Source organism: Maridesulfovibrio bastinii DSM 16055, from assembly GCF_000429985.1.
Lineage (GTDB): Bacteria > Desulfobacterota > Desulfovibrionia > Desulfovibrionales > Desulfovibrionaceae > Maridesulfovibrio > Maridesulfovibrio bastinii.
Genome location: NZ_AUCX01000014.1, coordinates 57,672 through 113,018, shown reverse-complemented (window position 1 = coordinate 113,018; position 55,347 = coordinate 57,672). Strand labels below are relative to the sequence as shown.

At 43.2% G+C, this 55,347-nt stretch carries 66 protein-coding genes and 1 tRNA gene (2 of these 67 running past the window's edge); 35 read left to right on the top strand and 32 right to left on the bottom strand.

The window, feature by feature from the left end; translation table 11 throughout:
* Window positions 1–389, top strand: partial view of a penicillin-binding protein 1A gene (locus G496_RS0107990; protein WP_027178826.1) — the end only. Its footprint begins 2,011 nt before the window's first position; the window shows 389 of its 2,400 coding nt (coding positions 2,012–2,400); the start codon falls outside the window, past its left edge; its stop codon occupies window positions 387–389.
* 134 nt (window positions 390–523) lie between these two features.
* On the opposite strand, the gene G496_RS0107985 is transcribed toward G496_RS0107990, so the two are convergent.
* From G496_RS0107985 to G496_RS0107960, 6 genes are all read right to left on the bottom strand, one after another.
* Window positions 524–1,219, bottom strand: a complete 696-nt coding sequence (locus tag G496_RS0107985) for an orotate phosphoribosyltransferase (RefSeq protein ID WP_027178825.1) — start codon at window positions 1,217–1,219, stop codon at window positions 524–526.
* A 132-nt stretch (window positions 1,220–1,351) separates the two neighbouring features.
* Window positions 1,352–2,440: a dihydroorotase gene (pyrC, locus tag G496_RS19180; protein ID WP_051294919.1), complete on the bottom strand. Its 1,089-nt coding sequence runs from the start codon at window positions 2,438–2,440 to the stop codon at window positions 1,352–1,354.
* A complete protein-coding gene (locus tag G496_RS0107975) occupies window positions 2,433–3,773 on the bottom strand; it encodes a Zn-dependent hydrolase (RefSeq protein ID WP_027178824.1) in 1,341 nt (446 codons plus the stop codon). Before G496_RS0107975 ends, pyrC begins: the two co-directional genes overlap by 8 nt.
* Before the next feature lie 9 nt (window positions 3,774–3,782).
* Window positions 3,783–5,060 carry a TRAP transporter large permease gene (locus tag G496_RS0107970; RefSeq protein WP_027178823.1) on the bottom strand — a complete coding sequence of 426 codons (1,278 nt, stop codon included), beginning with the start codon at window positions 5,058–5,060 and terminating at the stop codon, window positions 3,783–3,785.
* A gap of 17 nt (window positions 5,061–5,077) precedes the next feature.
* A complete protein-coding gene (locus tag G496_RS0107965; protein WP_027178822.1) occupies window positions 5,078–5,596 on the bottom strand; it encodes a TRAP transporter small permease in 519 nt (172 codons plus the stop codon).
* Between the two features lie 60 nt (window positions 5,597–5,656).
* Window positions 5,657–6,682 (bottom strand): TRAP transporter substrate-binding protein, encoded by a 1,026-nt coding sequence (locus tag G496_RS0107960; RefSeq protein ID WP_027178821.1) that lies wholly within the window; start codon window positions 6,680–6,682, stop codon window positions 5,657–5,659.
* Between the two features lie 209 nt (window positions 6,683–6,891).
* Here G496_RS0107960 and G496_RS0107955 point away from each other — a divergent pair, with 209 nt between their 5' ends.
* A complete protein-coding gene (locus G496_RS0107955) occupies window positions 6,892–7,776 on the top strand; it encodes a helix-turn-helix domain-containing protein (protein ID WP_027178820.1) in 885 nt (294 codons plus the stop codon).
* Between the two features lie 20 nt (window positions 7,777–7,796).
* Window positions 7,797–8,141 (top strand): phenylpyruvate tautomerase MIF-related protein, encoded by a 345-nt coding sequence (locus tag G496_RS0107950; RefSeq protein WP_027178819.1) that lies wholly within the window; start codon window positions 7,797–7,799, stop codon window positions 8,139–8,141.
* A gap of 51 nt (window positions 8,142–8,192) precedes the next feature.
* On the opposite strand, the gene G496_RS0107945 is transcribed toward G496_RS0107950, so the two are convergent.
* Window positions 8,193–10,163, bottom strand: coding sequence for a U32 family peptidase (locus G496_RS0107945; RefSeq protein ID WP_027178818.1), 1,971 nt, complete (start codon window positions 10,161–10,163; stop codon window positions 8,193–8,195).
* 58 nt (window positions 10,164–10,221) lie between these two features.
* On the opposite strand from G496_RS0107945, the gene G496_RS0107940 reads away from it, so the two are divergent.
* From G496_RS0107940 to G496_RS0107925, 4 genes are all read left to right on the top strand, one after another.
* The gene (locus G496_RS0107940; protein WP_027178817.1) at window positions 10,222–11,013 is read left to right on the top strand and encodes an iron-sulfur cluster-binding protein; all 792 of its coding nucleotides are present in this window, start codon (window positions 10,222–10,224) and stop codon (window positions 11,011–11,013) included.
* Between the two features lie 2 nt (window positions 11,014–11,015).
* On the top strand, window positions 11,016–11,933 hold the full coding sequence (locus G496_RS0107935) for a dihydroorotate dehydrogenase (protein ID WP_027178816.1): 918 nt from the start codon (window positions 11,016–11,018) through the stop codon (window positions 11,931–11,933).
* Between the two features lie 86 nt (window positions 11,934–12,019).
* Window positions 12,020–12,109: transfer RNA gene (locus G496_RS0107930), tRNA-Ser, on the top strand.
* A 227-nt stretch (window positions 12,110–12,336) separates the two neighbouring features.
* The gene (locus G496_RS0107925) at window positions 12,337–13,581 is read left to right on the top strand and encodes a phosphatidylserine decarboxylase (RefSeq protein ID WP_027178815.1); all 1,245 of its coding nucleotides are present in this window, start codon (window positions 12,337–12,339) and stop codon (window positions 13,579–13,581) included.
* Window positions 13,582–13,689: 108 nt separating this feature from the next.
* Here the strand turns inward: G496_RS0107925 and G496_RS0107920 are convergent, their stop codons facing one another.
* The 5 genes from G496_RS0107920 to G496_RS0107895 all read right to left on the bottom strand — a co-directional run bounded on the left by G496_RS0107920 (window position 13,690) and on the right by G496_RS0107895 (window position 22,723).
* The gene (locus G496_RS0107920; protein WP_051294918.1) at window positions 13,690–15,768 is read right to left on the bottom strand and encodes a sigma-54-dependent Fis family transcriptional regulator; all 2,079 of its coding nucleotides are present in this window, start codon (window positions 15,766–15,768) and stop codon (window positions 13,690–13,692) included.
* Between the two features lie 230 nt (window positions 15,769–15,998).
* Window positions 15,999–16,700: an Mpv17/PMP22 family protein gene (locus tag G496_RS0107915; protein WP_027178813.1), complete on the bottom strand. Its 702-nt coding sequence runs from the start codon at window positions 16,698–16,700 to the stop codon at window positions 15,999–16,001.
* A 230-nt stretch (window positions 16,701–16,930) separates the two neighbouring features.
* Complete coding sequence (locus tag G496_RS0107910; RefSeq protein WP_034632736.1) at window positions 16,931–18,094, bottom strand: iron-containing alcohol dehydrogenase; 1,164 nt, start codon at window positions 18,092–18,094, stop codon at window positions 16,931–16,933.
* A gap of 90 nt (window positions 18,095–18,184) precedes the next feature.
* On the bottom strand, window positions 18,185–20,926 hold the full coding sequence (locus G496_RS0107905; RefSeq protein WP_027178811.1) for a molybdopterin-dependent aldehyde oxidoreductase: 2,742 nt from the start codon (window positions 20,924–20,926) through the stop codon (window positions 18,185–18,187).
* Between the two features lie 804 nt (window positions 20,927–21,730).
* Window positions 21,731–22,723, bottom strand: a complete 993-nt coding sequence (locus G496_RS0107895; RefSeq protein WP_156900616.1) for an NHL repeat-containing protein — start codon at window positions 22,721–22,723, stop codon at window positions 21,731–21,733.
* Window positions 22,724–23,084: 361 nt separating this feature from the next.
* On the opposite strand from G496_RS0107895, the gene G496_RS0107890 reads away from it, so the two are divergent.
* The 4 genes from G496_RS0107890 (at window position 23,085) to G496_RS0107875 (ending at window position 27,096) form a co-directional block, all read left to right on the top strand.
* Window positions 23,085–23,978, top strand: a complete 894-nt coding sequence (locus G496_RS0107890; RefSeq protein ID WP_027178809.1) for a lysylphosphatidylglycerol synthase domain-containing protein — start codon at window positions 23,085–23,087, stop codon at window positions 23,976–23,978.
* 20 nt (window positions 23,979–23,998) lie between these two features.
* Window positions 23,999–24,985, top strand: a complete 987-nt coding sequence (locus G496_RS19175) for a glycosyltransferase family 2 protein (RefSeq protein ID WP_051294917.1) — start codon at window positions 23,999–24,001, stop codon at window positions 24,983–24,985.
* Window positions 24,979–26,364, top strand: coding sequence for a hypothetical protein (locus G496_RS0107880; protein WP_027178808.1), 1,386 nt, complete (start codon window positions 24,979–24,981; stop codon window positions 26,362–26,364). Before G496_RS19175 ends, G496_RS0107880 begins: the two co-directional genes overlap by 7 nt.
* Before the next feature lie 99 nt (window positions 26,365–26,463).
* Entirely contained in the window at window positions 26,464–27,096 is a 633-nt protein-coding gene (locus G496_RS0107875) for a class I SAM-dependent methyltransferase (protein ID WP_051294916.1), read from the top strand.
* 948 nt (window positions 27,097–28,044) lie between these two features.
* On the opposite strand, the gene G496_RS0107870 is transcribed toward G496_RS0107875, so the two are convergent.
* The 18 genes from G496_RS0107870 to G496_RS0107785 all read right to left on the bottom strand — a co-directional run bounded on the left by G496_RS0107870 (window position 28,045) and on the right by G496_RS0107785 (window position 38,313).
* Window positions 28,045–28,263, bottom strand: a complete 219-nt coding sequence (locus G496_RS0107870) for a helix-turn-helix transcriptional regulator (protein WP_051294915.1) — start codon at window positions 28,261–28,263, stop codon at window positions 28,045–28,047.
* Window positions 28,264–28,291: 28 nt separating this feature from the next.
* Entirely contained in the window at window positions 28,292–29,155 is an 864-nt protein-coding gene (locus G496_RS19170) for a DNA adenine methylase (protein ID WP_034632733.1), read from the bottom strand.
* Window positions 29,148–29,621, bottom strand: coding sequence for a hypothetical protein (locus G496_RS19165; RefSeq protein WP_051294914.1), 474 nt, complete (start codon window positions 29,619–29,621; stop codon window positions 29,148–29,150). Before G496_RS19165 ends, G496_RS19170 begins: the two co-directional genes overlap by 8 nt.
* Window positions 29,614–30,087, bottom strand: coding sequence for a hypothetical protein (locus G496_RS20540; RefSeq protein WP_027178805.1), 474 nt, complete (start codon window positions 30,085–30,087; stop codon window positions 29,614–29,616). The genes G496_RS19165 and G496_RS20540 overlap by 8 nt, the downstream gene beginning before the upstream one ends.
* Window positions 30,080–30,334 (bottom strand): hypothetical protein, encoded by a 255-nt coding sequence (locus tag G496_RS19160; RefSeq protein WP_051294913.1) that lies wholly within the window; start codon window positions 30,332–30,334, stop codon window positions 30,080–30,082. The genes G496_RS20540 and G496_RS19160 overlap by 8 nt, the downstream gene beginning before the upstream one ends.
* A complete protein-coding gene (locus G496_RS20535) occupies window positions 30,327–30,998 on the bottom strand; it encodes a hypothetical protein (RefSeq protein ID WP_156900615.1) in 672 nt (223 codons plus the stop codon). The genes G496_RS19160 and G496_RS20535 overlap by 8 nt, the downstream gene beginning before the upstream one ends.
* Window positions 30,988–32,076, bottom strand: coding sequence for a DUF5131 family protein (locus G496_RS0107840; RefSeq protein WP_051294911.1), 1,089 nt, complete (start codon window positions 32,074–32,076; stop codon window positions 30,988–30,990). Before G496_RS0107840 ends, G496_RS20535 begins: the two co-directional genes overlap by 11 nt.
* A complete protein-coding gene (locus G496_RS0107835; protein WP_027178803.1) occupies window positions 32,069–32,395 on the bottom strand; it encodes a hypothetical protein in 327 nt (108 codons plus the stop codon). Before G496_RS0107835 ends, G496_RS0107840 begins: the two co-directional genes overlap by 8 nt.
* Window positions 32,388–33,095 (bottom strand): hypothetical protein, encoded by a 708-nt coding sequence (locus G496_RS0107830; RefSeq protein ID WP_027178802.1) that lies wholly within the window; start codon window positions 33,093–33,095, stop codon window positions 32,388–32,390. Before G496_RS0107830 ends, G496_RS0107835 begins: the two co-directional genes overlap by 8 nt.
* Window positions 33,085–33,333: a hypothetical protein gene (locus G496_RS0107825; protein ID WP_027178801.1), complete on the bottom strand. Its 249-nt coding sequence runs from the start codon at window positions 33,331–33,333 to the stop codon at window positions 33,085–33,087. Before G496_RS0107825 ends, G496_RS0107830 begins: the two co-directional genes overlap by 11 nt.
* Window positions 33,334–33,336: 3 nt before the next feature.
* Window positions 33,337–33,597, bottom strand: coding sequence for a hypothetical protein (locus tag G496_RS0107820; RefSeq protein WP_027178800.1), 261 nt, complete (start codon window positions 33,595–33,597; stop codon window positions 33,337–33,339).
* A gap of 2 nt (window positions 33,598–33,599) precedes the next feature.
* The gene (gene rdgC, locus G496_RS20530; RefSeq protein ID WP_051294910.1) at window positions 33,600–34,781 is read right to left on the bottom strand and encodes a recombination-associated protein RdgC; all 1,182 of its coding nucleotides are present in this window, start codon (window positions 34,779–34,781) and stop codon (window positions 33,600–33,602) included.
* A 74-nt stretch (window positions 34,782–34,855) separates the two neighbouring features.
* Window positions 34,856–35,191: a hypothetical protein gene (locus G496_RS0107810; RefSeq protein ID WP_027178799.1), complete on the bottom strand. Its 336-nt coding sequence runs from the start codon at window positions 35,189–35,191 to the stop codon at window positions 34,856–34,858.
* Window positions 35,184–36,248 (bottom strand): phage recombination protein Bet, encoded by a 1,065-nt coding sequence (gene bet / locus G496_RS21625; RefSeq protein WP_051294909.1) that lies wholly within the window; start codon window positions 36,246–36,248, stop codon window positions 35,184–35,186. Before bet ends, G496_RS0107810 begins: the two co-directional genes overlap by 8 nt.
* A 12-nt stretch (window positions 36,249–36,260) precedes the next feature.
* Complete coding sequence (locus G496_RS20520) at window positions 36,261–37,178, bottom strand: DUF1351 domain-containing protein (RefSeq protein WP_051294908.1); 918 nt, start codon at window positions 37,176–37,178, stop codon at window positions 36,261–36,263.
* Between the two features lie 12 nt (window positions 37,179–37,190).
* Complete coding sequence (locus G496_RS0107795; protein WP_027178798.1) at window positions 37,191–37,829, bottom strand: YqaJ viral recombinase family protein; 639 nt, start codon at window positions 37,827–37,829, stop codon at window positions 37,191–37,193.
* A 2-nt stretch (window positions 37,830–37,831) separates the two neighbouring features.
* On the bottom strand, window positions 37,832–38,134 hold the full coding sequence (locus G496_RS0107790) for a hypothetical protein (protein WP_027178797.1): 303 nt from the start codon (window positions 38,132–38,134) through the stop codon (window positions 37,832–37,834).
* Complete coding sequence (locus G496_RS0107785; RefSeq protein ID WP_027178796.1) at window positions 38,131–38,313, bottom strand: hypothetical protein; 183 nt, start codon at window positions 38,311–38,313, stop codon at window positions 38,131–38,133. The genes G496_RS0107790 and G496_RS0107785 overlap by 4 nt, the downstream gene beginning before the upstream one ends.
* A 264-nt stretch (window positions 38,314–38,577) precedes the next feature.
* On the opposite strand from G496_RS0107785, the gene G496_RS21100 reads away from it, so the two are divergent.
* The 3 genes from G496_RS21100 (at window position 38,578) to G496_RS0107760 (ending at window position 40,023) form a co-directional block, all read left to right on the top strand.
* The gene (locus tag G496_RS21100) at window positions 38,578–38,751 is read left to right on the top strand and encodes a hypothetical protein (protein ID WP_156900614.1); all 174 of its coding nucleotides are present in this window, start codon (window positions 38,578–38,580) and stop codon (window positions 38,749–38,751) included.
* A 529-nt stretch (window positions 38,752–39,280) separates the two neighbouring features.
* Window positions 39,281–39,649, top strand: coding sequence for a hypothetical protein (locus G496_RS0107765; RefSeq protein ID WP_027178794.1), 369 nt, complete (start codon window positions 39,281–39,283; stop codon window positions 39,647–39,649).
* Between the two features lie 2 nt (window positions 39,650–39,651).
* Window positions 39,652–40,023 (top strand): hypothetical protein, encoded by a 372-nt coding sequence (locus tag G496_RS0107760; RefSeq protein WP_034632726.1) that lies wholly within the window; start codon window positions 39,652–39,654, stop codon window positions 40,021–40,023.
* A gap of 4 nt (window positions 40,024–40,027) precedes the next feature.
* Here G496_RS0107760 and G496_RS0107755 read toward each other — a convergent pair whose 3' ends face one another.
* The gene (locus tag G496_RS0107755) at window positions 40,028–40,501 is read right to left on the bottom strand and encodes a helix-turn-helix domain-containing protein (protein WP_027178792.1); all 474 of its coding nucleotides are present in this window, start codon (window positions 40,499–40,501) and stop codon (window positions 40,028–40,030) included.
* Between the two features lie 80 nt (window positions 40,502–40,581).
* On the opposite strand from G496_RS0107755, the gene G496_RS21340 reads away from it, so the two are divergent.
* The 6 genes from G496_RS21340 to G496_RS19130 all read left to right on the top strand — a co-directional run bounded on the left by G496_RS21340 (window position 40,582) and on the right by G496_RS19130 (window position 44,205).
* Window positions 40,582–40,797, top strand: a complete 216-nt coding sequence (locus G496_RS21340) for a helix-turn-helix domain-containing protein (RefSeq protein ID WP_027178791.1) — start codon at window positions 40,582–40,584, stop codon at window positions 40,795–40,797.
* A 348-nt stretch (window positions 40,798–41,145) separates the two neighbouring features.
* A complete protein-coding gene (locus G496_RS0107745) occupies window positions 41,146–41,694 on the top strand; it encodes a hypothetical protein (protein ID WP_027178790.1) in 549 nt (182 codons plus the stop codon).
* A gap of 10 nt (window positions 41,695–41,704) precedes the next feature.
* Complete coding sequence (locus G496_RS0107740; protein ID WP_027178789.1) at window positions 41,705–42,712, top strand: hypothetical protein; 1,008 nt, start codon at window positions 41,705–41,707, stop codon at window positions 42,710–42,712.
* Window positions 42,681–43,073: a hypothetical protein gene (locus G496_RS0107735; RefSeq protein ID WP_027178788.1), complete on the top strand. Its 393-nt coding sequence runs from the start codon at window positions 42,681–42,683 to the stop codon at window positions 43,071–43,073. The genes G496_RS0107740 and G496_RS0107735 overlap by 32 nt, the downstream gene beginning before the upstream one ends.
* A 206-nt stretch (window positions 43,074–43,279) precedes the next feature.
* Window positions 43,280–43,729 (top strand): RusA family crossover junction endodeoxyribonuclease, encoded by a 450-nt coding sequence (locus G496_RS19135; RefSeq protein ID WP_051294907.1) that lies wholly within the window; start codon window positions 43,280–43,282, stop codon window positions 43,727–43,729.
* Window positions 43,729–44,205 (top strand): hypothetical protein, encoded by a 477-nt coding sequence (locus G496_RS19130; protein WP_051294906.1) that lies wholly within the window; start codon window positions 43,729–43,731, stop codon window positions 44,203–44,205. Before G496_RS19135 ends, G496_RS19130 begins: the two co-directional genes overlap by 1 nt.
* Before the next feature lie 453 nt (window positions 44,206–44,658).
* Here the strand turns inward: G496_RS19130 and G496_RS0107710 are convergent, their stop codons facing one another.
* On the bottom strand, window positions 44,659–44,865 hold the full coding sequence (locus G496_RS0107710) for a hypothetical protein (RefSeq protein WP_027178785.1): 207 nt from the start codon (window positions 44,863–44,865) through the stop codon (window positions 44,659–44,661).
* A gap of 107 nt (window positions 44,866–44,972) precedes the next feature.
* On the opposite strand from G496_RS0107710, the gene G496_RS0107705 reads away from it, so the two are divergent.
* The 15 genes from G496_RS0107705 to G496_RS20515 all read left to right on the top strand — a co-directional run.
* A complete protein-coding gene (locus G496_RS0107705; RefSeq protein WP_034632723.1) occupies window positions 44,973–45,161 on the top strand; it encodes a hypothetical protein in 189 nt (62 codons plus the stop codon).
* Window positions 45,161–45,562: a hypothetical protein gene (locus G496_RS0107700; protein ID WP_027178783.1), complete on the top strand. Its 402-nt coding sequence runs from the start codon at window positions 45,161–45,163 to the stop codon at window positions 45,560–45,562. The genes G496_RS0107705 and G496_RS0107700 overlap by 1 nt, the downstream gene beginning before the upstream one ends.
* A complete protein-coding gene (locus G496_RS0107695) occupies window positions 45,562–45,801 on the top strand; it encodes a hypothetical protein (RefSeq protein ID WP_027178782.1) in 240 nt (79 codons plus the stop codon). The genes G496_RS0107700 and G496_RS0107695 overlap by 1 nt, the downstream gene beginning before the upstream one ends.
* Window positions 45,802–45,814: 13 nt before the next feature.
* Complete coding sequence (locus G496_RS0107690) at window positions 45,815–46,117, top strand: phage holin family protein (RefSeq protein ID WP_027178781.1); 303 nt, start codon at window positions 45,815–45,817, stop codon at window positions 46,115–46,117.
* The gene (locus G496_RS0107685) at window positions 46,118–46,363 is read left to right on the top strand and encodes a DUF2829 domain-containing protein (protein WP_027178780.1); all 246 of its coding nucleotides are present in this window, start codon (window positions 46,118–46,120) and stop codon (window positions 46,361–46,363) included. It begins immediately after the preceding gene.
* A 3-nt stretch (window positions 46,364–46,366) separates the two neighbouring features.
* Entirely contained in the window at window positions 46,367–46,834 is a 468-nt protein-coding gene (locus G496_RS0107680) for a hypothetical protein (protein WP_027178779.1), read from the top strand.
* 179 nt (window positions 46,835–47,013) lie between these two features.
* The gene (locus G496_RS0107675; protein WP_211233837.1) at window positions 47,014–48,282 is read left to right on the top strand and encodes a terminase large subunit domain-containing protein; all 1,269 of its coding nucleotides are present in this window, start codon (window positions 47,014–47,016) and stop codon (window positions 48,280–48,282) included.
* Complete coding sequence (locus G496_RS0107670; RefSeq protein WP_027178777.1) at window positions 48,255–50,327, top strand: portal protein; 2,073 nt, start codon at window positions 48,255–48,257, stop codon at window positions 50,325–50,327. Before G496_RS0107675 ends, G496_RS0107670 begins: the two co-directional genes overlap by 28 nt.
* Window positions 50,328–50,338: 11 nt before the next feature.
* Window positions 50,339–50,557, top strand: coding sequence for a hypothetical protein (locus tag G496_RS0107665; protein WP_027178776.1), 219 nt, complete (start codon window positions 50,339–50,341; stop codon window positions 50,555–50,557).
* Between the two features lie 102 nt (window positions 50,558–50,659).
* Entirely contained in the window at window positions 50,660–51,880 is a 1,221-nt protein-coding gene (locus tag G496_RS0107660; protein ID WP_027178775.1) for a hypothetical protein, read from the top strand.
* Between the two features lie 6 nt (window positions 51,881–51,886).
* Window positions 51,887–52,972 carry a N4-gp56 family major capsid protein gene (locus tag G496_RS0107655; protein WP_027178774.1) on the top strand — a complete coding sequence of 362 codons (1,086 nt, stop codon included), beginning with the start codon at window positions 51,887–51,889 and terminating at the stop codon, window positions 52,970–52,972.
* 43 nt (window positions 52,973–53,015) lie between these two features.
* Window positions 53,016–53,396: a hypothetical protein gene (locus G496_RS0107650; RefSeq protein WP_027178773.1), complete on the top strand. Its 381-nt coding sequence runs from the start codon at window positions 53,016–53,018 to the stop codon at window positions 53,394–53,396.
* Window positions 53,397–53,403: 7 nt separating this feature from the next.
* A complete protein-coding gene (locus G496_RS0107645; protein WP_027178772.1) occupies window positions 53,404–54,096 on the top strand; it encodes a phage adaptor protein in 693 nt (230 codons plus the stop codon).
* A gap of 3 nt (window positions 54,097–54,099) precedes the next feature.
* On the top strand, window positions 54,100–54,675 hold the full coding sequence (locus tag G496_RS0107640; RefSeq protein WP_027178771.1) for a hypothetical protein: 576 nt from the start codon (window positions 54,100–54,102) through the stop codon (window positions 54,673–54,675).
* On the top strand, window positions 54,675–55,347 hold the 5' portion of the coding sequence (locus G496_RS20515) for a phage head spike fiber domain-containing protein (RefSeq protein WP_051294905.1). The gene runs 1,370 nt beyond the window's last position; the window shows 673 of its 2,043 coding nt (coding positions 1–673); its start codon is at window positions 54,675–54,677; the stop codon falls past the right edge of the window. The genes G496_RS0107640 and G496_RS20515 overlap by 1 nt, the downstream gene beginning before the upstream one ends.

Below are 55,347 nucleotides of genomic sequence, written 5' to 3'. Positions count from 1 at the left end.
CTGGTAAGACCGGTACTTCAAATAATGAACATGATGCATGGTTTATGGGATTTACCCCATATCTGCTGACTGGTGTTTTCGTAGGCTTTGACCAGATATCACCAATGGGTAAGTGGGAAACAGGCTCAAGGGCAGCAAGTCCCATTTTCGTGGAATATCGTAAAAAGGTTGAAAAAGATTATCCATACACTGATTTTCAGCAGCCGGAAGGCATTGTAATAGCTAAAATTGATGCTAAAACCGGGCTTCTTGCGTCCTCGAATTCAGAGAAATATTATTATCTGCCATTCAAGGAAGGAACTGAACCAACCCGGACAGCTTCTTCTTCCGGTGCAGCCGCAGAAGATGGCGGCGGATCAAGTGAAGATTTGTTTAAGCAGACATTCTAATAAAACTTAATATCTACATAAGAAGCCGATCCGTATGTATACAGGTCGGCTTTTTATTTTCTGTGTTTAATAAAGCAAAAAGCGGAGCTTCCTGATTGGGATGCTCCGCTTTTTAATTTTAGGCAATATCCGATTTAGCTCGGGTATTCTGAAACTCCGCCGTGTGCAGCAGACCACTCAACCGGATTATGAAGGAATTTTTCAACTTCATCCAGTGAACGGGTGTCAAAATAACTTTCTTTCTTACATACATTGAGGATGTCCCACCATGTTGCCAGAGCGAGCATTTCAAGGCCTACGTTTGCAAGAACTTCTTTTGTCTTAGGGAATATTCCATAATGGAAGAGTACAAAAGTGTGAGTTACTTCTGCACCTGCGTTACGCAGAGCCTGTGCAAACTTAATTTTGCTGCGACCATCTGTTGTGAGGTCTTCAACCAGCAGAACTCTGGAGCCTTCCGGGAAGTTACCTTCAATCTGGGCATCTCTTCCGAATCCTTTAGGTTTTTTACGAACATACTGCATAGGAAGCATAAGACGGTCGGAAAGCCATGCGGCAAAAGGAATTCCTGCTGTTTCTCCACCGGCTACGCAATCAATGCTTTCAAATCCTACCTCACGCATGATGATGGAGGCTCCAAAATCCATGAGTGTCTGACGAACACGAGGAAAAGAAATCAGTTTACGGCAATCGATGTAAACCGGGCTGGCCCAGCCGGAGGTAAATTTAAAAGGTTCATCTGCACGGAAGTGAACGGCTTCGACTTCCACGAGCATCTTCGCGGTAAGTTCCGCTATCAGTTCCTTGTCTGGAAAACTTGTGGGAAACATTATATTCTCCTTTTTGTTTTGACAGTGTCGCTGACGTTTCAGGATTGTCTTTCTGTTTTATCTTATGGTTAAAAAAAAACTCAAACCAAGTTGGCAAAACCAGCTTGCTTGAGTCTTTTATAAACGGTAAATTTACCGGGCATCTTCAATTTCATTTTTTTCGAATCTATTGTTATAATTACTGCCCGCTATCTCCCAATATAGGGGGACATCTGGCTTAAACGAACGTATATTGTCTTTTCCCTGCATAATTGACAAGTCTTTTTCAATAGGTTTTTCTTTTTTTATTAGTATTAGTGATTCTTCAGACGGAGCAAAACCATAAAATGAAGCCCCGTTGAGGGATGTAAATTTTTCAAGCTGATCGATTTTGTTATTTTCAGCAAAAATTTGTGTAACGTATTCAATTGAGTTTGGAGCGTTAAATATTCCTCCTGCCGCTTTGTCTTTAAGTTTGTTTTTTTCAAAGTGCGGAGCAGAATCAGAGCCGAAGAAGAAATGATCATCTCCCGATGTTGCGGCATCAACAATTGCCTTTCTGTCGGTTTCTTTTTTTACGACAGGCAGACAGTAATTAAACATTCTCAATCCGCCTTTAAATAGATCATTACGGGTCAGAAGCATGTGATGTGGAGTGATTGTTGAAAATGTCGGACCATCTTTCTCCAGTACATAATCAACCCCTTCTTTTGAACTCAAGTGCTCAAAGACTATTTTCAATTCAGGAAATTTTTTTCTTATGGGGATTAAGACCTGTTCAATAAATACTTTTTCTCTATCAAAAATATCAACCTCGGGATTTGTCACTTCCCCGTGAATGGATAGGGGGATACCGTGAATTTCCATTTTTTCAAGAACTGAGTAGATATTTTTTATGGAAGTAACGCCATTCTCAGAATTAGTTGTCGCTCCTGCAGGGTAGAGCTTGGCGGCAATGAAAACCTGATCCATGAATCCCTTAACCAGTTCATGTGGAGAAGTTGAATCAGTGAGGTAGCAGGTCATTAATGGAGTAAAATTATTTTTGTCAGGTATGGATTCAACTATTTTTTTTCTATATTCTACAGCCTGTTTTACTGATGTAATCGGTGGAGTAAGATTCGGCATAACCATAGCCCTGCCATAAGCCCTTGCTGTGGCAGGTAGTACAGCCTTCATTGTTTCGCCGTCCCTAAGATGCAGATGCCAGTCGTCTGGTCTTAATATTTTTACTTTATTCATCTTTGAAATCCATAACTACATTTAAAAGGACTGAAACTCCGCTGATGAAGTCATCCATATCCATGTCTTCATCGGGATTGTGTGATCCGTTATAGTTGCGCACAAAGATCATTCCTGATGGTATCCCGGCATTGGCAAAAACTGAAGCATCATGTCCGGCTCCGCTGGGGATGGCTTCCACCGGGAGATTTTCTTTTACACATGCTGCCTTAATCAGTTCTATAATATTTTCATCAAGTATTGCCGGTGATGTTCTTACAGGCTCATCAAAAATAAAGTCTACTTTCCGTTCATGCTTAATTGTGGTGCATTCTGAATGTATCAATGCTTCCAGGGCTGTCAGAGTCTGTTCATACTGGCTTCGGGCTTCAAAACTGAAAGTTACTTCTCCAGGAATACGTGTTAAGGCGTGATTCTCTTTATTTGTAGCCAGCATTCCGGTGGTAAGGACCAAATCTCCACCATGCTCAAGAATTGTTGTCCAATGGTCATCAATTCTGGTTATAAGGTCTGAAAATGCAAAAACAGCATCATGTCTCAGCCAGCGGGGGACAGCTCCGGAATGACCTGCTTCACCTATGCATTGAATTTTTCTATGGCGGAAATTGCCTCTAATCCCGGTTACTGCAGCTACAGGGAGTTCTCTTGCTACCAGCACTGGTCCTTGTTCTATGTGCAGTTCAAGATATGCTGCAATTTTTGATAAATCCACCAGAGGATTGTTTTGTTTTATTCTTTTTACATCGGCACCGCATAACTTCATTTGTTCATGCAATGTTTTGCCATTATTGCGGTGTGTTAATTCCAACTCAGATTCTTTAAGAACTCCGAGGATAGCTTTTGCTCCAAGATAGCAGGCTCCGAACCATGCACTTTCTTCACCGCGAAGGGCCATGACTTTAAGCGGGAACTCTGTTGAGAGTCCGCTACGCTTCATTTCAATCAGGCATAAAAGTCCTGCTATGACCCCGGCTGAACCGTCATAGTTACCGCCTTGGGGAACTGAATCCAGATGAGAGCCTATGATGATATGCTTTTGATCTTCAGTAACAGGTTCAAGCTCTATTACAAGGTTTGCAGCTTTGTCCCTATATGCATGCAAGCCCTCTCTAAGGGCGTAATCTTCAATGAAGTCCATAGCCATGTTTTCTCCGGCTCCATAGGACTCTCTGGTTACACCAAGTTTATCTTTGCTTATTGAGTGGAGATGACTGAATAACTGTTCAGCTTCATTTCTCAGATGAATGAGGCTTGCAGGAGATTTTGTAGCTAAACCTGAAATCAAATTGTCCGCCTTTGCAGATGAATAGTTGTTAAATGGGATTGTACTCATTTTAAGAACCTATCCTGCTATTAAAGACGGCAGAAAAGTTGCCAGACCGGGGACATAGGTCACCAGTAACAGAACAAGTATATTAATAAACAGGAACGGCCAAACTCCATTTATGATGGACATTACGGGCATTTCAAGAGTTGATGAAGCAACAAAGATATCAAGCCCGAATGGAGGAGTTATCATGCCGATACAGATGTTCAGACAGACAATTTCTCCAAAGTGAATCGGGTCAATGCCCATTGAAAGAGCCACGGGAAAAAGTGGTGGAACAAGAATCAGCTGGGCTGAGTTCGGATCAAGAAACATTCCGGCAATAAAAAATACAATGTTTATTATGATCAGAAATGTTATCGGACCAGCCTGAATATCAGTCAGAAAGTTTGTTATGAGGCTTGGAACCTGAGCCAGAGTTACAAAATATGAAATAATGCTTCCAACTCCGAGAAGGACAAAAATAATTGTCGTTGAAATGGCAGCCTTTTCGGTAATATTAAATAATCTTGAAAGTGAAAGATTCTTATAAATAAAGGCCTCAACAAAAATTGCGTAGACAACTGATATCGCGGCCGCTTCAGTTGGAGTGAACAGACCGCTGTATATTCCACCGAGAATTATTACCGGTAATCCCAAAGCCCATGCCGCAGCCTTGAATACACCAAAAAACGGGGCAGTATTTTTTTCTCCCCGCCCGACTCCTTTACGCAGACTCTCTATGAGAACCAGTACGGAAAAAGCCAGACCAAGTGTTATTCCGACTCCAAGTCCACCGATAAAAAGGCCGGTTATGGATGTTCCGGTCATCCAGCCATAGATGATAAGAGTGATGCTTGGAGGAATCAGCAGTGCTGTTTCTGCACTAGAAACAATCATTCCAAGGCTGAATTTTTCACTGAAACCGGTGTTTCTAAGTTCAGGATACATGAGTTTACCCATGGCAGCGACTGTTGCTGGAGCTGAACCTGAAACTGAACCAAAAGCCATTGATCCGAAAATTGTTGTATGTCCGATTCCGCCTAGTCTATGCCCTACAAAGTATTTTATGAGCTCAGTCAGTCTTTTAGCTATCTGACCGGAGGCCATAAGCTCTGCGGCAAAAATAAAAAATGGAATAGCAAGCAGGGTGGAAAAGTTAATTCCACCGATCAACTTCTGAATAAGAATCGGATCAGGGATACGTGAGAATAAAAATGTCTTTGTAAGGAAGGCCGGTACTCCGAGAACTAGAAGCATCTCGAAACCCATGACAAGCATTACAAGTGCGCACAGAATTATTAAAATTGTCATTTAAAGTGCTCCGAATATTATGAATCAGCTGCCAGCACAGGGCGGTCGTGTCTATTGTTTATACCTGTAAGTTCCAGAAGATAGCGAATAGCGAGAAGGATAAAACCAACGGCTGGTGCAACATATAGCCAGTACATCGGTATTCCCAGAGTGGGGCTGAGTTGTCCTGTTCTGGAGACAAATTTAACAAGTTCAAATGCCAGATAAGTAAAGTAGATACTGAAGATAAGCCCTACCAGATTAATTAAAGCTCCTACGGTGTAGCGTATTCTTGGTGTTAATTTTTCAAAAATGGTAGTGACTGCAACATGTCTGCCGCGCTCCAGTGCGAGTCCTAAAGCCAGAAAAACCGCCCAGACCATTAAGATTCTGGTGGCTTCATCAATCCATGCAAAAGTACTTGAGTACGCAGGAAAAAGTTCACGGACAATAACATTGAATGTATAAAGACCAACCATGATAAGATTAATCGATATAATAAGAATTCTTTCTATAATTCTTATGATTGAAAGCAGGGTGGTCGCAAAAGTTGTCATCTCTAATCTCCAAAATAAAAATGCTGGGGGATGTTGCTCCCCCAGCAAAACAACCTGTAATTATTTCATGATACGGTTATATTCTTCTTCGTAAATCTTAACCAGTTTTTTGCCTTCCTGACCGGCAAAACTGAGATAAGCTGCTTTTGTCTTGGGGTACATAAGGCTACGCATTTTTTCACGTTCAGTATCACTGAGATAGCTGACTTTTACTCCTGCTTTTTTAATTACTTCAAGAGCATCCTTTTGAGCCTGTTCTTTGTTTACCTCTACTCCGGGCATTACTTCCGCAAAAGTTTTAACAATGGTCTCCTGATATTTTTCAGGGAGGCTGTTCCACCATGCCGGGTTGAAGAGGATATAATCTTCCATTGCTCCATGATCGGAAACAAGCAGATATTTTTGAACTTCATAGAATTTCATACGCTGAATTGTATCCAGAGGATTTTCTTCACCGTCGACAACTCCATTCTGCAATGCCGTGTAAAGTTCTCCGAATGGAAGGGCTATTGCAGAAGCTCCTACAGCATTAAATTGTTCGATGAGGATTTTTGAATCCATAACACGAAAACGCTGTCCTTTAAAATCTGCAATGGAAGCTATAGGCTTGTTTGAGGTAAAGCTTTTACGTCCGTCAGGCCATGTGGCAATAGCTTTGAATCCACGGGAATCGAAAGTCTTCAGAATTGTTTTACCGAATTTACCCTGACGGAGTTCCTGAGCTTTTTTGCGGTCAGCTGGAAAAATAAATGGAATATCTACTATTGATACAGCCGGATTAAAGCCGCCAAGGAAGGATGCAGCTGAAACTGTGCCTTCGATAGTTCCAAACTGAACCCCTTCATTCAGCTCACGCTGGTTGCCCAGCTGGCCGGAAGGAAAAATCTGAAATTCAACATTACCGTCGGTACGTTCTTTAACCAGTTTAGCTACTTTGAGCAGTCCCTGATGACGTGGCATCAGAGGAGATTCAATGTGACCGATACGGGCTGTGAATTGAGCGGCCTGTGAAAAGGAAGCTCCTACAAAAGTCAGGCATAGGGAAATTAAAAAAATAAATACCGAAATACGTTTGGCTCTTTTCATATAGAGGACCTCCTTATCTACCAAAATCAATTTCGTTTCAAAAAAATTGAAAAAAAGATGATTCTTTGTCAAGAAAAATCTCATTTTTTACACAATGAAAAAAATAGTTCACAAAAATGAGAATTTAAGTAAATATGAGTTACATATTTGATAAATTAGTCATTAATGATTTATAAGATCTTGAAAACATAATTTATATTGGAGTTGAAATGTCTGAAATCTGCCCTCTGGAGATAGGACAGCGCCTTAAAGCTTTTAGACTCGGAAGTGGTTATAGTGCTGAAGAAGTCGCTGAAAAAATAGGAATTTCAAGAGCTGCTCTATATCGATATGAAAAAGGTGATCCTCCAAAGCTAGAGACTCTCGAAAAAATTGCTGCATTGCTTAATGTTTCACTTACGTCACTCATGGGCGTCGGCGTTGAGTATGTTGCGTCTGCCGTTAGTTTTTTTGAGAGGATGCGTCAGGCTGAAGCTGATTCCGAACATCTTTTTATAATGTTCGGGCCGTTATCATACCTGTTGACCACTGATGAATTTGATGAGTTGTTGCCGATAGTAATACGGGAAGGGCTTCCAAGCGAACTGCCTGACCGCGAAAAGGCTGAAAGAAGCGTAGATGAAATTATTTCAATTCTACTGGAACGGAAAAAAAATTATCGTAAGCGCAAACCAAGTATCGTCAGTCTTATTTCAGCAATCGAGCTTGAACGCTTTTTGCGAAATGGATTTATTGGAACTTATGATCTTCCGCCGGAAGTAATGGAAGCCAGAAAAGGTGTAGCTAGGAGAGAGGCTGAAAATGCCCTTGAAATATTGGAAAAGCAGCCGATTGGAGTCCAGATAGGCATTTTAGTCGATTCTATCCCAAGTACAAATTTTCAAATTTTCAGGCAGCCCGGGCGTTCTCTGCTGGGTATCAGTCCGTTCAAGCTTGGGGAATTTCCTAACGTACGTCTTGGAGTTGCAATGCTGACTTCTGCGCCGGAAGCTTTAAGCCTGCATGAGAAGATGGTAAGTGAACTGTGGATGCGTTCCTTAAAGGGGCCGGAAGCCGCAGCTTTTCTGCGTAAAATGATTGATGAAACCAAATAATAATTTTTAGAGAGGGTTGTATGCCTTTTTGTAGAATTGAAACAAATTTAAATATCACAGATGACAGCAAAGAAAATCTTGCCAGTACAGTTTCTGAAATTGTTGCAACAGCTCTGGCAAAGCCTGAAGCACGGGTAATGGTTCTTGTTGCCGATAAGATGACCATGAGCTTTGGAGCTACCGCCACACCTACGGCATTGGTAACTCTTGGAAGTATTGGTCTTTCTAAAGAGCAGCGTTGTGACCTCTCAGAGAAAATATGCAGCCTTCTCGATATAAATTACGGTATTTCAGGAAAAAGAGTTTATATTGATTTTAGAGATCTCGAACGGTCAAATGTTGGGTGGGACGGAAGTACTTTTTAGAAATAAGAAAGCCGCATGTTTGATTCATGCGGCTTTCTGTATCTAATTTGTTTAATAAAGGGTAAGATCCCAATTGAATGTACTTATCCTTTGAGGTTCCGGTACTGCTTTTGGCCATGATTCCTGTATTTCAAGGAACATTGAATATCCAGCTTTTTCCAGAGTTCTGCGTTCCTTGCTCAGATCAAGAGGCCATCCTGGAAAAATCCAGTAGTTTTGGTCATATTTACGAACCCAGCAGATTTCTTTTTTACGGCTGTAGAGCGGGCTCATCATGGGTGTTTCTTCAGCAATGATCCTTGAAATTCCAAGCGGCCACATTCCTTTAAGGACAACTCCGAGAGGTAGAGGGCTGTTTGAAGGCAAATTGATAAAATCGTCTTTTGCAAGCTCAGGACAGACAAATGCCGAACTGAAACCGAGATCTTTGAGTTTCTGGACAGCAAGAGCATTTGAAACGTTGCAGAATGGACCTGCGTGAAAGCGCAGTTCTTTAGAGTTCTTTTTAAATAAAGACATCTGCCACGGAGCATTAAGGACAAAATCTTTTGCGCCTAAATCTATTGTCGCCGAGATAAGGTCTGACCATTGTTCTTCTTCGTCCGGCCAGATTACAGGCGGAAGGTGCCACCAGTTTTTGCTGACTGAATGACGTGGAGTTCTTTCAAGTGCATTTTTAGAGAGCCATACAGATGTCCCGAATCTGTTTTTCCCTTTTGGCGGATTGCGCATGAGGAACATGTCCATTGTCTTATCAGAGCTATGAAACGGGCGAGGCATATCAGGGTTGAAGCTGCTGGAAGTTGTTTTTTCTTCGCTTACCTGTTTCAATTCTTTGTCCAGCTCGTTGATTGCTGTAACAAGACCCTGTTCGCGTCTGTCTATCAGGAAGATTTTAGTTCCGGAGTATATTTTACCTTTGCCTCCGGGAATATCAACACGTCCTTTTTTAGGAACAAATCTCCTGATCCGCATAGTTCTGTGACCGGGTTGATCCTGATAACCGACACGGAGAAAGTCTCCCGGCAGGAGCTCCTGACGTGTTGTGAAAAAGGCGTTTTTACCCTGCTTGCTGATGCCGATCAGCATACCTGAACCGGTTTCATTTCCCGGTTCCAGTGGCGTGAATGGACGCTGCGGGAGAAAAATTGAGTGTGATGAAGGTCTGCCTAGTGCCAGATCAAGTAATTCCAGAGCATTTTTACGTGTCTGGGCATTATTCGGTTCATCGCGGAGCATGCGGTAAGCTGTTACTGCATAATAAACGTAATGGGGACCTTTTTTACGGCCTTCAATTTTCCATGAGTTGACTTGTGGAACAGAAAGCATTGGTTTTGTCAGGACATCGAGGCTGAGATCAAGACATGAGAAAAGTCTTTTGGGATCGTCTTTTCGTCCTGAACCACCGTAAAGACGGCGACAAGGCTGAACACAGCGTCCACGGAGACCGCTTTTTCCGCCATGATACGAACTCCAGTAGCAGCGTCCTGACACACAGTAACACAGGGCTCCGTGAATAAAGAGTTCAAGTGACATGCCCTCAGGGCATGATTCAGCCATTTGTTTGGCTTCGTCCAGATTGAGTTCACGGGGAATAACAACTCTGTTGATCCCCAGTTCAGCGGCGGTTTTCAATGCCTCAGGATGTGTAGCGTTGGCAAGTGTTGATAAATGCAATTCACCTTCATAGCCAACCTGACGGGCGAGTGAGATCATTGCAAGATCCTGAAAGATTATTCCTTCAGGTTTTATATGCCTTGCAACACGGTCAAGCAGGCGTCCGGCGGCTTGAATATCTCCTGGTTTAAGCAGGGTGTTCATGGCTATATATGTTTTAACACCTTTTTCTCTGCCAAGGGAGGCAAGGGCAGACAATTCGCTGATAGAGAAGTTATCTGCTTCCATTCGTGCGGAAAAATGTTTAAGTCCGCAGTATACTGCATCGGCACCGGCAGCAATTGCTGCTAAAAAACATGCTTTATCACCGGCAGGTGCTAGAATTTCTGGTTTGTGTTTTGTCATTTTGATCACGCTTTGCCGCTTTTTATGCGGACAGCAAAATTAAACAGGATTTAAATTTATGAGTTCTGATAACTGCAAGGCTGTTAAAGTCCTTAGTATTAGACAGCTTGGTAAATCCTCACCCGGTGAGGAAATAGCTGAACTTCGCCTCGAACATCCGGGCTGGAAAAGCTGGCGCGCCGGACAGTTTGTAATGATCCGTCCTTTATCATGGCCTCTGGATCTCATTTGGGGCAGACCTTTTTCCATCTGTAAAGGGGATGGTGATAGCCTTACCATCCTTTTTCAGGTTGTAGGCCGCGGCACATCACGTCTGCTCGAATTGCAGAAAGGAGAAGCCGTGTCAATGTGGGGTCCTCTGGGAAATTTCTTTTCCAAGCCTGCAGACCGTCCGGTTTTGATGCTTGCAGGGGGAATGGGAATAGCTCCCTTTTGCGGATATGTCGACACCCATCCTGAGCCTGAAAATCTGAAACTATTCTTTGCACATCGGCTGCCTCTTGAAAACTATCCGTATGCAGAAATTCAGAAAAAAGTTGAAACTGAAGCTTTCAAAGAGAATAAAGTTGAGGATATTCAGCTTATTATCACAAAAATTAAAGCTTTAGTTGAAGAATTTTCTAAGAAAAATGGACTTGTCGTCGCATGCGGACCAACACCTTTTCTCAAAACAGTTCAGGCGGCTGCAAATGAATTTGGCTGTGAAGCTGAACTTTCTCTGGAAAATCGCATGGCTTGCGGTGTTGGAGCCTGCCTTGGGTGTGTGACCAGAGAAAATGATGGGCATCATACTCAGGTCTGTACCACTGGTCCTGTTTTTAAAGCTGATGCAATCAGTCTGGAGGAATAGTTATGGATATGTCAGTTGATTTTGCCGGGCTGAAATTAAAAAATCCGATTTTAACAGCTTCAGGAACTTTTGGTTTCGGTCTTGAATTTAAAAGATTCGGGGAGTTGGAAAAACTTGGTGGAATAATCGTTAAAGGACTCTCCATAAAGCCGAGGGAAGGGAATCCCATGCCGAGGCTTGCCGAAACTCCATGCGGGATGCTCAACGCAATTGGTATTCAGAATCCCGGGGTTGAAGCTTTCCTCAAGAGCAAGCTTCCCAAGCTTCCTGTTAAAGATCTGCCTGTTTTGGCAAATTTATATGCTACTGATGCTCAGGAATTTGGAGAACTCGCCGGAATGCTTGCTGAAGAAGAGGGAGTAGCTGCTCTTGAAGTGAACGTATCCTGCCCTAATGTTAAAGAGGGTGGAATTGCTTTTGGCCAAGACCCTGCACAGATTACCAAGGTCGCAAAAGCAGTTAAGAAAAATTCCGGCAAAAAACCTGTAATTATAAAACTTTCACCAAATGTAACCGATATCACCGTATGTGCTAAAGCCGCTGAAGATGGCGGGGCAGACGGACTTTCTCTTATCAATACTTTATCCGGTATGGCTGTTGATATAAAAAGTCGTAAACCCAGACTTGCCAATGTTATTGGCGGTCTGTCAGGACCGGCTGTAAAACCTGTGGCCTTGCGCTGTGTTCATCAGGTCGTAAACGCTGTTGATCTACCAGTAATGGGTCTCGGCGGTATTACCACTGCTGAAGATGCGGCTGAATTCCTGCTGGTAGGAGCAAAAGCTGTTCAAATAGGAACTGCTAACTTTATCAGCCCGGATACAGCATTCAAGATAGTGGAAGAACTGCCCGGAGTTTTAAAAGCTGCCGGAGCAAAATCTCTTGAAGAATTTACCGGTAGCCTGATTTTGCCTGAATAGTTTTATTTTATTTAAAATAATTGGAAAAATAGAAAAAAAACTTGCAAAGTATGATTTGATTAGCTAAACACTGTTTCACCCAATGCGGAGAGGTGTCCGAGTCTGGCTTAAGGAGCACGCCTGGAAAGCGTGTTTAGTTAACGCTAACGGAGGTTCAAATCCTCTCCTCTCCGCCAGAGAGATAGTTAATCCCCCTGTAACCAAGGTTACAGGGGGATTTTTTATTTTATAAATTGATGCTGTATTTAATCTTTATGCTATTGCCCAAGCATCACTCCACAATATTAAATGTTGAATAATAATATTTTTACATACAATTGGATTTAAATTTATAATTAAAGTATGGTTCCTTAGTCCTTCTTTTCTGTAACCTGCTAACTTAAATTTAGAAGTGGAGCCGACTATGAAAAAAAGTTTAAATATTTTGCATTTTTTTATTTTATTTTCATTACTTCTACTTTCTCCAGATTTTTCTTATGCCGGTCATGATTTAACTGTTTCTGATGATTGTCCATGCGCACATTCAATTAACGAAATGGTTAAAGCCTATAATAACAACAAAACATTTAAGATGCTTGTTGATAAGGCTTTTAAAAATATGAAAAATACTCCTGCAAGTTATCGGAAAGACGGGAATCCGTGGCTCGGAAAATCTTTTGATGATCTAATTCCATTTTTTGAAAAGTGGTGCACGTTTCTTCCTGAAGCACAGGGAAGCTCTGATAATGGTCTAAAATATATAGAACAAATGGATCTATTCGCCTACCGAAACCCTCTTGGCAGCGCTGTTTTTCAGACTTCACCGGGGCTAGAGTTATTTGATAATTTTTCTGCTGAACGCGGACAATTTTTAAATAGTAAGAAATCAACTAAATATGTTTCTGAGTGGCTGTCTGATGTCCGTATTGAAAAGGATCAATATTATCTGCCTGATCCTGATGCCAAGGATGGTGGTTTCAAATCATATAATCAGTTCTTTTCACGTAGATTTAAAAATATTGAAGAGGCCAGACCTCAAACAATGCCTGAACGTGATTATATTATTTCAGCCCCGACTGATGCTATTGTGAACACAATACCAGCTGAAATTATCGATGAAAATACTTTGATTCCCACCAAAGGAACACAGAAGCTCAATATCAGAGAAATGCTCGCTAATTCAAAATATTGGAAAAATTTTGTTGGTGGTACAGCTATGTCATGCATACTCATGCCTAATACATACCATCATTACCATGCTCCTGTAGGCGGAAAGGTGATTGAGACCAGATTGATCAAGGGGTCTCTTCTGGGGATGAAGGACTTCCCTGAGTTTGTTCCTACAAACGGAAATGTGGGATATCACGGAGCCAGTTTCGGAGCATTTGAAAGTTACCAGCGTGGATATTTTATAATTGATACTGGTAAATACGGTCTGGTTGGTGTTGTTCCCGTGGGATTAAGCACTGTCGGGTCTGTAGTTTTTGAAAAGAAGTTTCTGCAATCAGATAAACCTGTGGAAGTTAAACGCGGTGAAGAATTAGGCCACTTTCTTTATGGCCGATCTTTGGTAATTCTATTCTTTGAACCTAACAGGTATAAATCCGGTGCGATTAAAGTTCGACTCGGTAATCAGATAGGAATATTTGATACAGATTCAAATAATTAATTATAATTTAGAATTTTAGACAGATATCCAAAGGTCGCGCGATAATTTAGTTATTGCGCGGCCTTTGTCTCATTTTTGAGGTGGTTGACGCTTAGAAGGTTCCATTTTTTAATTATGGCGAAAAGAATCAAGTGATAGCCCGTGCCTTCTTATATGAGCATAAAGTGTAACTCTGGATATACCCATTTCTTTTGCCGCGGCTTGGACATTTCCTCTATTTGTGTGCAGGGCATCAAACAGGCGTTGTTTTTCAACGGATGATTTACCCTTTGTGACTTCATTCTTAGTAATTGAAGAATCCTGAAAATTGAACGGGGGTGGAGTGGACATATCCGGTTGTTGCAGCTCTGGAAGTAGGTCTTCTTTGCTTATCCATGGCCCGTCCGCCATAACGGCTGTCCGTTCCACAATATTTTCCAGCTCTCTTACATTACCGGGCCAGTTATAGTTTTCCAGCCTGCTCATAGCATCAGCCGTAAATCCGCTTAGTTTTTTGCCAAGATATCCGGCCATTTTTTTCAGGAAGAAATTCGAAAGTATGCTGATATCGCTTCTACGTTGTCTTAATGCTGGGACTTTAATTACAAGTACATTGAGTCTGTAGTATAAATCGTGACGGAATGTTCCATTGGCAACGTGTTTTGCCAGATCACGATGAGTAGCCGCTATCACTCGAACATCAACTTTTCTTGACCTTTTACCACCTACTCTGGTTACTTCTCCTTCCTGAAGGACTCTCAAAAGATTGGCCTGAGCTGCGAGTGGCATATCCCCTATTTCGTCAAGAAAAAGGGTTCCACCATCAGCCAGTTCAAATTTACCCGGGGCTCCCTGACGGGATGCTCCTGTGAACGATCCTGATTCATATCCAAAAAGTTCACTCTGAACTAAGTCCCTTGGAATTGCTCCGCAGTTGATAACAATAAAAGGGTGTTTTTTTCTGGGACTGGTATTGTGTATGGCCTGAGCAAAAAGTTCTTTACCAACGCCGCTTTCTCCTAAAATTAGCGTTGTCATGGAGTTGGAGCTGGCCTTTTTAGCCATATTGATCGATTGCATGGTCGAGTCAGCTTTTCCAAGTATATCGGAAAAATTATAGATGGCTTTGGCTCGCGTCATTCTGTTTGTGAGCTGGTTGACCCTTTGGCTTTCTCTTAGCGTAAGGCATACTCCACCTTCAGGAACCGGGGAAGATGAGTAAAGGCATTGAAGTGAAGTTCCATCAGTCAGTTGCATCGAACATTCATTATCCCTTACCTGTATATCAGTATCCGGGAAGCGGTCTCTATCCAGCGGTTTGGCGATGTCGGTGAGAGGTCTGCCACTGATGTCTTCTGTTACATGAAACATCTCTTTAGCATAGCTGTTCATCATCCTGATACAGCCGAAATTATCCAGCACAACAACAGCCTCACCAAGAATATCCATTATTGTTCTGGTCTCCTGCAGTAATTGTTTAAGAAGCATTTGCTCTGTTACGGCTTTAGCTGCAGAAATAACCAGCCCGAATGCATGATGATTAAAGCTGTTCCTCTTCATAGTCATGGAAAGAGTCCCGACTAATTCATTTTTATGATCGAAAATGGGAGCTGCGGAGCATGACCAGCTGTCAAAGTATGAGTTGTAATGTTCACACCCAAGTATACAGGTTGCCTGCTTTTCAACACGGCATATTCCCATTGCGGTGGTTCCTTCTATAGCTTCTCCGCTGACGAGACCTTGTAGAGAATCAGCTGTTCCTCGTCCGAACTCAAGCCCGTCACCAAGTGTATGCAGGTAGATTCCTTGGGCTTCAGTAAGTATAACACAATTATTGGTAGGGTGGATATTATTCAGCAGCTCTTCCATAATTGGTTTTGCTGTTGAAAGTAAAAAATCGTTTTTTTGCAGAATTCTCTGCATTTCTGTGTTGCTTAAGTGTACAGAAGGAAGACCTGAAATAGGGGCATTGCCAAGGCGTGAGCGGTTCCATGAGCGAAGGACATGCGGTCTTATAAGTGATGGATCAACTTCTTTGCCTAAATGAAATGAGGTTCTGGCTTCATGGATTTTTTTCCACAAAGTTGCATGTGAGGCTCCGGGAGAGGAAAAACCGTCATAGAAATTTTCCATATTTGTTTTTTCAAAGGGAGCGATAAGTTCTTCTTCATACCGTCTTCTGTCTCCCTTGGAAGTGGATACATGCATTTTTGTCTCCTACCTTTTTTTCATACACATTCTGAGATGGGCAGCAGAATTACTACAGTTCTTCTTCCGTTTATTTTTCGAGATAATTCTACCATCAGGAAATATTGTGTACAAGTCCATGCAGTAAAAAAGGCAAGCTCTAATTATTTGTTTTATAAAAAGCATTGAGGACAGGCTTTGTATTTTCAGCATTCGCATCAAATAAAGTCTGTCCTCAAATACAGGAACAATTATGCCGGTGATTCCACACTGTTAAGACTTGCAAAGGCAAGGATTACTCCCAGAACTACTCCAAGAGAAGCAGCAAATAAGACGCGTAAATCAGGTGGAAGCAAGAAAGTTATGGTGTGTGCAGGAATCCAGAAGAACGGAATAGTTTTTTTAAACACAAATCCCCAGGTCATTTTCCAATCAATTTCACCGAGGATGTTTCCAATATTTATAGGTGAAAAAAATCCATGCAGTGATCCTCCGGTTTTTTCGATATGTATGGAAACCACCCCATGGGCAAGCATAAATAGAGGGGCAAACAATAAATTCATCAGAGCACTGATTGAAAAAGCCAGTCCGAGTCTTGTCATAAAGTTGCCATCAGCTAGAGCATTATCCTGAATGGCAAAACCAAGTACATGTAGAAAATTCGGAGTTCCGGTTGCATAGATAATAAATGCGGTGTGAATCAAAACACCAATACAGCCCCAGACTATAAATCTTGGTTTAAGACCGAATCCGGGCATATTGTAGTTCTTTGATGTGATTCTGAGAGCGACCATTTCTCCAAGTGTTCCAAGGATGGCAAATTTAAGAAAGCTCATCACATACGGATGTGATTCAGCAAAATTGCCGACGGCCTGTATAGAATCCGGCACGAATGTAAAAAACAGTATGGCCAGAATTATGGCCGCAGCTGCCAGCGGATCAGTTGATTTCATGTCTTTTAACTCCTCGGGGAGTTTTTTAGACAAAGCTCCCCTGTACGCGCCAAACAAAGTTAGGTGCGATCTTTACTTCAAAAAGAAGATTTTAGTGTAAAAAACTGTGTTTAGATTTAACTTACTGATTTAAAGCGGACTTGCGATGACGGCTCTGCATCGCAAGTCCGACTGACCTCGGGTTGCAAAAGGTCAGATAATATCTTCCTCATTTAGAGGAACATGGCAGTTTACCAGCATTTTTTGTACAGACTCATAACCTCTTTAAGGTTGGGAATCCTTGGAGTTGTGACTGTAGAAACCTCATTAAGGGCATCCTTAGACATCGGTTCAATATCCTTGGTGTCTATCTTCTTATCGATCATAGCGGCAGCTTCAGTAATTGTTCTTGGAATTCCAACCAGATCGTTGAGCCTTTGAACAGCCTCAACACAAGCTTCTTCAGGGTATTTTCCAAGATCGCTCATTCCGCTTATTTCGGCTATCTTAGCCATCTTTTCTCTGCATACAATTTTATTGTAATCAAGAACAACAGGGAGACAGACTGCGTTAGCAAAGCCATGTGATATATGGTAAAATGCACTCAGCGGATGGGCCATTGAATGAACCAGACCAAGACCGGCATTGGAAAAAGCCATGCCGCCCATGGTTTGCGCATAAGCCATTTTTTCTCTTGCTTCTATATCATTGCCGTTACCAACAGCACGGCTCAGGTATTTGAAGACAAGCTCTATTGCCCCCAGAGCCAGAGCATTCGTATATTCCATTGCTCCGATTGAAAGGTATGCCTCAATAGCATGAGTCATGGCATCCATTCCTGTAGACGCAGTGATAGCCGGTGGGAGCCCCATCATAAGCATGGGATCAATGATAGCAACATCAGGCAGAAGCCTGCCATCAAGGATTACCATTTTCCACGGATGATCATCTCTGGTATTTGTAATAATGGCTGCACATGTTGATTCCGATCCTGTTCCGGCAGTTGTTGGAATTGCAATATAAAATGGGAGAGGGGCTTTAAGAAGTCCCATTCCGCGATACTGGTCGATAGGTCCGCCGCTGGTTGCAAGAATTCCGCAGCCTTTGGCCGCATCCATTGAGCTGCCGCCTCCAAGACCGATAAGGCAGTCGCATCCTTCTTTTTTATACATGCTGTAGGAGTCTTCTGCATTTTTTTCATCAGGATTAGGTACTGATTCATCGTAGAGAGCGTAAGGAATTCCCTCAGCTTCAAGAACATCTGTTACTTGTTTTGCCAGGCCTACTTTTACAACACCTTTGTCGGTGACGATCAAAGGTTTCTTCAAACCCTGCATTTTGATGGTTTCGGGAACCTTTCCCAGAGCTTCAGCACCAGTAAAAATCATGTTTGCAAGTTGAAATGCAGTGATCATAGCTTTCCTCACATTTTTTAAAGATTTTTATGCATGCATTATTATGCATGGGTGAAAATATTGGCGATGCAAAACTGGGCATCGTCATATTTATATAGCTTTCAAGGCTTCAAGAACTCTGTCAGGTGTTGCAGGAAGTCTGTATATTCTGGCTCCACAAGCATCCCTGATGGCGTTTATTACTGCCATGTGCGGATTAACCATGGGGCCTTCTCCTGCACCAGATGCACCGAATGGTCCGTGTTCCCTCAAATTGTTTTCAAAATATTCAATCTCCATATCATCCGGAATACTTTCGATATACGGGAATCCAGCTCCTATCATTGTTGAATGTTTCTTTATGTCCTCAAAGTCTTCGCTTAAGGCCAATCCGATTCCCTGCGCAATGCAGCCGTATATCTGCCCATCAACAGCGAGTCTGTTGTTTATGGAACCAAGGTCAGCTACACAGGAGAAACGATCTACTTTTACTTTACCGGTGGCTATTTCTACTGAAACTTCAGCCATATAAATGGTATACATGCAGTTTACAAAGGGAGTGCCCAAACCTGTTTCAGGATCACACACGCTACCCATAGAACTATAGGATCCGTCGAAACGTGTAGGTTTTTCTGCGGCTACGGCTTCTTCGTAGCTCATGTAAGATCCATCAGGTTTTTTAAGAGCGTCAAGCATGGCTTTGCAGGCAGCGTTAAGCGCATTACCTACGACAACCTGTGAGCGGGATGCTCCAGCAGGACCTGCCGGCGGTTGTTTTGAAGAATCAGGCCAGCTGAAACGAATTTTTTCTACAGGTATGTTCATGGGGCGCAGTGCTTCATGGGTGGTACCAACGGCTCCTATGTCTGCACCCTGTCCATGGTCTTCCCATGAACATCCAAGGGTAACTCCATTATCAGGATCATACTGGATGAAGACTTCAGCAGAATCGATACCGTCTGCTCCAGCTCCGTAAACTCCCACAGCGATTCCAGCACCTTTTTTAACTGTCTCTGTTGATTCCTTTGCGGCACGGTCTTTAGCTTTCTTATATTTGGGGCGTAAGGCTTCAAGAAGCTGGGGAAGGGCGATAACGTCAGGTATGGCCCCTGTAGGTGTGGTGGCTCCATCACGGTAACAGTTTGCATATCTGAATTCCAAAGGATCCTGACCAAGAGCAATGGCCATTTCATCTACAAGGGATTCTCCGGCAAAAACTGACTGTATGCCTCCAAAGCCTCTGAATGCGGCACCCCAGGCGTGGTTTGTACATACAGTTCTACCCATACCTCTGATATTGGGTATGTCGTAACCAGCTCCGATAAATTGAATTCCTCTGCCAGTCAGAACACTACCCATTTCGCAGTATGGACCATGATCGACTGAATAGTCGTGTTCAAGAGCCAGTATGCGACCGGTCTTTTTCTCTGCGGCCATGCGGGCGGAAATGTAGAATGGAGATCTTTTTCCTGTATATGTCATCTGCTGGAAATAATTGTATTTCAGTAAACATGGACGTCCTGTAGCCATTACTGCCACACCTACAAGAGCTTCTGAAGTCGGACTTAATTTGTATCCGAATGTTCCACCCATAGGATTGGAGGCAAGAGCTATTTTATCAGGAGTAAGTCCCATTCCTTCAGCAATCATAAATGCGTGAAGGTGAACTGCAATTGATTTACTATGAATATGCAGCAGTTCATCATCACCCATGTAAGCGAATGATACATCCGGCTCTATTGGCATGTGTGGCTGACGACTGGTAATAAAGTTGCCTTCAACAACTTCAACATCATCTCTTTCAAAGATAGGGGCTGTTTCATCACCTTTAATAAGTGGTTGAGTGAAATAAATATTAGGTGTTCCGGGATGTATCTCCATAGCATCCTCAGCCATTGCTTCAGGTGCGCTGAGATAGGCAGGCAGTCTTTCAAGTTCTACCACAACTTCTTTAGCTGCTGCTTCAGCTTCTTCCTGACTGTCTGCGCAGACTAGAGCCAGAACATCACCATATTGGAAAACTTTTGTATCATTAATAATAGGACGTTCCCAACCATCACCTTTGTGATAGGGGCTTTGCACCAGTCCGAAAATACGGTTTTTGCCTTTTACATCTTCGGCTGTAAGTACAGCTGCAACACCGGGCATGGTTTTAGCTTTGGAAGTATCTATGCTGATAATATTAGCATGATGTTCTTCAGATTGAACCAGTGCTACATATAGGGTGTCTTCAGGAAGTTTAAGTCCAAGATCAGCACCATAATCAAGAGTACCGGTAACTTTGGCTTCAGCTGTAGGGCGGGGATATTTAGAGCCCCAGATGCGTCCGTCTTCAGGCATTTTAAAATCAAGACTGTCTTCAGGAGCATCACCGCGCATTACTTCTGCCGCGGCCATAACAGCGTCTACTAAGGGTTTATATCCTGTACAACGGCAGGCATTCCTGTGTTTCTGAAACCAGTTGCGTACATCTTCTCTGGAAGGGGTGTCGTTTACGTCAAGTAATCCTTTTGCAGAAACAATAAATCCCGGTGAACAGAAACCGCATTGAGCCGCACCGTGCAAGGCCCATGCTTTCTGCAATGGATGCAGATGTCCCGGCTTTCCAAGTCCTTCTATTGTAGTAATATTAGAATGTTCAGGAACTTTTTTCATCTTTGTTATACATGACCTTACAACTTTACCATCTAGGATGACTGAGCAGGCACCGCATTGTCCTTCTCCACATCCTACTTTAGTTCCAGTCAAGTGTAACTGTTCTCTTAATACCTCAGACAGTTTCGCGTCAGGATTTGTAAAGAGATTTGTCTCTACACCATTAACGAAGATTCTCTTCTGTAATAATGAACTCATGTTGCACCTCGTTTTTAGTGTATAAAAGCAAACGGTGTGCCATGTATTATTATGAAAAATATTTGTATAATTTTGGATAGTTATGCCAATCTATAAAAGTGTAAAGTCCAAAGTGTAATGTACAGTTAAAACTTTACATGTAAATATAACTGTTAAGCCTTAACAGTTTAGTTGCTATAATGAGCTTTACTTTTTTGATATGTACTGTGGAGTTGTATACTAGGCAGGTATGGATATGGAAAGATAACTCAAAAAAAGGACATTTAATATTTATGATAACAATCAAGATCTTTTATCAAAATATTTTCAAATACAAACAACATCGGAAATATTTATCATTTGCGCTATAAATTTGATAAATTGCTTGGGATCAGGGTACAAAATAGTTGTAATATCTTTTCGAATTGCTTGATAAAATAAACCAACTTCAGCAGATAACATTTGCTCCGCTCTGGACATTAGGAAAAACTTTGAAGAGTTGGAAAGATGAAGCTCTCGGATGTTTCGTTACGGCAAGAACAGAGGAACAATTGAAGGGTGTTATCGCAAGATGAAGATCATCCAGAGACCGGGCATACTGAGTTAAATCTTTCGAAAAGGTCCGGCCCCATATTCAGTCTAGGCAAAAATTAATATGGAATTTTGATAATTCGGGCTTGTGCCTCCTTGTTTTGTGTAGCCGTAAGATACGGTGAGGTGTAGTTTAGAGGATAGGTAAATTAATTTTTTTAAAAGAAGTATTTAATTTAAATATATTGCTTATCATTTTTTTTGAGAAAATAAAATATATAATTTGAATTAGTATTATAAAAGTATAGAAAAAATTGATGTTAAATTTTTGGGGGATGAGGTATTAGGAAATCCAGACCATTTAAAAATTTGCAAACCTTGTTGTGTTAATATATAGATTTTATTATCTTTATCACTTCTCACAATTCTAGGACTATCTAATAGGTTTTTGTCATTCTCGTTATTATTGCCAATACGGCCTACGTATATAAAATTATCTGTTGTGAGTGCTGATGTTGGTAAAATATGCACTATGTTATCATTAGATTCACATCCAAGTATGTAGCTTTCATTTAATAACGATATTGAATTAAAATCGCATGACCAGTTTTTCAGAGAACCATTTAATAATATTGGTTCTGCATGTTGAAAATATCTTATTCTTTTTATGAAAATTCCTTCTGGCGCAAAAATTTTAATGCCCGAGTTGTCTGCTGATATATCAGTTACATATACTATTCCTTGTTTATCAACTACAACTGACTGAGCTGCTGAAAGATATGAAGTTGTATGTTCAGGGCCTCCAATTTTATTTAAATATTGTCCATTAGAATTTAGTTTGACTATTTGATGAAGGGCGTTATCAGCAACATAAATGTCCCCTGAGTTATCAAAGGCAAGATCAACGATATTTTTAAATTTATTATTGTCAGCACCAAATTTTGTAATGGAAGCGATGTATTCGCCTTCCGGGTTGAAAATTGAAATCTCATTGTTAAGATATGGTGCATAAATATTTCCATTTATTCCTATCCTTATTCCTGTTGGAAAATTAGCGTAATCAATATTGCCATAAGTTTTTATATATTTCCCATCCTTGGAATATTTTTTTATACCTGAAGTTGTTGCTATATGTATATAGCCATCAAAATCTATGTCGAATCCAGTCACATATTCATCTAATGGTATTGTTTTTATCATAGTACCTTGAGACGCAAAAACAATTGATGAGAAAAGAGCTAGTGATAAGTAAAAGCTTAAAAATATTATATAGATTTGTTTTGTCATTTTCGACCCTATAGATAAAGTAGAACTAATTTATCGTAATTTGAAATTATAGCAAATTTTATTTCTTTTAGCTATCTAAATAATATTATTATAAATTTGAGTTGCAGGCAAGGTCTTATTTGATTGATTTTCTAACTGAGCATAAAAATGATTTTGAAAGAATGATTGTTTTTTAAATAGAATAATTGCACTGTTAGTTTAGTATAGTTCCTGTTTGGAATAGTTAAACAGTTTTACAATCTATTGAATTTAATATATTAGCTGATCAAAAATTGTCTATAAGGTCTGCAACCATAAAATATATTTAGTTAAAATTAGTTTAATTTACATCTACAGGCATCAATTTAATTAAGGTAAAAAATTGTACAAAAAAATTTATAATTTTGTTGGATTAGTCGTTGTTGTCCTCAGTGTTTTATTCTTGGGAAAAAAAATTTTATTAAATATTTCTAGGTTGAATTTTTCTTCAAGTATAATATTCTATATTCTTGTAGGTAGCATTTTTTATGCATTATTTTATTATTTACTAGGTTCTGGTTGGTTCTTATTTGTTAAAATTCTAAATAAAGAAAAATCAATTTTAGATCTTTTATATATATACACAAGATGTTCAATAGGTAAATATTTTCCAGGTAATGTTGGACACTATGTTGGTAGACAATTTATAGCTTCACGAATTGGAATATCTCAGAAAGTTATAGCTTTTGCCTCTATGCTTGAAATTATTTGCCAGATTACATCTGCAGTAATCATTTGTGCTTGGATAGATTTACCGATAGCTCCACCTGTTTCTCCAGTTATAAGCCTCTCTGTTGCTATTTTAATTTTAGCTGTTGCTCCTTATATAATTTTGAAAATTATTAGCAGATCTACAGTTAACCTTAATAAAAATATTTCTATATACAGTCTTTGGAAAACAATTTGTTCAGTTTGTGTACTGGATTTGTTATTTTTTATTAGTTCAGGGTGTATTTTTTATGTTTTTGTCATAAGCAGTCACAGTGTATCAAATGTTGATTTTATGACAGTCATTTCAATATATACAGCCGCATGGTTTTTGGGTATTGCTACGCCAGGTGCTCCTGCCGGGATAGGGGTCAGAGAAGCTGTCATGACTGCTATGCTGGCAAGATTTTTGTCTGAACCTGATGCCTTGTCGGTTGCTATTTTATTTCGTGCCACTACTACGCTTGGAGACTTATTTTTTTTTGGCGGCAGTTTTGCCTTGTCTAATTTCAAAAGACATAAATTTTAATCATTATATTATATCTCGTTATGAAATTAATTATACAGATACCTTGTTTCAATGAGGCTGAAACTATTGGGATTACATTGGATGCCTTGCCACGTAAGGTGGTAGGATTTGATAAGGTTGAATATCTTATTATTGATGATGGGTGTTCAGATGGCACTATAGATGTTGCTCGTAAACATGGTGCGAATTATGTTGTTTCTCACCCAAGGAATAAGGGGCTCGCCCATGGATTTATGACAGGCTTAAAGGCATCTCTCGCTCTTGGGGCTGACGTAATTGTCAATACTGATGCTGACAACCAATATTGCGGAGATGATATTCATAAGCTAACAACACCTATAATTGAAGGCAAAGCAGATATTGTTGTCGGCACAAGACCTATACAGACTATAGAGCATTTTTCACCGTTAAAAAAAATGTTACAGCGACTTGGAAGTTGGGTAGTAAGGACTGCAAGCGGGACCAATGTTATGGATGCACCAAGTGGTTTCCGAGCTATAAGTAGAGATGCTGCTAAGCTCCTGAATGTTTTCAATAATTATACATATACATTGGAGACTATTATTCAAGCTGGACAGGCCAATATGGCTATAACTTCAGTAGATATAAGAGTTAACGAAGACCTTCGTCCATCACGTCTATTCAGCAGTATAAAATCTTATATCAAGCGTTCAATTGTTACTATAGTACGTATATCAGTAACATATCGTCCATTTTTATTTTTCAGCATAATATCTGCCATACTTTTATTGTCAGGAGGTCTTCTAGGTCTTAGATATTTATATTATTGGGCGATAGGCAGTGGGACAGGGCATGTTCAGTCTGTTGTCCTGTCCGGGGTTTTATTGGTAATGGGTGTTCAGACTGGTTTAATCGCTTTTGTTGCTGACCTTATAGGTGTGAACAGAAGATTGTTAGAACAGTTGAAAGTAAGTCAATATGATCTTGATGAAAAAATTGAAAAAGTAACATCAAAAATTGATGTGGATGGTAATACTAAGTGTTAAAATCTTTTTTTTCATCACTTATAAGAAAAATTGAACGCAATATAACTATTGCTGTATTTATTTTTATTTTATTTTTTGCTGTAGTATGCTTTTTCAAAATGGATTATAGGGGTAGCTTGGATGGCGATGCCGGAGAATATGTAGCTATTGCATACAATCTTGCTAAGAATAATATATATTCTTCATCTTTTGATGGAAATCATTCAAATTTTAATTATCATCGACCACCAGGCTATCCGTTTTTTCTTGCAGGACTTATCAAAGTTATACCACAATTAAAGGAGAGTAGTAATTGGAGAGCTGCTGGTAGTGGAGGAAAGCTGACATCTGATCATTCATTGGTTTATTTTAAGTATGTTCAAGCTTTTTTATTATTAATGACAGCGTTTATGACTGCATGGATGGTTTGGGATTATCTTGGGAGAAAAATTCCAGCATATTTTACATTATGGTTCATAGGATTTCACCCTTTTTTAGAAAGATATATTTATAGGTTATATCGTGAAGAATTTGCAGCTTTTGTCTTTATGCTGTTTTCATTAACTCTCTATTTTGCTTTTAAGAAATCAAGATTATTACTCTTTCTAATAAGTGGATTATCTTTAGGTCTGTTGACTATGGTTTTGCCTCAATGGAAATATGTAGGATTATTTTTCATTGCTGTTTCTTTTTTATACTCCGTAATTAACAGGATAAATGTTAAAAGAACTATTTTAGGGTTATTAATTCTGAGCATTGCCTGGATTTCAATATTTTATCCTTGGGAACTGCGCAATGAACACATATCAGGTAAGAAATTTTTATCCTCAGGTGGTGGCGTTGTTCTCGAACTCAGGTCAAGATACAATATGATGCCTTGGTCCTCTTATTTTGCTTCATTCGCGTATTGGTCACGTTCTCCTATACTTAAAAAAAGCCTGATTAAATTTGTCGATAAAAAATATTACACACCTCTTGTGCGTGATGATAAAAATGGATTGTACCACCTTTCTAGAGTTGAATATAATCAACTATATAAACAAAAAGGTCCATTAAAAGCTGACTCAATATTAAAGAGAAGGGCTATTCATAATATATTAGCACATCCTATTAGACATTTATTAATGTCAATTCCAATAGGGTTTAGGTTAATGATGAACCCCATGCTTAGTATTTTGTATATACCTGTATACTTTTTGTTTGTTTACGCAGTATTTTTTTCATTCAGGAATAAAAATAGTTGTCTTTTTATGGTCTTGTTTCCAACCTTTGCTATGTTTATTTTTAATTCTTTAGCGACTCACGGTTTAACAAGATATAATGGAGCCTATGCACCAATTTTAATTTTTGGTTCTGTTATTGGATTTAATAAATGGTGGAATTCTCGCAAAGCTAAATAAATATTGTTTTAAAGCAGATATAATTGCTTAGATTAACAATTATTATTACTACCTATGCTGATTTATTAATTAAATTAATTAAAAGTGGATATATTGAAAATGGGAAAAATTAAAATTAATAAAACCGATTTGTTTCATGGAGTGCAGCAGACTGCCAAATATCACAACAGTAATTTTCTCGCGGGATTACTTGTTAAAAATTTTTTAAAAAATATTTTAATGACTTTTCAAGAAGTTGATTCAAAAAATATTTTTGAAGTTGGGAGTGGAGAGGGGCATATTTCAGGACTGTTGGCCTTGAACGGATTTCATGTTCGGGGCTGTGATATTTGTAATGCTTCAATAGAGAATGCTACAAGGGAAGCAAAAGAACGTAATCTTGATATTACTTTTGAAGAAAAAAGCATATACGATTTAGGCTGTAATGATATAACAGACGTAGTACTTTGCTGTGAAGTCCTTGAACATCTTACTGATCCAGAGCTTGCTTTTAAAAAATTATTATCTATAACTGGGAAGGATTTGATAGTAAGTGTCCCAAATGAACCTTTATGGCATATTCTAAATATGTGTCGTGGTAAGTATTTAAACGCATTAGGCAATACCCCCGGGCATTTTCAGCATTGGACAAAAGCTCAATTTGTTAAAATGGTTTCCAGCTATGCTGAAGTTGTCTCTGTGCGAACTCCTTTGCCTTGGACTATAGTTCACTGCAAACCACATAAATATTAAGTAGGATCACATGGGCTTGTATTCTTTTTGTGTGTTTGTTGTCTTATTTTGTAGCTCAACGGTTAGGTTCTGTTGGTTTATAACTTAATTTTTTTAGAAAATTATCTTTATTTGATTGAGAAGTGATCTAATGTTCTTACAATAAGATTATATGAACTAATTTAAGTTACTATCCTGACTTTTACAGAATAAGCTAATAACCAGACCTAAATATTGAAGTTTAAATCCAGAATTTAAACATAATGTAATCCCTTTAAGCTACTCCTTGGAAATCAACTCCATAATGATTGCTTTTAATAAGTTTTAGCAAGTCGACAACGTCAGAAAGAATTTATGATTTATGGCTATCTGAAGGAGTCGTATGCCTATAGAAAATTTAAGATAATATGATTTTATTCAAAGCCTGAGGCATAATTTTTTGGGTGTAGTATGGCCACAGCGGAGAACTATTCAATTGTCAGGAAAATATATTTGCGGATTAATTGAATGTGCAGAAAAGGGTAGGATATTTTTTTTTGACTAATGCAGGGGGCAGTTCCACTTGAAAGGATTTCTCGGATGCTTCTAGTTTTATCTCTAGCTGTATTATTTTTTATCTATAACTAAGCTCAAGCTAATCCCAATAACCTGATCTACACAACCATCAAAAAAGCTCCCACGATTTAAAAATCGTAGGAGCTTTTATTAATTTATCAGCAATTTTGAATAAGTGATGGAAGACGTATGAAGCTAAATCTGGAAGGGGGATGTAATGATAATTTTATGGGACTATACTGGGACTATTTTGCTTAAATCAAAGTTTATATAAGATTAACATATTGAATTAACTTATTTTAAATGGTGGAGGCGGGGGGAATCGAAATATTGCTATAAACATCTTAAATGATTTTATAAGTAACAATGAAAGAATTTAAGTTACCCTCATTGTTACCCATAAAATATGTTGCCTTAAGCAGCCTCTTGATGTGAGAATTCTTCTATGAGTTTTCGTATATCTTCTACTTTCCATGCGGTGACCCCGGCTGTCAATTTTATACCTTTTGGGAATTTACCTTTTTGAATTCCATCCCACCAAGTAGACTTTGAAATAGGGATAAAGGTTAACACTTCAGGTAATCTCAAAAATCCTGTATCCGGCATTTTTACTGTTGTTATTTGTACTTTCATTTTTATTCCTCCCGCCGCTTATGCGGATTTAAACGTGTTCGAACAAGTCCTTATCCGTCCCGCAGAGCAGCGGGAGCTTTTCTTTTTCCAGTGCTTCAGCAGTGCGCGGAGACAGCCAGAGAACTTCTGCTCTGGGGCTTGCTTGGTCCGCGTAGGCTTTGCGCTCAATCTTTGGCCAAAGATTATAAATTTCATCGTATAGTTTAGACGGATATCCGCTTATAATGACATAGCCCTCAACATTATGCAGAGCTTCTGCCAGTTCGCGGTGATCTTCGTCTGTCAGCTCGTACAAATACGAACCTTGATTTAAATTTCTTTCACTGTGAACATACGGCGGATCAACATAAAACAGAGCGTCGGCTCTATCGTATCTTTCAATGACTTTAGTTGCGTCCTGATTTTCGATTACAACTCCCCGCAGCCGCTCGACAAACATCTCAATCTGTGTCGGCCAGCTTGCCCAGTCAACTGCAGGACTATTAGTATCAGCCCGGCGGGAACGAAAACCGTTTTTAGTGATTGATACGCATGATTTAGACCCGTACCCAAAAAAAGAACGAATTATAAGCCGCCGCACCTGATCAATCGGATCTTCCGTTTCTTCGTATGAAAGCTCAAACTCAGCACGAGCAAAAGGCGTTAAAGAGCAACGTCTTGCCAGTTCATCAGCCTGCTTTTTGTCCTGCAGGACTCGAAACAAATTAATCAGCCGGCAGTCCAGATCATTTAAAACTTCACACGGAACCCTACCTTTTTGAAGCAACACCGAAGCAGCTCCGGCAAACGGCTCTATGTAGTTTGTATGCTGCGGGAAATGAGCAATAATCCAAGAAGCTATTTTCCATTTACCACCGTGATACCTCAGTATTGGACGTTTCGGGCTACTCATTGACCGCCTCCGCAATCGCCGTCATGTCATAAATCTTCTGTAAATCTCCACGAATATGGACCCGCCGTAGAGCTGACGTAAGTAGAGTCATTTCCGCGTTAATATTTCTCGTTTGAGAAATCGGCTTCTTGATTTTCTTAATGATCTTAGGGAGACAGTAGAGCAGACCCCAACTTTCTGGGACTTCATCCGGCTTAATTAAGTCTTTAGGGCAAAGCATGTAGCGATACATTCCCATGCCCATTTCCGGTCTTCTGCGGAACCATTTTTTTCTGTCTGTTAAGAAGTCAGAACGAGAGGTTTTACACTCAACTAAATGAGATACCCAGCCGTCACGCCAACCGATTGAGTCCGGTATCTCTGAGCTGAATGATCCAAGTTCACGGAAAGCAAAGTTGCAACCGACTGAGTTAACCAGCCAGCGTTCGGCGCGGATAGTGAGTTCTGTGTGGGTAAAGTTAAGCATTGCTGGACTCCGCATCAAAGCCTGTGCGTTTGCAGAAGTCAGAAAAAGCTTTTCGACACATGGCTTCATTTTTAGAATTTAAACGAGGAACTCCGAATCGATTGTAATGCTTGCTTAATAATCTTAGTTGTTTATATCTGCCTCCCTCGCCGAATTCTCCATCATCCGTTATTTCACCGATGATAAAAGCATGAACCCAAGGCTGAATGTCAAAACACCTTTTTGGGGCCTTTTTAAACGGAAAAGTTTTCAGATTACCACAGCAAGCAATTTTGGGATTAGGGTGCTCGCAATAGTCGAAAGAGTATGAACCATACTCGTCACTCTCTGATTGAAAATGACAGCACTCTTCGCAAGAGAAAAGCTTATCGGCTCGGTCCAGAGCCATACCGATGAGGACGTGAACATCTTCTTTTGTAAGAGGGCCTTCGTGGTGAACGCAATTGGAGGACATGAGGTTAAGCATTCTGAACCTCATTGTTTGAACCAGTAAATCTTTGAATATCAACTTGAAGACTTGAAGCTTCTTCAACATCATCTTTTAAACGTGGAATGTCTGTGCTTCTATGCGCATGGATTTTGTCTGCTTCCTCTTTAGTAAACAAAGCAGCTTCATCTAAGTGCATAGTATAGCCCCTTTCTCCCTTTTTCCAAAAAATCATGTTGTTCCCGTCCCATTTGCGGGAATCCTGAATATAGTAGAGGTTAGACATTGCGAACCTCCGGCCAGCCTTCCGGTTTTTCACAACGCTCGAAGCAGTAGACCCACACCCACGGGTTGCTTGCCCAATCGGTGCCGGGCTTGGCGAGGGAGTCCCAGAGGGTTTCGAAAGACTCTCTGGCTGTGCGCGTAAAGCCTTCTTCGCTGTCGAAAACGTTAGCGCCATAATCCTTGTAGACAGGGTAGCGGTCTTTTGCATCGTCATAGAAACCGAGGGGAATAACGCCTTCCGCAATCGCGTCCTCTTCGCTAATCGTCTGCAACCGCTCCACGCGCACACCAGTAACGCGCAAAAATAAGCGGCAAGCCCATTTGGGCATGTGGATAGAGGGTCGCCACGGGCCTCTTGAGTTAAATTTTTCTCCGATTGTCGGGTTCTCTTTCGGCTTGTACTCTCCATCGGCCCTGTACCAAACCATCCCATCATTCATCCACTGTTCGGGCAGACCCTCTACAAGCTGGTTCAAGGGGAAATTGATTGGGTAGGGAACTGCAAAAGTTTCTCGAACCCAGAGGATATCGCCCGGCTGATAGGGGGCCAATTCTTCACCGCTCCACCAAAATGGAATTCTTCTTCGTGTCTGACTTTTGCGGTCTTCAAGTATCGCGCGGACCATTTCCGTATTGAATAATATCGGGTGGGTTTTAACCATCATTGACCTCCCGCAAAATCTGGGGGTACTGCTCCCAAGTCTGGCCGTTGAGGAGATTACCAGCGGCATGCTTGCCTACGCGATTCATCCAGACACATCCTTTGGGCTCAGGCTGGACTTTCCCGGTTGTACCATTGGGAAGCATCCAAAATGCACCTTTTACATTTGCACGGGCCTGCCTGTTCAGATCGTCAACAGATTCTCCCCATTGCTTAAAAAAGAAAGGGGTGCCGGCACTGGAACACTGGTCACGCAAAGAGCTCACCCAGTCCGGATGCATTGGCCGTGCGTTCGGGCCGGATTCTCCGCCGCATATTACCCAGTCTAAAACACCTTTGAATGTTCCATCGCATCCACCATTCGGATTGTAGTGATTAAAACACTGCCAACCGTCCCACGCCTTTCCAACCTCATTATATGAATCAAAGTCTTTTCTCATCACTCCGCACTGGTCGCATTCATCCCATGGGGTCAAATCTACTGCCCCAAGCATCGGCTCGATGCTCACAAAACGTGCGGCGGCGGGAGTGTCGAGCAGGATCGGGATTCGTTTATCAGCTTGTTCCTGATTTTCGGCTGTTACGCCGAGTAGGACGTTAGGCAGGGGCCAAAGGGGGAGGTCAACGCCTTTTTCTTCTGCTGCCTTCAAGACTTGAAAAGACTGTCTGTAAACATAGTTCTGGCGAATTTCCTCACGGCGAGAGGAACAATATTCCTGCATACGCTCCGGTCTTTTGGTCAACAGAATAAATCTGTGTTGAGGGCAAGAGCCCATAACCGCGAAGATTTCGTCCAGCCAATAATTTTTCACTGATTTATGAAAAAGGTCGGTCATGCTGCCTACGAAATACACAGTCGGCTTTTTGCGTTTAAGCGGGATCGTCAGTGCGGATTCAACAAGGCCAGTCTTCCCGTTCCATTTCCCGTCAGTAATAACGCTCTGATATCCTTCCGGGGCCTTAGGGTTGCAGGACATGCGATAAGCCATTCTTTCTGCGTAGCAGTTCTCGCAACCAGCGGATTTTTTTGAGCAGCCGATAGTGGGATTCCATGTCTGTTGGGTCCATTCTATGTTACTCATCATTGACCTCCAGCTCCCACAACGCTTCAAGAGTCCAATCGCCTTCATACGGCTCTATGCGATAGATCGTATTCTTACTGCCTTCGCCCCAATGAGTAGGTTTTCCAGATACCCATTCCATTTCATTGGGGAAAATTCCGAGTCCGTGTCCGTTTTCTGCTATGACGCTGACAGCCCCATACTGATTCAGATAAGCTTTATGCTCACCTGCACGGGCAACGGTCCCTGCAAAGCAGTACTCACCGGGCACATCATGCAAGAGTTTTACAACCGGGGTTTCACCTGCCGGGATAGTTTGAGGAAGGAAATTCTTAGGCATTCTTGGAACCCCTTGCGCTTTTTGCGGCTTTGACACGGTTTGAGCAAATCCGCATCAATTCATAAACATTGCGGTGAGTACAAAGGGCTTCAACTTGTAGATTCCACTCGTTGATTGCTGCGCTTTTTTGGCTGCTCCTCGGTCCGCATGTTCCACATACAGTGCAAACAATCTGATGCTTATCCTCTTTGCCAGCTGATCCAGTCAGAATCATTGTAGGCATTCCCCCACATGAGCAGGTATAGGGACGTTCGATGTTGGTTTCGTATGGTTCGTTATCGTGCTGGAAAAGCTGACCTTCAAGCAATGCTTTACGTATGGCGATCATTTCCGGGCAACGAAGCATGGTATCAACCATCACGCGCAGTTCACCGGAATGGCGATGTCCATTTTTCTCGATATATTCTTTGGCTGATCTGTCGGAGAAGTGGGCGTTAACGAAATTCCATTCATCAGCATAGCCGCATTCAGTCAGCCCGTTTTCGTTCAGGGCTTCCTCGTAGGTGAGTCCGTATTCTTCAAGGTCGACTTCATTACCTCCGTTTTCTATATCAACGAAAACGGTTTCTTCACTGTAGATCGGGTCAAAGCCGTAGACACGTTTTTTTTCTTCCACGAGAAAGATAGGCTCAGCGGTGCACTGGTTATCCTGAGTCTGTAATTCCTTGCGGAGGGTGGAGAGGTCGAGATTATTTTTCATTGCTTGCACCCTCCGGGCACTCCTCATGCCAGTAAATTCCCTCGGAATCCCGAAGGTGTTCGTCGTCAGAGAAGATCGGCAGGCCGCAGACTTCGCACAGGCTGACAAAATGGCCCTTGCCTTCGGCTTCTACGTCCTGAGTCATGAAGCCAAGCTTATGCAGGGCCTGTATTTCCGCTGCGGTGGTTACTTTTACGGCCTTGGATTCGGTGCGGGTTACGTGGATTGTGTAGGTCATGGGTTATTCCTCCGGCTTTCCAGCTAAACCGCAGTAGCCGGTGTAGTGTCTCATCATATCGGGGTGATCTTCTTTGTAGCGGTAGACCATTATTTCCGTCTCTCTATCTTTCCATCTCCAGCTCATGCAGTCGGAGGCAATGCACCGGCAGTCCTTGTCTCCAGCGCCGTTCCCGTCGCGATTGTATGCCCCAGATCCTTCGTCTGTTTGCCGTGCCTGTGGGCACCACATCTCTTTTGCTTTTTCTTCTGTGAGTAATGGCATAGCTACGCAACCTCCACTTTTTCACCCTCAGAAGTGACGATGGTCATGGTAGTGCCTTCGGGAAGCGAATCCTTGAGATCTTTTGCGGCTTGTCTGGCTCCTTCCTGAACCCTTTTTATTATCTCACCGCGTTTTTTAAGCTCTTCTAAATCGGCCTTAGCTCTTTTGATATTCGCGTCTGGAGTTTCCTTTTCAGACTGCTCAAGCTCGTACAAATGAAGGACTCTGAGGAAGAGATTATAAGCCTCTTCTATGTTGCCGATCTGGGTGACCAACGCTCCTGCAAACTCTTCTTCGTCATGGTGAGTGACAGTGTCGATTGAGATTGAGAGAAAAGGGGTGAGCATTGAATCAACTTCAATATCTGCTATGAATCTTTCTTCACTTTCAAAGCGGAGCATGGCCCTGACAATCATTTTGCCGTCTTCTTCCACCGCTCTTTTGATATCGTTAAAATCGGCATCCCTTCCTTTGACCTGTTCAGCTTTAAGGACTTCCTGAGAATCGGCAGCGTGGACCTTATCTTCTATGAAAACTGAAATATCATGATCGTGATAGGGGATATGTATAGTTCCTTCATTCCATATCCAGGTCAGAAATGCGTGTCCGAACACATCAAATTTTTCATTTATGCCGAGAGTGAGTTCTTCAAGTTCATAAACTGTTCCGAATGCTCTTTTAAAAGTATCTTCAAAAGCTTCTTTAATGGCTTTAGAGCGGTCAGTAAGAAAGAGCAGGCCCGTGTTCATATTCCACCAAACATCTGCAACGGTAGGAGTCGGGACGGCTTTGGCGCGAAGTTTAAGGGTAACCTGTTCTTTAACTTCTCTTTTTCGACCGCGGGAAATGAAGTTTCTGCCTTCTTTTTTGGCAAGCTCCATCTCATTGTCGATTGCATCTTCCACAAATCTTTTTAAGGCAGGGCCGGGAATCTTGCGTTCATCAATACGAATGGAAAAAACGAAGTATTCCCCAAATTCGGTATTCTCAGGTCCGAACCACGGATCCCGGTAGTTTTCAATCGTTACCGCACCGTATGTCCTTTCAATGACCTCATGATCTATGGTTTCAAATTTTGCTCTCTGGAGCTGATCATAAAGTCTTTCATCGCTCAAAAGAGAAGTCTGCTCAGGTGTTGTGACTTTATATATTGTCAGTGGGTGTTTTTTGAATAATCTGCCCATAGTTAAGACTCTCCTTTGGGGCGACCGTAGCCGCCCCTTGTCTATGGTGTAATCAGGGTTGACGAATCAGAAATTTAGTTGACGGGACGTTTTAGTTTTCCAGAACAGATAGGGCAGTTGCCCCATTTTTGAGGAACAGCTTCTTTACACTTTGAGCAGTACTGCCCGAAGACGACCGAACCAGACTTATTAAGAATGCAAGAGACTTTTGATATGTGTCTGCTAAAAGGCATTCCTTCCGTTTGAATCCTTCCTTTGGACTCGGTGAACACACCATAATTGCGGTACATAGGCGCCCGCCTAGCAGCATTGCATTTGCCATAGGGGCTGGTGCTAAAAGCTCCGACGAAAAAAACTGTCATGGGTTCTTTTGCCCTAATTATTTGACTGATGATTTCTTCCTTACTCATGATGGAATCCTACGGGGAATACTTCTGAGGGGTCGGCGCCGTTGGCAAGACTTGCGTATGCGTGAAGCAACTTTATGCGGTCTTGTTTTGTCCATTGGGGGTAGCCCTTGCCTGTCAGTCTTTCCATATCTGCCTGCTGTGCTCCGAATGCAGGCAGCAGCTTTAGAAGCATCATTTTACGTTCAGCAGCGTTATTACTTAGGTACTGGTCAGTCTGATCACCAAGATACGTTGCCAATTCTTCTTCTGTCAGTTCGTAATGCTCTTCCTGCTGCGGTTCTTGGTCGAAAAATTCTTCTTCTGCGGAGGGCTCAGATTGCTCGGTCTGAACCAGTTCAGCCTGCCCAGTATGCTGGTTGACGGGCTGGGAAATAGGTTGTTGGTCAATCTGCTTTTGCGGCTGTGAAGAATATTCAGGATCAATGGACTTAGGCATGTCCTGATTCATGTTGATTACACGAGCTTCAGCAATGCGCTTTCCTTCATCCTCATCGTAAATTCCGCTGAATCCGAAAGCCAGCCTTGCGCCCTGAATAAGAGTCTTGTGGCGGAGCATGCGTCTGGTGTTCATTTTCCAAGGCTCAGAACCCCTCATGCATTCTTCCAGATATTCACGGACGATAATGGGGCGGGTGCGGTCCTTGCGGTAGATAATTACCTCAATCCACTCAGATGCTTTTTTGCTTGAATTCACGACGATGTTGTTATCAGCATAGCGGAACTCCATGCCATCGAACTGAGGGTGTTCGTTCATAATCCTGATCCAACCATCAACTCCGACTATAGGGACAATCCCTCCGTTCTTGTCAGGGAAGGCGTAAATCTCTTTGGTGAAGGGGTTAAGATTGTATTGGTCGGCAACGATCATCAGGGCTGCAAGCTGCTCATTGGTTACGGGACCCTTGCTGTTTTTAAATGCAGTGTTCTTCAGAATGTCTGACACCTGAGCAACGTCGACGCCGAAGCGCTGGGAAAACTTGGTCATTAATGCTCCCTTACCGGTAGTCGGCGCATTGCCGGTACCATTAGGCGCGAGAGTGTTGTTTGGCTTATTCATGATCTATACTCCTTAAGCTGCTTTTTTGGTTTCAGAAGGGACGGGGCCGAAGGTGATACCGCTGTTTATCAGGAACGCTTTCAGGTTTTGAAGCTGTTCACGGGTGGCGGTGACACGGAAATCAACAGTGACTATTTCTGGCTTGCGCTGAACCTCTACCGGATGACACTGAGTTTCCTGCTCCGGAGGCGCGGACCTTTGGACAGGCTCCGGTTTGGGTTCCGGCTGCGCTGCGGCTGCTTCCTGACGGGCCTTTTCTTCAGCTTCCTTCTTGAGGCGCTGCTCTTCGGCGTATGCTTCACGCTTTGCTTTTTGTTCAAGAAGGCTTTTGTTTTCTGCCAGAGCTGCGGCAATGGAGAAAGTCTCCAAGTAAACCCTGATCACCTGGTCTTCAAATTCGGTATTCAGTTCTTCAATGGTGGAGATTTCAGTTTCAGTCGTTGCGAAGAAGGCTTTGATTTCTTCTTCGATCTTGTTCATGGAGTAAGTCATATTGAGCCAGCGAGAATCGAAAACTCGGTCAAGATTCACCAGATTTTTGACGCTGGATTCGGTTTGCTTCCATATGGCTTTGATTGCCTCATGCTTTTTTTGTCTCAGACGTTCTTCGTATGCTTTAACCTGAGCATCGATTTTGTTCTTTGGAATATCAACGAGAGCACCAAGCTCTTTAATTTTCTTTTCAAATTTGGCGTAAGGGACAAGGCATTTTTTTTTGATTTCTTTCCTTTCATTGTTCAACGCTTCGCCGAATTTATTCAGGGTAGTGCGGTCTGCCTTGGCTTCTTTTATGGTCTCGTCGGTGTAGACGAGGTTCTCGTATTTTTCGAGGTTAGATTCTATCCAAGCCTTAAGCTCTTCGTAATTGAACTCAACGCTTTTCAAAAATTTATCGTCTTTGGTCAAAATTTTAATATCCATTTGTGACATGAAAATACCTCCTTATATTTCCGGCAGGATCAAATCCGGCCTTGTGTCTGATAAAACGTATTCCCAGAACTCCAGTTCGGCCTGAAGCAGGTATTCAAGATCAGCTGTGTGGTCCGATCTTTCGAACCGGTAATGTTTTTCAGTTATGCTGACTTCGCTGCCCCATTCATTTTTGATTCTGGCCTTCAACATGGCAAACTGTGCGCCGGTGACCAGCATGTAATGAAGCAGCTGAATGAAATAGTTTTGCGGAACCTGGCCTTTCCACTTGTCGTAGTCAGAGCCGCGCTGGACGGTAGTGGTCTTGATTTCCAGTATTCCGAGTCTCCCGGCCTGATCCCAGAGCATGCCGTCGAGAGAGGCTTGCAGTTGGGGATAAACCGGATGCTGGAGAACAACGTTTTCTTCGTGTTTAACTCTGAATTCCGGGTAATCCATCTTGAACATCTCCCGCATAAGAGGCTCACAAGATACGCCATATCTGACGCATTCTTTGTCTGAAATGTCCTCGGATTCTCTGCGGCCGGTTTTCTCTTCCCAGAGTTCTACATTGGTTTTCCAAGGATTCTGCCCGAGGACGGCGGCAGCATCGCTACCGCCAATTCCTTTTTTACGGGCTTCAAGCCATTCTTTGCGGGTTGGGCTTGCCATGGTTAGGACGCTTCTCTTAAAGTTGCGGGGAAGTCGTATCCTGGGCGAACTCCATTGATTTTCCAGAGGGGCATTTCCTGCTCCCTGATTTTTTCTGCGTATGCTTCTGGATCAATGGGATCGAAAAATTTACATTTATCTGCGGCATCAGATGCTTTAACAGTGCATGTTCTGGGACAACCGTTTTCAATTAGGAGTTCCCAGATTGCATCACATTCGCCGTTTTCTCCTCCGCCACATGCGGAATCAAAATTCTCGCATTCATCGCAATAGCGTTCGATTAACTGTTCAAATCTGATCTTCATTTCTGATTTCTCCTCGGGCCTTCGATTTCGCCCTTATAGGTTGTTCCGGCCTTAGCCAATGCGGTGTTAACTATGAGTAGAGCTGCATTCATAGAGTTTTGCTTGTTCATAAAATTTGGATTGCTGCGATAAAGGGCAAAAGACCTTTCTATTGCGAACAAAACTAAAATCTCTCCCATCAGATGCCTCCAACCATTACGCCGTAGATAATCCCGGCTGCCAGAAGCTCAGCCAGCATCAGAATAGAAACCATCACCTTGAACGATACTTTCAGCATTTGAGCCTCCGGGGTTTAAAGGTGGGAACGGATGTAAAAAAACTAAAACCATCCGTTCCCTTGTTGGGCGGGATTGCCCAGTATCACTGCTAAACCAAAATCTCGGAGCCTGTGAGGGGGCCGGGACCATGATAGTCCCGACGCGCCCAATAGGAGGTCTATTGCGATGGAGTGTAAGTCCCTTCACAGACTCCGAAAAATTCTCCCCGCCAAGTATGGGCTGGCGGTACTTCATTGCATTGGGGTCGGTTTTGGGGAACCCATGCCTGGCGGGGAAATATGTGGGCAGAGGCCGGACGCTACTCCGGCAGGCTGGAATTTGTTGTTTTATGATGCCTAGCAAGAGGTTTCTTATTGACCTTGCTCCAGCGGGGCCATCAACCCCCGGCGCACCTGCTTATTTGCGCTTCTCTGCATATTTGGATCGGAGCTCCTTCATAAGAGTGAACTGGCCCTTTATAGGTTTTATTCCCTCCGGAGAGTTGGGTTCTATGACCTTCCCTTAAGCCTAGCCTTAAGGATTAGCAGTCAAAGAAATTGACCATTGTTTTGCTTGCCCCGTCACTCTTATGAAGAGACTCCGATTGTTGTTTTCAAAGATCACCTGTTTCCGACTTCTAAAAAAGTGCCTTCTGCCAATACCAACTGCGGAGGACGTTCCTGCTTACTGTCCGGGCCTCGCCGCGAACCTGTTCGGCTGATTTCGTTTCTCGCTGTCGTTGAGAGAATATTACCGTACGGTAAGAAAAAAGGTCAAGGGAAAAATTACTATACGGTAATATAAATTATATTAATTATAAAATTTGTAATTAATATAGGCAGGTATTCTTGGATTTATTTGTGAGAATTCTAGTTAAGAGAGAATTAAAATGATAGACACAGAAGAACTCGAATGCAGGAATTGTGGATATAAATTTGAAGTTAATAACCCTGAAAAGAAGAGAATAAAGGTAAAGTGTCCTGTGTGTAAGAGCGATTTGGAATGGTTTTTTGAAGACGGGAAAGCGATGTCATCATGTTACCCCCCAGGCCCACACTATTATTCTAGATTTATAGGATTCTGGATGGTTTTATCTTCAGTGCTTCCCTTGGTATTTTATTCTCCGAGCGACTTTAAATGGAAATGGGGAGCCTTTATCCTCCTAGTCGGTGCTATTTTGTCATACAGAGGGCATATCAAATATACTGAATATAAACATTCTGAGAAGATGAGAAGGCAATATAAGCAAGAGCAATAACAATGAGCTTTAAAATTAGTATGTTGTTTCTTCTTTTGTTCTTTCTTTTGAGTGTAGGAGCAGACGCAAAGCCTCTCCACAGTGAAGCATGGTATCAAGCAAGATGGTGCGAAAGTAGAGGTACAACGGAATTTGTTTTGCCAGACGAGACTAGAGTTGATTGTTTGACTGCTACGCATGCCATTGAATTTGATTTTGGCGAAAAATGGGCAGAATCAATCGGACAGTCTCTGTACTACGCTGCGATGACGGGGAAGAGGGCCGGGGTAGGTCTTATAATAGAAGATTACAGAGAATTAAGGTTTTGGTTGCGTCTGCAAACGGTTATAAAAAAATATAAATTACCTATCGATTCGTGGATAGTCAGGCCGTAATATTTTACAGGGATGATCTGTTCAGTATAATTGTTGGGTTAATTCCCACAGCTTTGCAAATTAAATAGAAATCCTTGATTCTTAACGGAAGGCTTCCAGATAACATCCCTGCTAATTTTTCACTGTCAATATTCGTAATATCTGCGACCTGATTAATTGTCATCCCAGAAAGGTTAATATTTTCAGAAATTTCTTGAGTTAATTTCTCCTCAAATGGATCCCTATCTTCTTGTTCCCCAAACATTTCTGCAGGGGAAATCCCTAATATTTTTGCATAACGAACCATTTCACCAAACGAGTTTCTTTCTCCTCCTTGTACTCTGGAGAGCCATCTTGATACTGTTGCATTTGCCACTCCAAGTATTTTCCCTATTTGGTCAAGTGTTAGTCCTGACTCCCTAAGTTCATTTAGCTTAGAAAGAATTACTTCCCAGCTTTTTGCTGCTTCTTTGTCGAAAGGCTTTGTACTCATATTCATATTTTATATCGTAGAGTTGTTTACTGTGAGGTATAAAGTTAAATTGACTTCAAATATTACCGCATGGTATAAAATGCTTTATGAACGTACTCGAAACATATCGCCATAATAAAAAAATGACCTATGAAGCTTTGGCAAAGGTTGTTGGGCTTAGTTCAGTTGCTGTCTATCGGCACTGTAAAAAACAGCGTCCGATTTCGGGAGAATCCGCTTTGCTTTATCACATCAAGCTCGGGATTCCTCTAAAGGAATTGCGGCCTGATTTGTATGAACAGACGAAAAACAAGGCGGCTTAGGCCCCACATGAAAGCACAGAATTACAGCATGTTAAGTCTAAAATGTGTGGTTTTAGGCCCCACCTAATTTCAAAGAAACGGTAGTGGAAGTTGAGTTTCAATACTGCTTAATTTGAATCGCTTTGCTGCGTTTTGGACAGCCGTTTCACATGAATTTGAAATAGATTGATCAGCACTGAATTTTTCGCGGTGCCATAAGATTTTATTGGGTTTGATTATGGAGACAGTAAGCAAAAGTTCGTGGCCATTTTTACGTTTGACATGAATTCTTGCTGAAGCCTCCGAGTTGTGTGGATTGCGGTCCATGTTTTTTGGGTATGATGATTTTTAAAGTAACACGAGGAGAAAATGAAACAGAATAAGTCCTCATCCGAGCATTTTCCGGGTCGGAGTTGGGAGATTTTTACATTTGGCATGGACGCTTTAGGCGAATCTGGAATGTATCGGATATTCAGAAGAGAAAAGGCACAAATGTATCGTTGGGGTCGAAATCCGATACTTGAAGGTTCTCAACGGAATCCTATCGATAGAATGAAGCAGTTTCTGCAGGCTCTTGGATCTGCCGGAGAAGGTGGCCGTTGTATAGCTCAAATTGCTCTAACACTTATGGCCAGTAGTTTAGACTTCAAAGTAGTTGATGGAGCAGACATTAAAGTCAACCGTGAAACGGTCGCCCAAGAGTTTTTAGCAATACATGAAGCTCTCGCGTCTATACAAAATGAAGCTAAAGACAACAGTGATCCCGAAATTGTAGCTGTATTCGCCGAGGATGCGCATAAGCAAATTGATGCTTTTGTCGCTCACTACCGCGCCGCATTTAAAAAGGAAGGGGAAGTCCGCTTTTCAATTAAGAGAAATCTTTCGTGGTGGCAGCGGTTTAAACTGCGCTGGTTGTAGGAGCGGTATTATGGCCGGCTGGGTAAAACTGCATAGGTCCATTCTTGATTGGGAATGGTACGACGACACGAATGTTTTTCGTTTGTTCATTCATCTAATTTTAACTGCCAATTACGAAGACAAAAAATGGCGCGGTAAAATCATCAAAAAAGGACAAATAGCGACCAGCATTGCGAAGCTTGCTGAGGCAACAGGCTTAACCCCCAAAATGGTCAGAGGGGCAATCCAAAAGTTAGAAAAGAGTAACGAGTTGGTCACCGAAGGGGCAAGCAACTATACACTGATAACTATTTGTAAATACAACAAATACCAGTTTCAAGACAATAACGAGGGCAAACAAAGGGCAAACGAAGGGCAAACAAAGGGCGAGCCACTGGGCAAACGAAGGGCAACAACTAAAGAATTAAAGAAAGAAGAATATATAAATACACCCCCCTATAGTCCCCCCGTAGACCGTCAAGAAAACGTCCCTGAGGATGGTGGAAATTCTGGTGGTGGAGGTGAGGACAATTTTAAGTCTTCCGGGCTTGTTCAACGTGAAGGACATCCCCCGGGAATTGTCAGGCCTGTTTATAACATGCCGTTTGAAGAATTCTGGGCAGCTTGGATTCAAGCTACAGCGAAGTCAATGAATAATTCAGAAGGAAAGGATTCAGGTAAAGAAGCTGCCTGGCTAGTCTGGAGTAAAAGAGAGAAATTTAGGAATTTACCGGGCTTGCCTGTACTTCTAGATGCTCTTTCCAATCATTGTGAATCACAGCAATGGACTAAGCAGAAAGGACAGTTCATTCCCGCGGCTAAAAAATGGCTGGAGGAAGGCAAGTGGGCGGATAAATTGCCTGCTGCTCAAGTTGGACATGGATATAGCTCATCAGGTGCTCCGCAATACAACGGTATGAATATCAACAGTGTTGCTCAGGGCATCACAGCAGAAAATGACGCTATCGCCAGACGGTTGATCGAAAAAAGGAAAAGGAGAGAGCAAAATGGAGAACCAGTTGCAATTGGAACAAGTTAAAGACGAGCTGGAAGTTATGAAGCTCATGTATCCCAACTCTCAATTTACGGGAGCAACTATTGAAATCACAGCTCCCGTCTGGCTTGAGGATTGCCGCGCTGAGGGAATGACCGCTCAGGATTTTGTTAACGCCTGCTCACTGGCTAGAAGAAATAACACCACCTTTCCCACTGTCGGGAGGCTTGTTCAGTGTCATAGGGAATTAAAGGCAAAAGCTCCCAAAGAGCCACAGAAAGAGTTACCAAGACCGCCTATGACAGAGAGACAGCGTTTAAGCTCGCTTGAGAATTGCCGGAAGATTTTAACTATGCTGAAACATGGGAAAAAGTCTCCTGAGTGCCGCTCCATGCCTACAGCGTAAACTAGACTTAACTAGACTATGAGCATCACAGATATGAAAAAATTTAATTCGAACTTTTGCAAAGAACATTGCACATGCTGGAACAAAAACGGACCGGAAAGAATCTGGTGTACGCCGCTTTTTAAACCTGCCGGCCAATGTGCGTGGAGTGAACGAGGCATGGCAGAGTATGCGAAAGAAAAGAGACTGACAATTAGGAGGAAATGATGAAATTTACCGTCCCCATTGAACCAAAAGCCCAGATGAGAGCACGGCATGCCGTCAGAGGCAGGCATGCTATGGCATACAAGGACAAAAAGCAGGAGCAGGCCGAAGACACACTGAACACTTTTCTCATCCAGTCTCGCCCAGATGAACCAATGATCGGGCCGCTTATGCTCCGAGTTAAAGCTTATCTCCCAATACCGAAATCCAAGACAAAGAAATTTAAAGCTGGAGCCTTAGCCGGTAAAATTAGGCCGACTGTTAAGCCGGATATGGATAATTTGCTCAAAATGATCAAAGACTGCATGACCCAGATGCGCTACTGGGAGGATGATAAGCAAGTCGTGGAATATCTGCCAGGCACTGGAAAGTATTACAGTGATCGGCCCAGATGGGAGATTGAGCTGAAACCGTGGGTGCCTGATATGGCTTTGCTGTCGGAGGTGGCGTGATGTCACAACTCTACATCCCCAAACATTTCCGAATCGAAGAGCTGGTTTATCCCGGATTTCACGAGGCCCACAAACACCGCGGCAATCTGATCTGGCTGGCGTTTGATGTCCGAGTTCTCAAGACTGCCGACCGGCTGCGCGAGAGATACGGCAAGATGACCGTCAATGACTGGTGCTGGGGCGGTGATCGTACCGAGTCCGGCTTGAGGGCTATGACCACGGGGACTGGCGCCGCTCTTTCTCAGCACAAGTTCGGGCGGGCTCTGGATTGTATTTTCGCTGACTGCACTGCTGATGAAGTGAGAGCTGATATGCGGAGGAAAGGCTTTTTTGAACCTCATTTCCCTGCCAGCAATTTTGATGCTGAATTTGTTGGGATTACTTGCATCGAGGAGTTCGAGGGCATGGGCTGGTTTCATTTTGATGTGCGGAACCATGATGCGTGGAAGTACGGCGTTAAGGTGGTGGGGCGATGAACAAACTGTTGTTTAGCTGCAATGTCTTACTTGCCGTCTCTTCCCTTTATTTCGGTGTGATCTTCTACTTGATTCTTTGCGAGATTGGTAACCAAGGTCCGTTGCTGGCTAGAGTCTATTGCTACACTTGTGAATTGGTGTACGCTTACTTCTTTGCTTATGCTGTTGCATATTTTGTGAGAAGGAAAAGGAAATGAAACAAGCAATATCACCGTTACAGTTGACTAGCCTGAATGAAATATCACGTGTGTTTAAATGCTCTGTGGATACTGTGAAGGGATGGTTTAATGAGGGCGCACCAATCCATCATTACAGTGAGAAGAGGTACGGAGCAGACTACCACCAGCTCAACAGTTGGTTGATTGAAAAAACGAATAAAAACGAAAGGGCTTCAGCGTGAGTTGAGGCTTTTTTTGTTTTAAAAAAACCTGTCAATCCCCCTTGTACGTCCCGCTACGTCCCGCTACGCCCCGCTATCAACTTCATTTCAAAACCCCATGTTATAATTATTCCATCATGAAGAGGCCCGGTCAGCCGTCCTTTTTCGTTCTGAAAGGCTACAGCTTTTCGTCCTGAATTTATGAAAAGGCGCGGGCTCTTGGAAAACATCAAGGGGATAACATGCGGTCCATCCTCCAGCACAAACTTAACTCTCTTCATGTCTCGGCTAGGCTCCTTGATTTGGGATTCAAGCCGGGATTTGTTGCGTGGTTTTGTCGGAAATGGGAGCGCGTGGTTCATCCCCTGATCTATAAACGGGAGGCATGATGGACGCTGTTGAAATTGCAAAAACTGTTGGGATCGTAATCAGTGCTGTTGTTAGTATTGGTGCTGCTCTCTCCGCTATTACTCCTAGCCCGAAGGACGATGCCTTTTTTAAAAAGGCGCATTCTTTAATCAATATTCTTGGCCTGAATGTTGGCAACGCTAAGAATGAAAAGAAAGGTGACAACTGATGAAAAGGTGTTTGCTCCTTTTGTTTTTACTGATTGCATGTCTTCATGCTTGTGCAATTAGTAAAATTTCGGACTTGCCTCCGGCTGACCAGGCTGTGGAATATTCGGTTTTAATGCTCAACACTTACAATGCAACTTATCATAAGTTCAACGAGATTAAATCAGCAATCAGTTTTGAACAAAGGAAGTATGCGGCAGAATTTGTTGATGCAATGAACATTGCTAAACCAGCGGTCGTCCTGCTGGCAAAGAACGCTGAGGCATGGAAAACAGTTACAGATAGTCAGAACAGCACTCTCATCGCAAAGTCTCGGACTATTTACAAAGATCAGAAAACTATATTCGCAGGAATTTGGGCTGAAGTTCTAAAACTGTGGAAGAAAATCGAAGGTCAGAAATAATGGGATTTAAAGATATTGAAATTTCGGATGAATCAGCAAAGGCCGTTGGAGAGGCTGCTGGAGCTATTGCCGGGATTATTGCCTCTGGAACAGCTATAGCTCCACTTGCCCCGGTTATCAGTCTGATTGTCACTACAGGGCTTAAACTGACGAATGCAGGGTACGAAGTTAAAGGGCTTGAGGGGCTTCGTAAATCCATTTCTGACGTTGAGAATCTTCCTGATTTGACGTTGGAATAAAAGGGAAGCGGTCTTGTCATACGATCAGTTTAAAGATTTTGGGCCATGGGCAAAACTATCTGTTCCAGTACTGATTGCCGCAGCTGGTGGCGTCGTGCGAGTCCTCCAACGTGACGGCCAATGTTCGGTGAAGTCTCTATTTGTTGGAGCTATTACGTCAATGTTCGCGGGAGTATGTGTACATCTGCTTATTACAGATCTCCAACTCTCTGAAGCTGTAAAAGCTGGAATAGTTGGCGTCAGTGGCTTTGCAAGTGGCGATTTGCTGAGAGCCTTATCTACTCGTGCGTGCAAAATAGCTAAAGGGGGAAAATAAATGAATTTCGGAAAAGCAATCGAAGCAATGAAAGAAGGTAGGGCTGTTCGCCGCAAGGGATGGAACGGCAAGGGGATTTTCATCAAGATCCAAAGCCCAGATGAAAACAGTTTTATGTCTCACTCATATATCTACATCGACACAACCGGGCTTAAGACTGACAACCCCGACGCTCCTAAAAATCGTGTGCCTTGGCTTGCAAGTCAGACTGACATGCTGGCTGAAGACTGGGTTCTGGCGGAGTAACCAGTGGCCACGCTCCGCGAAAAGTGGCTGGCGCATTTTTTAGATGCGGGAGCTTCAACCTTCATGCGTAAGGCCGCGTCTGCAAGAGCAGCAGGATATAAATGTAAAGACGAAAATTTCAGAAAGATAGGCTGGGAAAATTATAAAGATTATGAGCCGCAAATAGCTGAATGGCTCGATGAAAATGGTCTATCTGAATCGGCTTTAAAGCTAAAGTTAGCTTCTTTGCTGGACGCAAAAGAGGTCAAGGTTTTTCAGTACGAAGGACGGGTAATCAAATCTGAAGAGTTCAATTCGTTGGGCATCCAGCTGAAAGCTCTTGAGATGGCTTTGAAAGTCAAAGGGATGTTTGCCCCGGAGAAGCGCGAAATTACTAATAAGAATGATTTTAGCGACCTCACTGACGAACAGCTGGATAAAGAACTGGCTCAGCTCGAAGAGTGGGATAAGAAGCAAAACGGTGAGGCATGAGCGAACTACCCAGAAAATTTAAAGAACGTCGCATTGCTCTGCTAATAGAGAAGCGTAGACGTGCAAAGCGTAGGAAACTCTATTCATATTATCCTGATTCCGGGCCGCTTCGTCGTGATCTTTATCGTAAACATTTAGAATTTTTCCAAGCTGGCGCAACGCATCGCCAGCGTTGCTTCATGGCTGCTAACCGAGTCGGCAAGACTGAAGGCGGTGGGGGCTATGAGGTAGCTCTGCATCTGACCGGCAGATATCCAGATTGGTGGGAAGGGCGTCGTTTTGATCACCCTACAACCGGTTGGGCCGCAGGTGATACAAGTCAGACGACTCGTGACACTGTTCAATTTAAATTACTTGGTGAACTGGATGAACTGGGAACCGGGCTTATTCCGGCTGAAGACATTATTGAGATTAAGCGCAAGGCTGGATCAGTACCTGATTGTATTGAGACTATCTACGTCCGTCACGTTTCTGGCGGAATCTCTCGTCTGACATTCAAGTCCTTCGACCAGAAGAGAAAAGCATTTCAGGGCACAGAAAAGGATTTCATCTGGCTCGATGAAGAACCTCCCATGGATGTTTATCAAGAGTGCTTGATCCGTACTATGACTACAAACGGGCTTATGTTGCTGACGTTTACTCCGCTTGAGGGAATGTCAGAAGTTGTCCTCTCTTTCATCCCCGGTGGCAAGCTTCCTGACGATGGCCGGTGTCTCTTCAGCGATTCAAAGTACGTGGTATTCGCATCGTGGGATGACGTCCCGCATTTGACGGTAAAGGCTAAAAAAGAACTACTTGCAGAGATCCCACCGTTTCAACGTGCTGCTCGTTCAAAAGGTATTCCACAGCTTGGAGCCGGGGCAGTCTATCCACTTGATGAAGAGGAATACAAGGTCAAACCGTTTGCGATTCCTCAGCACTGGCCAAGAGGTTACGCGATGGATGTGGGATGGAACTGGACGGCTGCAATATGGGGAGCTTGGGATCGAGAGAACGATATTATTTATCTCTATGTCGAGCACAAGCGTTCACATGCAGAGCCCGTAGTACATGCCGATGTGATCAAGCGTAACGGAGATTGGATGAAAGGAGCAGTTGATCCGGCTTCCAGAGGGCGCAGCCAGAAAGATGGTGAATCACTTTTTGAAATATATACAGATCCTGAGGGGCTGAATCTAAATTTAGTAAACGCAAATAACGGAGTTGAGTCTGGTCTACATCAGGTCTGGCAACGTTTGACGACTGGCCGTCTTAAAGTTTTTTCTACTCTTAGCGCATTTTTTAATGAAGTCCGCCTCTACCGTCGTGATGAGAACGGCAAGATCGTCAAGGAGAATGATCACATAATGGACGCAGTACGATATCTCATTGCAACCAAAGATGAAGTTTTTGCTCTAAAGTCTGATGAAAAGCGGAGGGGATGGAGACCGAACAGGAGGCGCAGGTAAATATGCTGAAGCGTCTCAAGATCAACACAGCTCTCGGCTACGTTGAAGAAGCCCGTCTTGCTGCTCGTGACTGGAGAGCAGAGTCATGGCGGGATTGCGAAATGTACGACGGAGATCAATGGACTAAGGACGACCTTGACATGGCCATTGATTACGGCATTGATCCTCTCACTATTAACCGCACCTTCCCGGCTATTAACTTGATCCTCGGGACTCAGGCAGTCACTCGTCAGAATATTATTGCTAAAGCTCGAACAAGCAAAGACGGGCAGATGGCAGAGATAATGACCGAGGGGATTCATTTCGTGCTGGATCAGTGCCAAGGGCAATTCAAGTTGTCTCAGGCTTTTCGTGATTCTGTTATTCCCGGTATCGGTTGGGTTCAGGTAGGCCTTGATCCTGACCCACGTCATGAGCCTGTTCGTCTTGTCTACAGGGATTGGAAAGAAATTTGGTTTGATCCCTTTGCCAGCCCCTGGGTGGACCCCGAAGACTGCCGCTACATGTTCTATCAGAAATGGGTGGACCTTGAAGTTTTGATCGCCATGTTTCCGGAGAAGGAAAAGGAAATTAAGCATGCTTACACCGGATTGTGTTCTCAGGACGGTGATTATCTTGGCGGGTACGGAGATGAAGCAGACGATGTTGAACAGGATAAACGTGTGCTTGGTTCTGCCTCCTGGGTTGACCCCAATCGCAAGAGAGTTCGTCCGGTGGAGATGTGGTATCCGATGTATGAGGACTGCTTGTTCGCTTTGTTTGACAATGGACAGTGCGTTGAAATTAAAAAGTCCATGTCCGCGCAGGAGCAGTTCCAGCTTATGTCGGCTTGCAGCGAAGTCGTAAAGGCCAAGGTCCGCAAGATGAGGACAATGACATTCCTGGGCAAAGAAATCTTGCAAGATATGCCGACTCCTTTTGGACACGATCAATACCCTTATATACCCTTTCTTGGTTATGTAGACCGCCTTGGCTGTCCTTATGGTGTCCCTCGCCAGATTAGAGGACAGAACATTGAGGTGAACAAGCGTAGGTCCGTTGCTTTGGCTCTACTTCAGAAGAGGCGGCTGTTAATGGAGGAAGGAGCTGCTAAAGATCCTCAGACGGTGCATGAAGAAATGATTTCCATGGATGGTTTAGTCCTTCTTAACCCTGGAGGATTAGGGAAGGTCCGTGTGGAAGAAGGTCAGATGTTAGCGCAGGGACAAGCCCAGCTAATGGCGTCCTCAGAAAGCGAGATTCAGCAGATCACAGGCGTTAATAATGAATCGATGGGTTATCATTCAGCTGTACAATCTGGCCGAGCTTTAGAGAACAAACAACGTCAATCAAATACCGTCCTTGCTACACTTTTTGATAATTACCGACGCAGCCTTTTCAGAGTCGGAACTCTTGTTTCATCCGAAATTCAAGACAAATGGAAAGGCCCTAAAATCCTTAGAATAACAGATAAGATGACGAATGCAGAAAGATTCGTTGAAGTTAACCAACCAAAACAGACTGAAACGGGAACAGTTGTTATTCAAAACGATATTACTCAGGGCCGCTATGATGTGATTGTCTCCGATGCTCCGCAGACTGATACGACTCGTGAACAGAGCTTGAACCTCATTATAGAGTGGGTAAAGCAGTCTCCTCCAGAAATCATACCGCAGCTTATGTCCTTTGCTTTAGAACTATCCAATCTACCAAATAAAGAAGCTCTTCTGATGCGTTTACGTCCTCTTTTAGGGATTATGCCTGGAGAGGAGGATATGTCACCTGAAGAGATCAAAGAACAGATAGCTGTCAAAATGGAGAGTGAGAAGAAAGAGGGAGAGCGTAAAAGCCAGATTGAAGAACTTCTATTGCAGTTAGAAATGGAAGCTAAAAAACTAGATAATCAATCTAAGGCGTTAGAAAATGAAAAGTTAAAGGCAGAAACAGCGGATAAGTTGGCCTCTGCAAAGAAGAAAGAATCTGACGCAGAGCGGGAAGCTTTGCAAACAGAATTTAAGATCGCTCGTGAAGTCTCAGAAGAAGTTAACAAATCACGCTTTGTGTAAAGGAACATACTGTGAGTGTTGATGAAATTATAAAAACAGAGTCGCAAAAGGCAGACTGGGGGATGATGACTCCATCTCAAGAAAGAGCTTTTGACGCTAAGGTTGAAAAACATTTTAGGAGTCATCGCGAATTGCCGCCGGGGAGGAATTTTAGATGTTGGAACCGCACTGAATCTGACGAAGATCGTGAAAATTTTTCTCGGAACTATGACTTGATAAGATGGGATTAATGTTTGTCGCTTACGGTGGAGCGGAACCACCGACAATAAATATTCGGGTCGGCACCCGTATCAGCCGTAACCGCTAATCTCAGGCGTAAAAAGGAGAAGACTATGGAAGGTCAAGCAGCAACAGAACAACAGATGAGTACAGCAAGCGAGTCAGCCACCGAATCAACTGCGGTTGAATCGGTTTCCCCTGATACCGAAATCGTAAGCGATTTCCCTTCTGAGGAATCCGTCAGCTCTTCCGAGGATGCGTGGTGGGCTGAAGAGGAAATCAGCGACGCCGAACTTCGTGGCGAAAGCGAACCCAACCCCGATGAATCAGGGACGAATGAACCGGACCCGTCCCGTCCGTCAGATGATGAGGGAGGAGATAAGCAGGAGTCCGAGAAGGACGACAAGGCAGATAAAGACGATTCCGGAGCAGACGGAGAGGACGATCCTGAACCCAAAGACGGTGAAGGTGATGAATCCGTTGGTGGGGAAAGAACCGTACCGCTCAAAGCTCTTCAAGAAGAACGCCGTAAACGGCAGGAAGCTCAGTCCCGGTTGAGTGATCTGGAAGCCCAGATTGCTAAGAGGCAGAGCTTTGATCCTGTAGAACCATTAAAAGGGCAAATACAACGGGTCGCTATTCCTGAACATCTCCAGCCGGATGTGGACGAGTTCATGGAAGCGTTTCCTGCTTATGCGGAAATGGTTACCGAAGATTCTCCGGAAGGCAAAGCTCTACGAAGTAGACTTGAAGATTACGGACCGACTTTTGCCGCAGATTACGCCCGTGGCGTGACCCTTGAGAGAAAGATTGAGCAAACTCAGCAGTCCGAGGAAGTCTATTATCAGCGTCAATACCTAGACGCTTGCGTAGCTGAAATGAATAATATGTTCCCTGAAAAATCAGCTGCAGGCGAAACGGCATTGGAGGCTGTTGCTTTTGCTGAAGATCGAGGGTTGCCTACTAAGACTATTCATCTGTTAACGAATCCCGGAACTATGCTGATTGACCCCGATACCGGTAAAGCCGTTCCACTTGGACGAAGGGCTGTCGATATCACCAGCTTTATTAAAGATGCATTTGACTCCCATAAAGCTACAGATGTTGAAGCTATGAGGGCTTCCGTTGAGGCAGAACTTGAGGAGGCTATTACTGCAAAAGTGACTAAGCAACTGACAGACAAGTTCAGAGGCGGTCCGCAGGGCAGCGAGTTCCGCGGACTGGGCGATGCTCCCGGTTCCGCTGAACAGCCTGGTGGGACTCGCACTCTGTCTGAAGCCGAAGTGGCAAAACTGTCAGATGCAGAATACGAAAAATATCTCAAAGGAGAATAAAATATTATGGCTGATACCGAATTTGGACTCAATGATCCGTTAGCTGTCCAGCGATGGTCTAACTCCCTCGCTGTTGAAGCTGCCAAGAAGCAGTACTTCAACAAGTTCATGGGTGAAGGTGACGACTCCCTGATCAAAGTTAAAAAGGAATTGGAAAAGGGCAAAGGCGACAAAATCACTGTCGGCCTGCGCATGAAGCTTTCCGGTGACGGTGTTGAAGGTGACAACACCATTGAAGGAACTGCCGCTGAAGAAGCTCTGACCTTCTTCAACGACAAGCTGACCATTGATCAGCGTCGTAAGGGAACCCGCGTAGCCGGTAAAATGACCGAACAGCGCGTGCCTTATAACCTCCGTAAAGAAAGCCGCGATGCTCTGTCCATATGGTTTGCTGAGGATAGTGACGAGCAGATCATGATGTATCTGGCCGGTGCCCGTGGAATCAATGCTGACTTCCATGTCCCGACTTCCTTTACTGGTCGTGCGGACAATGCACTTCAGGTTCCTGACGCGGGGCACATCATTTACGGTGGTGACGCCACTGGTAAGGCAAATATTGATGCTGCTGACCTGATGGCCCTTGGCCTGGTTGAAAAGCTTGTTGCCAAAGCTGAAACCTCCAACCCCATGATGCTGCCTTTCCTCGTTGATGGTGAAAAGAAATTCGTGCTGCTCATGCACACCTATCAGGCATACGCCCTGCGCACTTCTACTTCCGAAAATGACTGGCTTGAAATCCAGAAGGCTGTAGGACTGCGCGGTCCCAAGAACAACATCTACAAGAATGCTCTCGGCGAATACTCCGATGTCATCATGCACAAGCACCGTAACGTGATCCGCTTCAGCGATTATGGTGCTGGCGGCGACGTCAGTGCTGCTCGTGCCCTGTTCCTCGGTGCTCAGGCCGGAATGATCGCTTTCGGTGGTTCCACCAAGAAGAATCGTTATTCCTGGAACGAAGAAACCGATGACCGTGGCAACAAGCTGGCTGTAACCGCAGGCTGCATCTACGGCGTTAAAAAGTCCCGCTACAACAGCAAAGACTTCGGCGTAATCGCAGTCGATACCGCCTGCTCCGACCCCAATGCATAATTGACCCGGGGGCCTGCGGGCTCCCGGCTTTTTAGGAGGAACTATGCCCGTACTGATCTATAAAAAGGGTGAAAAGACCAAGGAACCTCTGCATCTTTCCGTGGGGTATCTGTCCAAGGAATATTCTTTCACTGAAGAGAACAGCTTTGCTCTCTATGTGGAACCGGATGACGCAAAAATTTTGCTGGAAGAAAACCCGCTCATGTTCCGTGAAGGTGAGGACATCGACCACCTGAACGGCGAAAGCGAGCCCGCAGAAGGTCCGTCCGTTGCCGAATTGATTGCCGAGGTCAACGCAACCACCCGTCATGCTGAACTTGACGCTATTGCCGAAGAACTGGGCATGGACAAGTTCAAGGATGACGCAAAGGTTGACGAGAAAAAGACCGCAATCATCGACCACCTGAACGGCGAAAGCGAGTAGGTGAACAATGAAAGCCAAAGAAGTCTTCCTCCTAGTCTCCGCTAAATTGCAGGACATGAAGGTCAACGTGCGTCGTTGGCCGTGGGAAATCACTGCTGACAAGTTGTCCCTGACTGACGTCTGCAACTCGGCAATTCGTAACATTGCTTTGCAGCGACCTGACGCCACTGCGGTGACTGAAGCTATAAAGTTGCAGGACGGGGTTAAGCAGGTATTGCCAACTCCGACCAACGGGAGCGGAGCGAGTAAGAATGCTTTGCGGCTTATTGAAGTAATTCAGAATATGGGCTCCGATGGCACTACGCCGGGTGAGCCCATATTGATTGCAACTAAAGAGGCTATGCAGGTCGGAGGGTGGGGAACTACCAGTGATGATGTAGACAATTATGCCTATGACGCTAAGTCAAATCCGGAAATATTCTGGGTTCAACCCGGTATTGCTGTCGGGGCTTCCGTGTATGTGGACATGACCTATTCTGCCGAACCTGATCCTATTTCCGGTCCTGATGATGACCTGCCTATCTCCTCAACCTTTTCCGGTCCTATTGTCCATTGGATGCTTTATGAGCTGCTGTCTGGGGATAGTTCTGAAGTAAACATGGGTACAGCGCAGTTCCATCTTTCCGCATTTTATCAGGCTCTTGGCGTCAAGCTGAAGGCCGATCTTTACTACCCGAAACAAATTCAAGTGGTGGAGTAGCGTATGGCAAATTCTCCGTGGAAAACCCTTGTGGGCTACGTGCAGCCCGAAGTTGCTACCTGTCCCAAGGGTACCATAATTAATGAAATACGCAGGGCAGCTATTCGTTTTTGTAGAGAGACTGCTATTTGGGTAGAGCAGCTTGACCCGCTCTTTTTCCCTGCCGGTATGGACACTGCTGACCTTGATGCGCCTCGTGGTTCACGGGCCTGCATGGTCACTGAATTGAAGGGCGAGAACGGTGTTCTTGATCCGCAATACGATTATAGTGCGACCCCTGACATGGTTAAGCTGATCAATACTCCGACAATTAATTCTCAGTTTGAAGTAAAGGCCGTGCTTAAACCAACGCTATCCTCTGACGGTATGCCGGAAGGTCTTATGGAAGATTGGGGAGAGATCATTGCTTACGGAGCCATTGCCTCTCTTAAAGCCATGATAGGCAGAGAATGGGAAGATCTTTCAGGAGCGCAGATTAAAATGAATCTGTTCAATGACGGCATTGCCGATGCAATAGTTGACCGGTTGCGTGAAGGAACGAACAAGCCGCTGCGTGTCAAATCAAGGAGCTTTTTCTAATGAGTGTGCCTACCGTAAACGTAACTTGTACCGTCAATGACTCCGAGGGTAATCCGGTTGAAGGCGCAAGGGTTTCTGCCAAGCTCAGTACAGCCGAGAAATACAACGGGTTTGTGGTCCCACTTACTACCAATGCTGTCTCTGACTCCACTGGTGTTGCTGTATTAGCTCTGTTCCCTAACCAACTTGGAAGCGAAGGAAGCGAGTACGCTTTTAAAATTATGAACCCGTCTACGGGCAAATCAATCAAATTTTCTGCGGTGATCCCAAATCTGGATTGCAATCTGTTCGAGATTGCCAATGTGCCGCCATATCCGCGTGAATATGTGGGGGAGACATTCAGCAAGCCTGTGTTTGAAGCCAGAGATAAGACCTTGGAGTCTATGGTGGATGCTGAATCATCAAAGACTGCTGCCGCACAGTCGGAGGCTAATGCGTTGGCTTCCGAGAATAACGCTTCCTCGTTTGCCGCTGATGCTCAGCAGAGCAAGAGCGAGGCTTTAGGTTCGTCTATTTCTGCCAGTACTTCGGCTGGGCAGGCTCAAACTGCCAAGATTGCGGCTGAGAGTGCGCGGGACGGGGCGGTGGTCGCAAAAGGTGGGGCTGAAGCTGCGCGGGACGGAGCCGTCAGTGCGAAGAACTCTGTTGATGCCTCAGTGGCTTCAATCCCGG

Excerpts from the sequence above, each read along its gene's own strand:
- G496_RS0107645 (WP_027178772.1), top strand. The coding sequence starts at position 53,404 with ATGAAAGCCAAAGAAGTCTTCCTCCTAGTCTCCGCTAAATTGCAGGAC.
- G496_RS0107935 (WP_027178816.1), top strand. The coding sequence starts at position 11,016 with ATGGATATGTCAGTTGATTTTGCCGGGCTGAAATTAAAAAATCCGATT.
- G496_RS0107875 (WP_051294916.1), top strand. The coding sequence starts at position 26,464 with ATGGGAAAAATTAAAATTAATAAAACCGATTTGTTTCATGGAGTGCAG.
- G496_RS0107700 (WP_027178783.1), top strand. The coding sequence starts at position 45,161 with ATGAAAAGGTGTTTGCTCCTTTTGTTTTTACTGATTGCATGTCTTCAT.
- G496_RS19175 (WP_051294917.1), top strand. The coding sequence starts at position 23,999 with ATGAAATTAATTATACAGATACCTTGTTTCAATGAGGCTGAAACTATT.
- G496_RS0107955 (WP_027178820.1), top strand. The coding sequence starts at position 6,892 with ATGTCTGAAATCTGCCCTCTGGAGATAGGACAGCGCCTTAAAGCTTTT.
- G496_RS20535 (WP_156900615.1), bottom strand. The coding sequence starts at position 30,998 with ATGATGGTTAAAACCCACCCGATATTATTCAATACGGAAATGGTCCGC.
- rdgC (WP_051294910.1), bottom strand. The coding sequence starts at position 34,781 with ATGGGCAGATTATTCAAAAAACACCCACTGACAATATATAAAGTCACA.
- G496_RS0107810 (WP_027178799.1), bottom strand. The coding sequence starts at position 35,191 with ATGAGTAAGGAAGAAATCATCAGTCAAATAATTAGGGCAAAAGAACCC.
- G496_RS19165 (WP_051294914.1), bottom strand. The coding sequence starts at position 29,621 with ATGCTTAACTTTACCCACACAGAACTCACTATCCGCGCCGAACGCTGG.
- G496_RS0107785 (WP_027178796.1), bottom strand. The coding sequence starts at position 38,313 with ATGGGAGAGATTTTAGTTTTGTTCGCAATAGAAAGGTCTTTTGCCCTT.
- G496_RS0107910 (WP_034632736.1), bottom strand. The coding sequence starts at position 18,094 with ATGATCACTGCATTTCAACTTGCAAACATGATTTTTACTGGTGCTGAA.
- G496_RS0107675 (WP_211233837.1), top strand. The coding sequence starts at position 47,014 with ATGGCTGCTAACCGAGTCGGCAAGACTGAAGGCGGTGGGGGCTATGAG.
- G496_RS0107795 (WP_027178798.1), bottom strand. The coding sequence starts at position 37,829 with ATGGCAAGCCCAACCCGCAAAGAATGGCTTGAAGCCCGTAAAAAAGGA.
- G496_RS0107695 (WP_027178782.1), top strand. The coding sequence starts at position 45,562 with ATGGGATTTAAAGATATTGAAATTTCGGATGAATCAGCAAAGGCCGTT.
- G496_RS0107755 (WP_027178792.1), bottom strand. The coding sequence starts at position 40,501 with ATGAATATGAGTACAAAGCCTTTCGACAAAGAAGCAGCAAAAAGCTGG.
- G496_RS0107670 (WP_027178777.1), top strand. The coding sequence starts at position 48,255 with ATGGAGACCGAACAGGAGGCGCAGGTAAATATGCTGAAGCGTCTCAAG.
- G496_RS0107965 (WP_027178822.1), bottom strand. The coding sequence starts at position 5,596 with ATGACAACTTTTGCGACCACCCTGCTTTCAATCATAAGAATTATAGAA.
- G496_RS0107760 (WP_034632726.1), top strand. The coding sequence starts at position 39,652 with ATGAGCTTTAAAATTAGTATGTTGTTTCTTCTTTTGTTCTTTCTTTTG.
- G496_RS0107840 (WP_051294911.1), bottom strand. The coding sequence starts at position 32,076 with ATGAGTAACATAGAATGGACCCAACAGACATGGAATCCCACTATCGGC.
- G496_RS0107835 (WP_027178803.1), bottom strand. The coding sequence starts at position 32,395 with ATGCCTAAGAATTTCCTTCCTCAAACTATCCCGGCAGGTGAAACCCCG.
- G496_RS0107660 (WP_027178775.1), top strand. The coding sequence starts at position 50,660 with ATGGAAGGTCAAGCAGCAACAGAACAACAGATGAGTACAGCAAGCGAG.
- G496_RS0107820 (WP_027178800.1), bottom strand. The coding sequence starts at position 33,597 with ATGCCATTACTCACAGAAGAAAAAGCAAAAGAGATGTGGTGCCCACAG.
- G496_RS21100 (WP_156900614.1), top strand. The coding sequence starts at position 38,578 with ATGGAGTGTAAGTCCCTTCACAGACTCCGAAAAATTCTCCCCGCCAAG.
- G496_RS0107945 (WP_027178818.1), bottom strand. The coding sequence starts at position 10,163 with ATGACAAAACACAAACCAGAAATTCTAGCACCTGCCGGTGATAAAGCA.
- bet (WP_051294909.1), bottom strand. The coding sequence starts at position 36,248 with ATGAATAAGCCAAACAACACTCTCGCGCCTAATGGTACCGGCAATGCG.
- G496_RS0107790 (WP_027178797.1), bottom strand. The coding sequence starts at position 38,134 with ATGAAGATCAGATTTGAACAGTTAATCGAACGCTATTGCGATGAATGC.
- G496_RS0107985 (WP_027178825.1), bottom strand. The coding sequence starts at position 1,219 with ATGTTTCCCACAAGTTTTCCAGACAAGGAACTGATAGCGGAACTTACC.
- G496_RS0107735 (WP_027178788.1), top strand. The coding sequence starts at position 42,681 with ATGGAGAACCAGTTGCAATTGGAACAAGTTAAAGACGAGCTGGAAGTT.
- G496_RS0107740 (WP_027178789.1), top strand. The coding sequence starts at position 41,705 with ATGGCCGGCTGGGTAAAACTGCATAGGTCCATTCTTGATTGGGAATGG.
- G496_RS0107975 (WP_027178824.1), bottom strand. The coding sequence starts at position 3,773 with ATGAGTACAATCCCATTTAACAACTATTCATCTGCAAAGGCGGACAAT.
- G496_RS0107655 (WP_027178774.1), top strand. The coding sequence starts at position 51,887 with ATGGCTGATACCGAATTTGGACTCAATGATCCGTTAGCTGTCCAGCGA.
- G496_RS0107745 (WP_027178790.1), top strand. The coding sequence starts at position 41,146 with ATGAAACAGAATAAGTCCTCATCCGAGCATTTTCCGGGTCGGAGTTGG.
- G496_RS21340 (WP_027178791.1), top strand. The coding sequence starts at position 40,582 with ATGAACGTACTCGAAACATATCGCCATAATAAAAAAATGACCTATGAA.
- G496_RS0107905 (WP_027178811.1), bottom strand. The coding sequence starts at position 20,926 with ATGAGTTCATTATTACAGAAGAGAATCTTCGTTAATGGTGTAGAGACA.
- G496_RS0107970 (WP_027178823.1), bottom strand. The coding sequence starts at position 5,060 with ATGACAATTTTAATAATTCTGTGCGCACTTGTAATGCTTGTCATGGGT.
- G496_RS0107685 (WP_027178780.1), top strand. The coding sequence starts at position 46,118 with ATGAATTTCGGAAAAGCAATCGAAGCAATGAAAGAAGGTAGGGCTGTT.
- G496_RS0107950 (WP_027178819.1), top strand. The coding sequence starts at position 7,797 with ATGCCTTTTTGTAGAATTGAAACAAATTTAAATATCACAGATGACAGC.
- pyrC (WP_051294919.1), bottom strand. The coding sequence starts at position 2,440 with ATGAATAAAGTAAAAATATTAAGACCAGACGACTGGCATCTGCATCTT.
- G496_RS19160 (WP_051294913.1), bottom strand. The coding sequence starts at position 30,334 with ATGTCTAACCTCTACTATATTCAGGATTCCCGCAAATGGGACGGGAAC.
- G496_RS0107650 (WP_027178773.1), top strand. The coding sequence starts at position 53,016 with ATGCCCGTACTGATCTATAAAAAGGGTGAAAAGACCAAGGAACCTCTG.
- G496_RS20540 (WP_027178805.1), bottom strand. The coding sequence starts at position 30,087 with ATGCTTAACCTCATGTCCTCCAATTGCGTTCACCACGAAGGCCCTCTT.
- G496_RS0107640 (WP_027178771.1), top strand. The coding sequence starts at position 54,100 with ATGGCAAATTCTCCGTGGAAAACCCTTGTGGGCTACGTGCAGCCCGAA.
- G496_RS0107705 (WP_034632723.1), top strand. The coding sequence starts at position 44,973 with ATGGACGCTGTTGAAATTGCAAAAACTGTTGGGATCGTAATCAGTGCT.
- G496_RS19135 (WP_051294907.1), top strand. The coding sequence starts at position 43,280 with ATGAAATTTACCGTCCCCATTGAACCAAAAGCCCAGATGAGAGCACGG.
- G496_RS0107830 (WP_027178802.1), bottom strand. The coding sequence starts at position 33,095 with ATGAAAAATAATCTCGACCTCTCCACCCTCCGCAAGGAATTACAGACT.
- G496_RS0107765 (WP_027178794.1), top strand. The coding sequence starts at position 39,281 with ATGATAGACACAGAAGAACTCGAATGCAGGAATTGTGGATATAAATTT.
- G496_RS0107915 (WP_027178813.1), bottom strand. The coding sequence starts at position 16,700 with ATGAAATCAACTGATCCGCTGGCAGCTGCGGCCATAATTCTGGCCATA.
- G496_RS0107825 (WP_027178801.1), bottom strand. The coding sequence starts at position 33,333 with ATGACCTACACAATCCACGTAACCCGCACCGAATCCAAGGCCGTAAAA.
- G496_RS0107925 (WP_027178815.1), top strand. The coding sequence starts at position 12,337 with ATGAAAAAAAGTTTAAATATTTTGCATTTTTTTATTTTATTTTCATTA.
- G496_RS0107960 (WP_027178821.1), bottom strand. The coding sequence starts at position 6,682 with ATGAAAAGAGCCAAACGTATTTCGGTATTTATTTTTTTAATTTCCCTA.
- G496_RS19170 (WP_034632733.1), bottom strand. The coding sequence starts at position 29,155 with ATGAGTAGCCCGAAACGTCCAATACTGAGGTATCACGGTGGTAAATGG.
- G496_RS20520 (WP_051294908.1), bottom strand. The coding sequence starts at position 37,178 with ATGTCACAAATGGATATTAAAATTTTGACCAAAGACGATAAATTTTTG.
- G496_RS0107710 (WP_027178785.1), bottom strand. The coding sequence starts at position 44,865 with ATGAAGAGAGTTAAGTTTGTGCTGGAGGATGGACCGCATGTTATCCCC.
- G496_RS0107870 (WP_051294915.1), bottom strand. The coding sequence starts at position 28,263 with ATGAAAGTACAAATAACAACAGTAAAAATGCCGGATACAGGATTTTTG.
- G496_RS0107920 (WP_051294918.1), bottom strand. The coding sequence starts at position 15,768 with ATGCATGTATCCACTTCCAAGGGAGACAGAAGACGGTATGAAGAAGAA.
- G496_RS19130 (WP_051294906.1), top strand. The coding sequence starts at position 43,729 with ATGTCACAACTCTACATCCCCAAACATTTCCGAATCGAAGAGCTGGTT.
- G496_RS0107895 (WP_156900616.1), bottom strand. The coding sequence starts at position 22,723 with ATGACAAAACAAATCTATATAATATTTTTAAGCTTTTACTTATCACTA.
- G496_RS0107940 (WP_027178817.1), top strand. The coding sequence starts at position 10,222 with ATGAGTTCTGATAACTGCAAGGCTGTTAAAGTCCTTAGTATTAGACAG.